General features: G+C 45.5%; 46 protein-coding genes (1 of these 46 running past the window's edge). 8 read left to right on the forward strand and 38 right to left on the reverse strand.

What is annotated here, in order from left to right; all coding sequences use genetic code 11:
- Positions 1 to 407: 407 nt before the first annotated feature.
- From AC58UX_RS21870 to AC58UX_RS21950, 17 genes are all read right to left on the reverse strand, one after another.
- Positions 408 to 722, reverse strand: a complete 315-nt coding sequence (locus AC58UX_RS21870) for a hypothetical protein (protein ID WP_497256613.1) — start codon at positions 720 to 722, stop codon at positions 408 to 410.
- Between the two features lie 150 nt (positions 723 to 872).
- A complete protein-coding gene (gene speD, locus AC58UX_RS21875) occupies positions 873 to 1,685 on the reverse strand; it encodes an adenosylmethionine decarboxylase (protein ID WP_497256615.1) in 813 nt (270 codons plus the stop codon).
- A gap of 99 nt (positions 1,686 to 1,784) precedes the next feature.
- On the reverse strand, positions 1,785 to 2,468 hold the full coding sequence (locus AC58UX_RS21880) for a DUF7002 family protein (RefSeq protein WP_497256617.1): 684 nt from the start codon (positions 2,466 to 2,468) through the stop codon (positions 1,785 to 1,787).
- Between the two features lie 93 nt (positions 2,469 to 2,561).
- Entirely contained in the window at positions 2,562 to 3,995 is a 1,434-nt protein-coding gene (locus AC58UX_RS21885) for a YfcC family protein (RefSeq protein WP_497256619.1), read from the reverse strand.
- On the reverse strand, positions 3,988 to 5,193 hold the full coding sequence (locus tag AC58UX_RS21890) for a M20 family metallopeptidase (RefSeq protein WP_497256621.1): 1,206 nt from the start codon (positions 5,191 to 5,193) through the stop codon (positions 3,988 to 3,990). Before AC58UX_RS21890 ends, AC58UX_RS21885 begins: the two co-directional genes overlap by 8 nt.
- 206 nt (positions 5,194 to 5,399) lie before the next feature.
- A complete protein-coding gene (locus AC58UX_RS21895) occupies positions 5,400 to 6,431 on the reverse strand; it encodes a LysR family transcriptional regulator (protein ID WP_497256623.1) in 1,032 nt (343 codons plus the stop codon).
- Positions 6,388 to 7,026 (reverse strand): hypothetical protein, encoded by a 639-nt coding sequence (locus tag AC58UX_RS21900; protein WP_497256625.1) that lies wholly within the window; start codon positions 7,024 to 7,026, stop codon positions 6,388 to 6,390. The genes AC58UX_RS21895 and AC58UX_RS21900 overlap by 44 nt, the downstream gene beginning before the upstream one ends.
- 5 nt (positions 7,027 to 7,031) lie before the next feature.
- Complete coding sequence (locus AC58UX_RS21905) at positions 7,032 to 8,207, reverse strand: sugar ABC transporter permease (protein WP_497256628.1); 1,176 nt, start codon at positions 8,205 to 8,207, stop codon at positions 7,032 to 7,034.
- Positions 8,208 to 8,218: 11 nt separating this feature from the next.
- The gene (locus AC58UX_RS21910; protein WP_497256630.1) at positions 8,219 to 9,739 is read right to left on the reverse strand and encodes an ATP-binding cassette domain-containing protein; all 1,521 of its coding nucleotides are present in this window, start codon (positions 9,737 to 9,739) and stop codon (positions 8,219 to 8,221) included.
- Positions 9,740 to 9,832: 93 nt separating this feature from the next.
- Positions 9,833 to 10,930 carry a sugar ABC transporter substrate-binding protein gene (locus AC58UX_RS21915; RefSeq protein WP_497256632.1) on the reverse strand — a complete coding sequence of 366 codons (1,098 nt, stop codon included), beginning with the start codon at positions 10,928 to 10,930 and terminating at the stop codon, positions 9,833 to 9,835.
- Positions 10,931 to 11,043: 113 nt separating this feature from the next.
- Positions 11,044 to 12,129: a D-xylose ABC transporter substrate-binding protein gene (gene xylF, locus AC58UX_RS21920; RefSeq protein WP_497257246.1), complete on the reverse strand. Its 1,086-nt coding sequence runs from the start codon at positions 12,127 to 12,129 to the stop codon at positions 11,044 to 11,046.
- 57 nt (positions 12,130 to 12,186) lie between these two features.
- Entirely contained in the window at positions 12,187 to 13,800 is a 1,614-nt protein-coding gene (locus AC58UX_RS21925; protein ID WP_497256634.1) for a response regulator, read from the reverse strand.
- Positions 13,761 to 15,200, reverse strand: coding sequence for a sensor histidine kinase (locus AC58UX_RS21930; protein WP_497256636.1), 1,440 nt, complete (start codon positions 15,198 to 15,200; stop codon positions 13,761 to 13,763). The genes AC58UX_RS21925 and AC58UX_RS21930 overlap by 40 nt, the downstream gene beginning before the upstream one ends.
- A complete protein-coding gene (locus tag AC58UX_RS21935; protein WP_497256638.1) occupies positions 15,197 to 16,177 on the reverse strand; it encodes a sugar ABC transporter substrate-binding protein in 981 nt (326 codons plus the stop codon). Before AC58UX_RS21935 ends, AC58UX_RS21930 begins: the two co-directional genes overlap by 4 nt.
- 169 nt (positions 16,178 to 16,346) lie before the next feature.
- On the reverse strand, positions 16,347 to 17,723 hold the full coding sequence (locus AC58UX_RS21940) for an AraC family transcriptional regulator (protein WP_497256640.1): 1,377 nt from the start codon (positions 17,721 to 17,723) through the stop codon (positions 16,347 to 16,349).
- Between the two features lie 69 nt (positions 17,724 to 17,792).
- On the reverse strand, positions 17,793 to 18,764 hold the full coding sequence (locus tag AC58UX_RS21945; protein WP_497256642.1) for an ABC transporter substrate-binding protein: 972 nt from the start codon (positions 18,762 to 18,764) through the stop codon (positions 17,793 to 17,795).
- Between the two features lie 409 nt (positions 18,765 to 19,173).
- Positions 19,174 to 20,190 carry an NADP-dependent oxidoreductase gene (locus AC58UX_RS21950; protein WP_497256644.1) on the reverse strand — a complete coding sequence of 339 codons (1,017 nt, stop codon included), beginning with the start codon at positions 20,188 to 20,190 and terminating at the stop codon, positions 19,174 to 19,176.
- A gap of 81 nt (positions 20,191 to 20,271) precedes the next feature.
- Between AC58UX_RS21950 and AC58UX_RS21955 the strand changes: the two genes are divergently transcribed.
- Complete coding sequence (locus AC58UX_RS21955) at positions 20,272 to 20,748, forward strand: MarR family winged helix-turn-helix transcriptional regulator (RefSeq protein ID WP_497256646.1); 477 nt, start codon at positions 20,272 to 20,274, stop codon at positions 20,746 to 20,748.
- Positions 20,749 to 20,824: 76 nt separating this feature from the next.
- Positions 20,825 to 21,250: a VOC family protein gene (locus tag AC58UX_RS21960; protein WP_497256649.1), complete on the forward strand. Its 426-nt coding sequence runs from the start codon at positions 20,825 to 20,827 to the stop codon at positions 21,248 to 21,250.
- A gap of 52 nt (positions 21,251 to 21,302) precedes the next feature.
- Here AC58UX_RS21960 and cls read toward each other — a convergent pair whose 3' ends face one another.
- The 5 genes from cls to glgB form a co-directional block, all read right to left on the reverse strand.
- Positions 21,303 to 22,733, reverse strand: coding sequence for a cardiolipin synthase (cls, locus tag AC58UX_RS21965; RefSeq protein WP_497256651.1), 1,431 nt, complete (start codon positions 22,731 to 22,733; stop codon positions 21,303 to 21,305).
- A 133-nt stretch (positions 22,734 to 22,866) separates the two neighbouring features.
- Positions 22,867 to 24,297, reverse strand: coding sequence for a glycogen synthase GlgA (gene glgA / locus AC58UX_RS21970; protein ID WP_497256653.1), 1,431 nt, complete (start codon positions 24,295 to 24,297; stop codon positions 22,867 to 22,869).
- A 44-nt stretch (positions 24,298 to 24,341) separates the two neighbouring features.
- Positions 24,342 to 25,454 carry a glucose-1-phosphate adenylyltransferase subunit GlgD gene (glgD, locus tag AC58UX_RS21975; protein WP_497256655.1) on the reverse strand — a complete coding sequence of 371 codons (1,113 nt, stop codon included), beginning with the start codon at positions 25,452 to 25,454 and terminating at the stop codon, positions 24,342 to 24,344.
- Between the two features lie 6 nt (positions 25,455 to 25,460).
- On the reverse strand, positions 25,461 to 26,609 hold the full coding sequence (locus AC58UX_RS21980; protein ID WP_497256657.1) for a glucose-1-phosphate adenylyltransferase: 1,149 nt from the start codon (positions 26,607 to 26,609) through the stop codon (positions 25,461 to 25,463).
- The gene (gene glgB, locus AC58UX_RS21985) at positions 26,552 to 28,558 is read right to left on the reverse strand and encodes a 1,4-alpha-glucan branching protein GlgB (protein ID WP_497256659.1); all 2,007 of its coding nucleotides are present in this window, start codon (positions 28,556 to 28,558) and stop codon (positions 26,552 to 26,554) included. Before glgB ends, AC58UX_RS21980 begins: the two co-directional genes overlap by 58 nt.
- Positions 28,559 to 28,739: 181 nt before the next feature.
- On the opposite strand from glgB, the gene AC58UX_RS21990 reads away from it, so the two are divergent.
- From AC58UX_RS21990 to AC58UX_RS22000, 3 genes are read left to right on the forward strand one after another with little or no spacing between them, the layout of a single operon-like run.
- Positions 28,740 to 29,858, forward strand: a complete 1,119-nt coding sequence (locus tag AC58UX_RS21990) for a peptidylprolyl isomerase (RefSeq protein ID WP_497256661.1) — start codon at positions 28,740 to 28,742, stop codon at positions 29,856 to 29,858.
- Positions 29,859 to 29,912: 54 nt separating this feature from the next.
- Positions 29,913 to 30,779 (forward strand): class I SAM-dependent methyltransferase, encoded by an 867-nt coding sequence (locus AC58UX_RS21995; RefSeq protein WP_497256663.1) that lies wholly within the window; start codon positions 29,913 to 29,915, stop codon positions 30,777 to 30,779.
- A gap of 3 nt (positions 30,780 to 30,782) precedes the next feature.
- Positions 30,783 to 31,493 (forward strand): RluA family pseudouridine synthase, encoded by a 711-nt coding sequence (locus tag AC58UX_RS22000; protein ID WP_497256665.1) that lies wholly within the window; start codon positions 30,783 to 30,785, stop codon positions 31,491 to 31,493.
- A gap of 15 nt (positions 31,494 to 31,508) precedes the next feature.
- Here the strand turns inward: AC58UX_RS22000 and AC58UX_RS22005 are convergent, their stop codons facing one another.
- Positions 31,509 to 31,913, reverse strand: a complete 405-nt coding sequence (locus tag AC58UX_RS22005; RefSeq protein ID WP_497257248.1) for a MarR family winged helix-turn-helix transcriptional regulator — start codon at positions 31,911 to 31,913, stop codon at positions 31,509 to 31,511.
- A gap of 335 nt (positions 31,914 to 32,248) precedes the next feature.
- Between AC58UX_RS22005 and AC58UX_RS22010 the strand changes: the two genes are divergently transcribed.
- A complete protein-coding gene (locus AC58UX_RS22010) occupies positions 32,249 to 32,416 on the forward strand; it encodes a hypothetical protein (protein WP_497256667.1) in 168 nt (55 codons plus the stop codon).
- On the opposite strand, the gene gyrA is transcribed toward AC58UX_RS22010, so the two are convergent.
- From gyrA to leuC, 15 genes are all read right to left on the reverse strand, one after another.
- Positions 32,407 to 34,848 carry a DNA gyrase subunit A gene (gyrA, locus tag AC58UX_RS22015; protein WP_497256669.1) on the reverse strand — a complete coding sequence of 814 codons (2,442 nt, stop codon included), beginning with the start codon at positions 34,846 to 34,848 and terminating at the stop codon, positions 32,407 to 32,409. The genes AC58UX_RS22010 and gyrA overlap by 10 nt on opposite strands.
- Before the next feature lie 24 nt (positions 34,849 to 34,872).
- Positions 34,873 to 36,846 carry a DNA topoisomerase IV subunit B gene (parE, locus tag AC58UX_RS22020; RefSeq protein WP_497256671.1) on the reverse strand — a complete coding sequence of 658 codons (1,974 nt, stop codon included), beginning with the start codon at positions 36,844 to 36,846 and terminating at the stop codon, positions 34,873 to 34,875.
- Positions 36,847 to 36,873: 27 nt separating this feature from the next.
- Positions 36,874 to 37,866, reverse strand: a complete 993-nt coding sequence (locus AC58UX_RS22025; protein WP_497257250.1) for a DUF2705 family protein — start codon at positions 37,864 to 37,866, stop codon at positions 36,874 to 36,876.
- A 15-nt stretch (positions 37,867 to 37,881) separates the two neighbouring features.
- The gene (locus tag AC58UX_RS22030; RefSeq protein ID WP_497256673.1) at positions 37,882 to 38,844 is read right to left on the reverse strand and encodes an ABC transporter ATP-binding protein; all 963 of its coding nucleotides are present in this window, start codon (positions 38,842 to 38,844) and stop codon (positions 37,882 to 37,884) included.
- An 11-nt stretch (positions 38,845 to 38,855) separates the two neighbouring features.
- Entirely contained in the window at positions 38,856 to 39,671 is an 816-nt protein-coding gene (locus AC58UX_RS22035) for a GDSL-type esterase/lipase family protein (protein WP_497256675.1), read from the reverse strand.
- Between the two features lie 147 nt (positions 39,672 to 39,818).
- On the reverse strand, positions 39,819 to 41,666 hold the full coding sequence (locus AC58UX_RS22040) for an ABC transporter ATP-binding protein (protein ID WP_497256677.1): 1,848 nt from the start codon (positions 41,664 to 41,666) through the stop codon (positions 39,819 to 39,821).
- On the reverse strand, positions 41,663 to 43,504 hold the full coding sequence (locus tag AC58UX_RS22045; RefSeq protein ID WP_497256679.1) for an ABC transporter ATP-binding protein: 1,842 nt from the start codon (positions 43,502 to 43,504) through the stop codon (positions 41,663 to 41,665). Before AC58UX_RS22045 ends, AC58UX_RS22040 begins: the two co-directional genes overlap by 4 nt.
- A gap of 263 nt (positions 43,505 to 43,767) precedes the next feature.
- Positions 43,768 to 47,454, reverse strand: a complete 3,687-nt coding sequence (locus AC58UX_RS22050) for a dynamin family protein (protein WP_497256681.1) — start codon at positions 47,452 to 47,454, stop codon at positions 43,768 to 43,770.
- Positions 47,455 to 47,540: 86 nt separating this feature from the next.
- Positions 47,541 to 47,816: a hypothetical protein gene (locus tag AC58UX_RS22055; RefSeq protein ID WP_028554377.1), complete on the reverse strand. Its 276-nt coding sequence runs from the start codon at positions 47,814 to 47,816 to the stop codon at positions 47,541 to 47,543.
- Between the two features lie 25 nt (positions 47,817 to 47,841).
- Positions 47,842 to 48,513 carry an endonuclease III gene (nth, locus tag AC58UX_RS22060; protein WP_497256683.1) on the reverse strand — a complete coding sequence of 224 codons (672 nt, stop codon included), beginning with the start codon at positions 48,511 to 48,513 and terminating at the stop codon, positions 47,842 to 47,844.
- Positions 48,514 to 48,707: 194 nt separating this feature from the next.
- Positions 48,708 to 51,443, reverse strand: a complete 2,736-nt coding sequence (locus AC58UX_RS22065) for an S-layer homology domain-containing protein (RefSeq protein WP_497256685.1) — start codon at positions 51,441 to 51,443, stop codon at positions 48,708 to 48,710.
- Between the two features lie 29 nt (positions 51,444 to 51,472).
- Positions 51,473 to 52,057, reverse strand: a complete 585-nt coding sequence (locus tag AC58UX_RS22070; protein WP_497256687.1) for a GerMN domain-containing protein — start codon at positions 52,055 to 52,057, stop codon at positions 51,473 to 51,475.
- 68 nt (positions 52,058 to 52,125) lie between these two features.
- Positions 52,126 to 53,550, reverse strand: a complete 1,425-nt coding sequence (locus AC58UX_RS22075) for an N-acetylmuramoyl-L-alanine amidase family protein (RefSeq protein WP_497256689.1) — start codon at positions 53,548 to 53,550, stop codon at positions 52,126 to 52,128.
- Positions 53,551 to 53,819: 269 nt separating this feature from the next.
- Entirely contained in the window at positions 53,820 to 54,425 is a 606-nt protein-coding gene (leuD, locus tag AC58UX_RS22080; RefSeq protein ID WP_497256691.1) for a 3-isopropylmalate dehydratase small subunit, read from the reverse strand.
- 69 nt (positions 54,426 to 54,494) lie between these two features.
- A complete protein-coding gene (gene leuC / locus AC58UX_RS22085; RefSeq protein WP_497256693.1) occupies positions 54,495 to 55,916 on the reverse strand; it encodes a 3-isopropylmalate dehydratase large subunit in 1,422 nt (473 codons plus the stop codon).
- 156 nt (positions 55,917 to 56,072) lie between these two features.
- On the opposite strand from leuC, the gene AC58UX_RS22090 reads away from it, so the two are divergent.
- Together AC58UX_RS22090 and fhuB are read left to right on the forward strand one after the other, a co-directional pair.
- Complete coding sequence (locus AC58UX_RS22090) at positions 56,073 to 57,176, forward strand: ABC transporter substrate-binding protein (protein WP_497256695.1); 1,104 nt, start codon at positions 56,073 to 56,075, stop codon at positions 57,174 to 57,176.
- 11 nt (positions 57,177 to 57,187) lie between these two features.
- Positions 57,188 to 57,671, forward strand: the beginning of a protein-coding gene (gene fhuB, locus AC58UX_RS22095; protein ID WP_497256697.1) for a Fe(3+)-hydroxamate ABC transporter permease FhuB. The gene runs 1,562 nt beyond the window's last position; the window shows 484 of its 2,046 coding nt (coding positions 1–484); the start codon lies at positions 57,188 to 57,190; its stop codon lies beyond the right edge, outside the window.

Raw genomic sequence — 57,671 nt, forward strand, 5'->3', positions numbered from 1 at the left:
TTTCATTATATCTTTGTCTTGATTCACTCATGGACAAACACCTCTTAGTTAATAGTTAAGATTATTATTAATTCTACACTAAGAGACGTCCACTTTTTATTCTAGGTGCAAATATACAGCTAAATGAAGCAATTTCCCTCGAAAATTCAGTTTAGCTGGAAAACATGTAGTTAATTCTGCTGTATTTTTTCATTCTGGCTAATTTGCCAGAAAATAAATGGATAAAATCCAATTATTTGAAATTTCAAGGGAGATTTCAAATAATTAGATGCAGAAAATCCATCTATTTGATTTCTAACGAAATGAATGGCTACGCCGTCCTATTGGAATTTGGAATTTATATTAGGCGACGCATCGACTATCTAAAAAAAGCTTGCCCAGTAGGCAAGCTCTCCCCATCCTTTTTTTCATGTAATATTAGCAAAAACTAAAAACCCGACGATCGGCACGATCCAAAGAAGCGGGATGCAATTCCAGATGGTTGCAGCTCTGAAACGCCGACGCGAAAAACTAATCCATCCGCCGATGATAGCTGCGCACAGTCCAAGCGGATACACCAAGATAGCGATAAAAATAAGCCACGTTGTCACATCGCTGATTGCGTCTGGAGCGTCAAACATCATGACCGACATCCCCGCGATAAACATCCAAACAAGTACAAATATGACGTACACGATCTGTGACACAATTAATGTCCATAACGTCTTGTTACGACTACTCATGATCCTAACCCCAATCCCCACTTGTAGAATGTATGATAAATACAACTCCCCAAACAGCCTTATTTTAGCATAATCCCCACGTGATTTCGCCACTTTTCGACAAAAAAAGAGTCTGGCGCAGCAATCCCTGCATCCAAACCCTTTTCAACCTTAATTGAAAATCATATTTTTCCCATAAAAAATCTCATCCATTTCCCACTTAACACTTTTCTCAATCTCTAGCTGCTCTTCCCTGCTCAGCGTATCCTTCGTGTACCCGAACAAATAGTTGTTGAGATCAAACTCTCGGAGCTTGCATTTGGTATGAAAAATATTTTCTTGATACACATTCACATCAATCATCTGATATAAATCCTGAATCTCCATCGGGATATAGTTTTGAATGGAGCTGATTTCATGGTCGATGAACAGCTTGTGTCCGCTGATGTCCCGCGTGAAACCTCTGACTCTGTAATCCATTGTCAAAATGTCGTTATCGAATGATCGTATCAGAAAATTCAACGCCTTCAGCGGTGATATTTCTCCACACGTAGAAACATCGATATCGGCCCTGAATGTACTGATCCCTTCGTCAGGGTGATATTCAGGATAAGTATGTACCGTGATATGACTCGTATTGAGATGCATAACGACCGCATCCGGCAGCGGGCCTGGCGACTCTTCGAACGATTCGTTCGGTTCCTGCTCAATGGGTCCTTCCGAAACCAGCATGGTCACGCTAGATCCCTGCGGCACATAATCCTGCTTAGCGATATTTAACACATGCGCCCCAATAATATCAGCAACCGTCTTCAATAAAGAGGTCAAACGGTCCGCATTGTATTGCTTGTCTATATAAGCGATGTAAGCTTCGCGCTCTTCTCTCGTTTTGGTGAAGCAGATATCGTACATATTAAAGCTCAGCGATTTGGTTAAATTATTGAAGCCATGCAGGGTAATCATCTGCTCCGAAGTAAGTTTCAAAAGTGTTCTCCCCCTAAGTATCATGCATAAACAGCTAATCTTAGGATGGTATGTCAGTGGCGATTTTATCCATACAAATGTCATAAAATCCGCCATCCGTCATGCTTGCAAGTCCTGCCAAGGCAGTGCTAGATGGCGCCAACGCTCAGGAACTGCATTATCCTCTTTAACATAAATGGCTACCAAATATTTCGAGACATTCTGAACCTTCTCTGTAATAAGCACCTCTTTTATTTCAGAAGCTTTTGTAGGTATGAGGCGATCAGTTACACGTTTAAAATCATTCAAAGGAAGAAACATAGCCTCACTTTTCTTATACGTACAGTTTGCTGGAAACCGCGGGGAGCTGCCCGAGTCATATTTGGATAGAAACACGCTTGAAGCATGCTCTACTAATATGGCAGACGCATCAAATTTCAAGACGGCAAACCCTTCCTCCGGTTCCCTCCGCGAGTAGGTGTCCATCATTTTCTGGCAATCCCTTAGCGTTGGCCAAAAAAAGACGTGCCGATCCAGATGAGCTCGAAATTGCTCTTGAGACGTTGAAGGATCAATCATGCTGTCTGGGATCCGAAGATGGGCATTGATCGTTACAGAATAAGCATCAACATTCACTTTTACCGGCTCTTTACGTCGCTCACCTGAAGACTCGGGATTAATTTGAGAACTGGACAATAATTCATCGAAACGTGCAATCGAAGGCAAATTACTTACTCTTGTGAAATGGTATAGGAATTTTCGGCCTTTGGCTTTGGTTATTCCCGTAATTATTGAATCTGTCATAATGGTTATATTCTCCTCATTACTGGAGCGACCTATACGATCAAATTGGTTCAAAAAAGGCAGCGCCCGATAATCGAGCGCAACCTTGTCCTTTTACGAATAGTTGATGATATTAGCTACAATAATAAATACCGCTCCAATAATTAACCACATCGTCATAAGCGGCCAAAAGAAGCGCACCCATTTCTGATACGATATCCCTGATACAGCCAAGCTACCCATAAGAGCCGATGAAGTAGGAAGAATCATGTTTGAAATTCCGTCTCCTAATTGGAAAGCAAGAACTGACGTTTGTCTGGTGATGCCAAGCAAATCGGATAACGGAGACATAATCGGCATTGTGGTGACAGCCATTCCAGTACCCGAGGTGATGAATACGTTCATCACATTTTGGAATGCATACATCCCCAGCACCTGAATGGAAGCAGGCAAATCTCCAACTAATATAGATAACCCGCTCACAATACTATCGATGACATTACCTTGTTCAAGCACAACCATGATGCCTCTAGCAATCCCGATAATAAAAGCACCATACGTGATTGCACTTGCCCCTTTGACAAATTCGCTAGCGATTCGGCTCGGTCCGAAGCCTGAACAGAACCCAGAAATGATGCCCATGGACAAGAATAGCGCACCTAGCTCTTCCATCCACCATCCTTTTTTGGAAACTCCCCAAATGACGAGACCAAACCCAATGATAACTGCTGCAATGGTCAAATAGTGCTTGAGCTGCATCGTTGGCAGCTTAGTAAAATCTACTTTTTCACCCGCTGCCGCAGATTGCTCAAGGTCATACACGATCCCTTTAGATGGATCCTTTCTTACTTTACCTGCGTAACGAACCAGATACAAGCTAGTCACTGTAATTAAGCATATCAATAAAATAATCCGCAGCCATGCTCCTGAAAACATCGGCACTTGCGCAATGGCTTGCGCCAATCCCACATTGAAAGGATTCAGAATCCCTGCCGTAAAGCCGCAAGAAGCACCTAATGAAATCATGGCAGTGCCTGTCAAAGCATCAAATCCAAGAGCACGTGCGATCGCAATCCCGATCGGTACAAACACCATCACTTCCGTCGACATCCCCATCGTAAAACCACCAACCGAGAATAACATCAGGAAGATTGGAATAACCCATCTGCCTTTAGTGGCAAACGTTTTTGCCACTCTGGAGGTGACAGCTTCAATCGTGCCCGTAGACGTAATAATTTGAAAAGCTCCGCCAATAATGAAAATAAAGAAGACGACATCTGCAGACGCCACTAGCCCATGTACAATTGCTTTCGGTATTTCAATGAAGCTTACAGGACTTGAAGCTACCTCATGATAAGAGCCAGGTACAAGAAGTGACTTCCCTGTCACACTGTCTTTCATGCGTTCAAATTTTCCTGAAGGAATGGTATAGGTTAACGCAGCAGCTACGAATACCAGAATAATTAGAATGACGAATGTATGCGGCATTTTCAAATAATGGCGCAAGCCCTTTTTGGATGATGAATTCGTTTTTACTGTGCTATCCATGTCCATTGCCTCCCTCTCTATTGCTTTTCCATTGTGTAAATTCATTGCGGACGCGCTCAAACGCTGCTTTATCGACACATAATTCATAAGCAGTCATGGCAAGCGCTTTTGCCGCTAGGTTCAATTGGGTCATGCCGGCTTCTGAGCCAGCCAATTCAGCAAACTCGGGCGTATGCGTGGTCGCATCACCAAGTCGGATATAAGGGTGAATGGCCGCTGTGACTTGGCTGACATTACCAATGTCGGAAGAACCTACTCCCCCTTTCAGAGGAGGTTCTGATACTTCAACGCCCATTTCCTCTAAATTACGTTGAAACAGCTGGGCCAACGCTTTATTATTGTTCCGCTCCGCATAAATGAGTCCTTCTGCAATATCAACGGTTGCACCCACACCCTCAGCTGCACATCGGACGGCGCGATACACCTTTTCTCTTACACCTGCTAACTCCTCAACAGTCGAAGCTCTCAAGATAAAGACTGCTTCGCACAGCTCAGGAACGACATTGGGTGCATCCCCGCCTTTTGTAATGATGCCGTGAATCCTTACATCCTCTTTCACAAATTGCCGGATCGAATTGATGGCTACAAAGGCATTAATCAGTGCATCCAGTGCACTGATGCCTTTCTCAGGCGCAGATGAAGCATGAGCTTGCTTACCGTGAAACGTAAATGTTGCATCCACGCAAGCAAGAGCGCCTCGTAAAACCATCGTTTTGTTTTGCGGATGGCACATCATAACGGCGTCGATGTCACGAAAGACTCCTTCTTCACACATGATGATCTTGCCTCCGCCTTCTTCCTCAGCCGGCGTTCCTAACACAACAATTTTGCCAGGCAGCTCTGGGTAAGCGTCCTTTAAAGCCAGCGCAGCTCCCACAGCAGCTGTTCCAATCAAATTATGACCACAGGCATGGCCGATGACAGGGAGCGCATCATACTCAGCAAGTAGCGCAATCGTTGGTCCGCCTGCTTGGCCTTCCCACGTTGCCCGAAATGAAGTTTCAAGACCAGCGATCCCTTGCTCTACTTCAAAACCCGCTTCAATTAAGGGTTCGGTTAACCAACCTTGTGCTTGGTGTTCATGGAAGCTAAGCTCTGGATTTGCATGGATATGCATAGCGATGCGGCGTAATTGTTCATCACGTGTATCCACAGCTTCTTCGATCGTTCTCTTCGTCGTACTTAACAATTTACTCAAATAACTCTCCTCCAGTCATTCTCTCATGGTTGCCTGATCATTCTATTTCAAACGAATTAGTGAATAATTATGTAACTTTATGAATATTTTATCGGTCTGTTGCAAAGTTGTACAATCAATAGTTTTTGTGACGAGCCCATAAATTATTTTATGGCAAAGACGTAAAAAGACACCGCCAGAAGGCGATGTCTACACTACGATCATGCTCACATATGCTGGTTTTTCATGAACTGTACATAGCGATCAACGATCGCAAGATCTAAGGATGATTCCCTGTACATCATCCATGTATTCCGCTTGATAGGCTCGCCATTTTTCCGAACCAAATGAATGGCATTCAATCCATCTTGAGGTGTGATGAAAACACCAGGGACAATCGAGTAACCAAGTCCCTGCTTGACCATTTCTTTACAGGTTTCATATGTATCTACTCGCATTGTCACCGTTGGCGGCGAATCGTACCATTCATGCCACCACGCCTGAATCGTTTCACTGAAAGGTGCATGCGTCTGACTCATCGCTTTAATCCTTGGCTCATGATAAAGAATATGCGGCAATTCCGGAAGTAGCGCCATATCAATTTCTTCTTTGGAAATGATGTAAATATGCTCATCATGAAGAAGACTCTTCGCATCAAACCAAGGGTATTCTCCCCTGATAATGCCCACATGGATTGCTTCTTGATGAAGCAGATCTAGAATCTCAGGACTTAACGCAGATGTAACATGAATTTGTATATCCGGATAATCATCTTTAAATTTTTTGAGTAATGGCGGGAGCTTGTACAGTCCAAAGTAACTAGCAACACCTAATCGAAGCGTGCCTTTCATCTCATTACGCATTCCTGTAATGAAATCCTTCATTTTATTTAACTCAAGAAGCGTCTTTCTCGCATATTCCACCAAATAGCTTCCTTCAGGTGTGAGACGTGCGCCCTTGCTAGATTTAGCAATAATAGGAACACCATATTCTTTCTCCATCTGCTGGATCCTGTAGGTTAGCGCAGGTTGGGTAATATACAGCCGTTCTGCAGCCTTCGTCAGACTTTGTTCTTCTGCCAAAAATTGCAGCATGATACAATCCTTCTCGTTCAAGAAAATCCCCGCTTTCCAATGAATGCCTTCATTATAGCGCGAGCACCAAGGAATGACAAAAAAGCGAAGCCCCTGTTGCGGAACATCGCTTGCTAGGAACCTATGCGCTGAAACGCTGCACAGCTTTCGGATTATTTTGCACATAGTCATCATACGCTTCACGCCAGAAGGCTTCGTCTAACTCCTCAAACGATACCTCTAAGCTCATCGATTTCCCCATCTGAACGGCATGAAATCGATAAGCATGAAAGAAATTCCTTTCAATTGTTGTGTAGGCAATGCCTATTGTGGCGATAGAACGTTTTGTTAATCCCATCCCAACCATCGTAGAAACGCAACCAGCCATACATCTCGTAAGCAAATAGGCAATGACACCTTGCCAGCCTGTCAGCATATAACCAACAATCGTCGAAATAATCGTAGGCAAAAAGTAGGCATAGATCCGATTAAAGGCCGCCCCTAATTGAACGAATGGAGATAAGATGAGGCCGCTCGCGTTGAAATAGATGCCTGCCAACATGGCCATCAACGTGAAGAGTCCGATTTGCTCAGGGCTTAACTGTAAGATAAAACATATCAAGCCTGTGACAAAACCTAATGCTGCGGACATTAAACTGATGTCTTCGGTCGTTTTTAGGATTTGCTTTGGCCTAATGCTAGGAAATAATCTCGCCATAAGACCAAAGCTAGTCGGTACATCAAGACTAATTCTAAGACCTTGAGGGGTATGAATAGTCATTTTAATTAAGCTCTTTTCTTCCGGGTGACGACATCGAAGATAACTGCGATAGCCAAGACCGCCCCACGAATCATATATTGGTAGGAAATGCCGATTCCCATCAAATTCATCCCACTCGATAGCGAAGCCATCACGATGGCACCAATAATGGAGCCTGTCACTTTACCAACGCCGCCTGCAGCCGAAACACCGCCAACATAGGCTGCCGCGATCGCATCAAGCTCGAACAGTGTTCCAGCGGTCGTTGTTGCGGACTGCAAACGTGCCGTGAACAAAATTCCAGAAAGCGCAGACAGTAAACCCATCGATCCAAACACGATATAGGTAATCTTTTTCACGCTTATCCCGCTCAAATTCGCTGCCTCGGGATTACTGCCCACCGCATAAATATGTCTGCCCAACACCGTTGATGTCGTCAAGAAGTGATATAAGGCAACAACGAGCATAACTACGATGACAGTCCAGGAAAAGCCGTTATATCCGGCTAGAATCCAAGTAATATAGGCGATAATGGCGGAAACGAAAATAACTTTTATGATAAAAATGTTGGAAGAAACGACTTCAAAATTGTATTTCAACTTATTATTTCGTTTTGACAGTTCACTGTAAATATACAGCACGATCATTAGCGCGCCTAAAATCAAGGAAAGTAGATTCAATCCACCGACCTTTGCGATCGCAGGGATGAAGCCGTTCCCAATGGCGTTAAAATGCTCATCTTTGATAATAATGGTACCAGTCTTCTCAGTAACCCGCAATAGCGCCCCTCTGAAAATCAACATGCCTGCAAGCGAAGCGACAAACGATGGAATTCCAAACTGTGCAACCAATAAACCATTAAATAAACCTACAATGATGCCAAGCACCAAAATAATCGGAATGGTGATATAAAAAGGTACGCCAGCCTGTGATAAAAGCACGGCCGCAATGGCACCTAAGAATCCCGCAGCAAAGCCTACGGATAAATCAATATGTCGAATCACAATGACAAGTGTCATCCCTACTGCTAGAACCGCGATATAACCTGTTGCATCAATGAGATTGCTAATATTTCGCGAAGACATGAACAATCCATCCGTCATGATGGAGAACGTCAGCATAATGATGAATAGGGCAATATACATCCCATATTCTCGAATATTTACTTTAATTAGCGATTTCGCTTCACTATAAAATTGCACGGGTCTTCCTCCTATTGCGTCGCAAGCTTCATAATTGTTTCTTGATCCGCTTCCTCGATGGGCAGCTCGCCTTTTATTTGACCTTCGGCCATGACATATACACGATCACTCATTCCCAGCACCTCACTGAGCTCTGAAGAGATCATAATAATACTCATCCCTTCTCTGATCAGCTTGTTCATAATCGTATAAATTTCAAATTTGGCTCCTACATCGATGCCGCGTGTAGGCTCATCTAAGATCAGTAAGCTCGGATTCACGAATAACCATTTGCCAAGTGATACTTTCTGTTGATTTCCCCCGCTCAAATTACCTACAATTTGTTCCACGGAAGGCGCCTTAATATTTAAGGACTGCTTAAATTGATTCGATATTTTCACTTCTTCATTCGGATGAATGACGCCTTTTTCAGAAATCTTCTCCAGGTTGGCAACGGAAATGTTTTGCTTGATATCTTGAATGAGGAATAAGCCGTCACCTTTCCGGTCCTCCGTTACATAAGCGATACCTGCCTTAATGGCATCCCGCGGATGTTGAAATGTTTGTTTTACTCCATCCATTAGGAGCTCGCCACGGAGTTTATACGCCTTGGGATTTCCAAATATACTTTGCGCCAGCTCCGTTCGACCTGAGCCCATCAAACCAGCAATACCGACAATTTCACCCTTTTTTATATGCAAATTCACGTTCTTCACAACGTCCCGACCCAGTTGAGGATCGTAAGCCGTCCAGTTTTGGATTTCGAGAATGTTCGTGCCGAAGGTTTTCGTCATTCTTTTCGGGTAAATATCGTCAATTTCACGACCGACCATGTTTTTAATAATGACACTTTCCGAAATTTCACCTAAGGCAGCATCTAGGGTACAAATCGTTCTACCATCTCGTAAAACGGTGATATGATCCGCAATAGCTGTAACCTCTTTGAGCTTATGCGAAATCATGATGCTCGTAATGCCTTGCTTTTTCAGCTCACGGAGTAGCTCTAGTAAGTTCTCGCTTTCCTTCTCATTTAGCGCAGCGGTCGGTTCATCGAGAATGAGCAGCTTCACATCCTTGCTTAACGCCTTAGCGATTTCAACGAGTTGCTGCTTCCCAACCCCTAAATCCTTCACGAGCACTTCTGGATTCACATCCAGCTTTACTTTACGAAGCATTTCTTTGGCTTGACGGATCGTCTGATTCCAATCGACCATCATGCCTTTTCTCACTTCATTGCCTGCATAAATGTTCTCATAAACCGTAAGATCCGGGAATAGCGCTAACTCTTGATAAATAATGGCGATGCCCGTCTTCACACTGTCGCTGATCTTCGAGAATTGCTGAACCTTGCCCTCAAAAACAATATCTCCCGCATAAGTGCCGTGAGGATAAACACCGCTAAGCACCTTCATCAAGGTCGATTTGCCAGCACCATTTTCACCTACCAAACAATGAATCTCGCCCTTATCGACTTTAAAATTAACGTTCGCAAGTGCCTTCACACCCGTGAATTCCTTCGAAATATTGTTCATTTCTAACAAATAGTTGCTCATCATCCTGCTCTCCTTAGCCAAACGACTGCTGGAATAGAGGAATAGTGATAGACGCATCTATCACTATTCCTTCCAAGCTATGTGATCTTACACTTACAATCCTTTGAAATCGGATGCTTGGTAGTAAGCAGAATCTACGAGTGCGGATTTCACGTTCGCTTTATCAACGACAATAACATTCGTTTGCTTCGCTTTTACATCAATTTTGCCGTTATTGTAAGAACCAGTTGTTTCAGGTGTTTTGCCATCGAGGATCGCTACTGCCATACCCATTGCATCTTTCACGAGAGTACGAACATCTTTGAACACTGTCATGGATTGTTTGCCGTCAATCACATATTGGATTGAAGCTTTCTCAGCATCTTGACCTGTGACAACGAACTTCGTAACCGCTTTATCTGCTCCGAATACGTCTGCGATTGAACGTGCTGTACCATCATTTGGTGCCAGGATCGCTACATCGCCCTTCATGTCAGCTGCTGCAGCTGTCAAATGCGTTTGCGCTTTGTTTTTCGCTTCGTTAGCATCCCAGTTCGTCGTGACTTGCCCAATAATTTTACTCATTTGCTCACGAGTCAGCTTTGCAGTTCCTTTCAGTGCAACAGCTTCACTGGAGTTGGCAATTTTGAAAGTGCCATCAGCAATTTTCGGTTGAAGCACTTGCCAAGCGCCTTCGAAGAACAAGAAAGCATTATTGTCAGATGCTGCACCTGCATACAAGTACAAGGGTTGACCTGGCTTCGCTTTATCAACGAGGTATTGCGCTTGTGCTTTACCAACCGCGATGCTGTCGAATGTCACGTAGTAGTTCACAGCGTCTGTTTTCGTAATCAAGCGGTCATAGGAAATGACTTGGATACCCGCTTTTTTAGCTGATTCTACAGCAGCTGCTGCTGCGTCACCGTCTTGTGGACAAATGATCAGCACCTTGATTCCTTTTGCAATCAATGCATCAACATTTTCTTTCTCTTTCGCCGAGGAGCCTTGGCTGAACAAAATTTCCGTTGTATATTTCGAACCTTTCAATGCGTCTTTGAAGCGCTGCTCATCTTGAACCCATCTTGGCTCATCTTTGGTAGGCAATACAATCCCGACACTTACTTTAGAGCTCGCGTTCCCACATGCTGCGACCATCACGGCTAAAAATATAACCACTAACATCAGAGAAATCGCTTTCACACTTCGTTTCATTTGTAATACCCCTCTCATTTGTTTTGGCTGTGCGCCAACTACAAACTGAGTATATCACCGGGATTTTTCCAATGTAACCGCTTTAAATTAGCACTATTTTGAACAATGCTATACTATTTTGTGATTAGCCCCTGATTCACATTTTTATAAACGTCTTCACGCAAATGGAAGCCATCTGCAATGATAGTCGTATCCATATTCGATTTATCGACCGCGATGGGATCAAGCAAAATCGAAGGAACGTCAATCTTTTTATTATTAACTTGTTTATCTGCATGGACATTCTCGCCCTTGGCCATCTTCACAGCCAGTTCAGCTGCCGTTTCGGCCAGCTTACGAATCGGCTTATAAACCGTCATCGTTTGCGTGCCTTCGACGATTCTCTGCGCGGCTGCAAGCTCAGCATCTTGTCCAGAAACAGGGATCACACCTGCCAGCTTCTGAGCCGCTAACGCTTGAATCACCCCGCCTGCAGTCGCATCATTCGCGGCAACAACCGCATCCACTTTATTTTGATTGGCAATTAACGCCCGCTCCATGTTCGCCAATGCGTTCGCAGGCTTCCACTCTTTCGTCGCTTGATCAAATACGATATTAATATCGCCTTTCTCCACGAGCGGCTTTAGAATGTTCATCTGCCCTTTCTTGAACATGTGTGCATTATTGTCCGTATCGGCTCCTTCAATGAGGACATAGTTGCCCTTCGGAGCCCTTTTGACGATAGCTTTGGCTTGCAATTCCCCGGCTTTCTCATTATCGAAAGATATGTATAAATCAACATCCGAGTTAACGATCAACCGGTCATAAGAGATAACCTTGATGCCTGATTTGTGTGCTTTCTCCACGATAGCTGCGGATACTTCTGCATTGTGTGGCACAACTACCAGCACGTCTACGCCTCGCGAAATTAAGTTCTCCGCTTGTGCAAGCTGCAAAGCATCATCGCCGTTCGCGGCTTGCACCTCGATGCGTGCACCTAGCTTTTCTACGGCAGCTTTGAACAAATCGCGATCCTTTTGCCAGCGTTCTTCGAGCAAGGTATCGATGGATAAACCAACCACCACGTTCTTGTCAGTCTTCGTGATCCGCTTGGGGCTTGGCTTACTCTCCATCTGCGTGCTAGCTTTATCTGTAGCTGTACCTCCCACTCCCACTCCCGCTCCGATGAACGAACATGCGGATAACCATACAGCCATCATAGCGGCAATGCCTACCACTCCGCTTTGCTTTCTGGCATATTTCAGCGCAAACCCCTCCTAACTGTGCTTTTTGTTCGTTGGTCGAATGAGCATTTTCCGGTAATCGGTCGGCGAATGTCCAACTAGCTTTTTAAACACTCTGCTGAAATAATTCGGATCGTTGTAGCCGACCTCAAATGTGATTTCTTTCAAACTTTTATCCGTTTCCTGCATAATCTGTTTGGCCATTTCAATCCGATATTCCGTGAGAAAATCAATATAATTCATTCCGAAATGCTCTTTGAACAGCTTGCTCACATAAAAAGGATTCCGATCTACCGTGGCAGCGATCCGTTCCAAGGACAAGTCTTCATGCGCGTGCTTCTGAATATACAGCTTCATCGTTTGGAGTAAATCCGTCTCCACAACCTCTCCAACCTGAACTAAATTATGAATCAACACGCGGGATTCAGCCTTTAACTGCATATAGCTTGACGTTGTATAGGGGAAGTATGGGGTATGAACCTCCATCCCCACTTCCTGCAGCATTCGCGTCACGATGATCAGCACTTCAAAAATGCGTTGCTGCGACATCCCTACACCTTGCCCTACACCTTCAAAAACATCTATCATTTTGGCAATCTGATCCCCAGCTGCTTCTAAGTTCCCACGTCTAACTTCTTCCAGGACATGTTTCTCCATCTCATGCATACGACCGCCAATCGCCTGAATGTCTTCTTGCGTGAGGTTTTCATATAAATTGTACCGCGCAGGCAGCGTTGTATCCATGGTCGCTAGCAACGACTCCTGATACGATTTGCGCATGTCCCTCACATCCTGACGCAGGCCACCGATACCGATAAAAAGGCGATAGTCGCTTTTCAAAACCAGCGCTTGAATCCATTTCTTTGCGACGGCAATGGCCTGTGCGCGATAGGCGTATTCACCTTCCATAAACACGATCAAGGGAACTTGATTGCCTGACATTTTGCCTAACCAAATCGGATTAGTTAACTCGGGGAGCAGCTCAGATAATTGCATATACATCTCTTCCAAATCAAGAAGCTGCTGACACTCCGTAGGCGCCAGTGATGAGAACTGCAGCGTCATAACAAAACACTCACGCCCCGTTGGAAGCCCGATCAGATTAATCATCTCTGTAAGGGAAGCGGACTGCACATAGTCAAAAAGCAGCTGCTCCACGATATCAGCCTCCACTAGCGGCGTCATCTTCTGCAGCTTAGCCTGCGCGATGCTTTGATTCGCTAGCTCTAGTTGAATAAGCTTGATCTCTCCCGCTACTCGGCCAATCGTCTCAAGGACAACCGAGATTCGGCTTGGCTTCAGCATATAGTCAAACACGCCTAATTTGATTGCCTGTTGGGCAAATTCAAACGTATCAAAGGCAGTGACCACAATGAACTTAATCGCTGCATTCGATTCCTTAATCTTCTCAATGGCTTGCAGCCCATTGATGCCAGGCATTTTAATATCCATCGTAATCAAATCTGGCTGTAATCGCGCTGCTGCTTCAATAGCTTCTCTCCCATTCGATGCTTGGCCGACGACCTCGACATCTGTCGAGCCCTCTTCAATCATTCTTTGCAACGCAATCCGCTCAATTGGTTCATCATCCACAATCAACAAACGAATCATACCACTTGCCCCCTTGGCAGCTTCAATGTAATACAAGTGCCAGCTCCTAGATGGGAATCTATCTCTATAATCTTTTCAACCCCATAAAAAAGCTGTAATCGATGAATGACATTCCATATGCCGATCCCAGTAGAATGGCCTTTATAAACCGAATTTTCAGTGAGTGATAAAAGCTTATTCAACTGTTCTTCATCCATGCCTTGACCGGTATCCTGTACCTGCACAATAACGTGTTTTTCATCTTTTTTTACTCGAATCGTTAACGTTCCACCCTCTTCAGCGGGTTCAATCGCATAAATAAACGCATTTTCTGCAAGCGGTTGCAAAATGAGAATAGGAAGCTCAATGCCGAGCGCATCTTCATCAATTTCTCTTACAACTTGCAGCCGATCGCCAAATCGCGCCTTTTGAATCGTTAAATACTCCTCAAGCACCTCGAGCTCATCCTTTAATGACACACGACTATCCAGCTTCCGGAGATTATATCTAAGCATACCGGCGACAGAGCTAATTAATTCACTTGTTTTGCCTGCGCCTGCCAAATAAGCTTCTTTCGACAGCATGTTTAACGTATTAAAAAGAAAATGCGGATTGATCTGACTCTGCAAGCTCTTCAATTCACTTTCCTTCAACATGAGCTTATGACGGTGCAGATCATATTCCAATTGCGCTTTACTTTGAATGTCATCGATAAAATGACCAATCTTTAGGCGCATACTATCCAGCGTTTTAGCCAAAAAAGCCATCTCATCGTTATTGCCCACCTCGATCGGATTTTTGAAATTCCCTCGAGACAATTCGCGGGCGGACAGCGTTAACTTTAATAAAGGCTGTGTAACACTATTGACGAATCGATAGGAAAAGAGCAGGAGCAGCAAGGATACTAGTGCCAGCGTCCATAAGCCCATTTTTTTAATATTTTCACTTCGCTTAATGATTTTTCTATAAAAAGCATCATACGTATTCTGCTCGCCGCTGATTAACGTGAGGGTCGTTTCTGAAATATATTTCGAAATGTTGGACGCCTCGTCAAACTGTTTCGCTGCGTTCTCTTCATCATTATCCTTTTGAAAACGAACCGCTAAATCCATCGCTTCCGATTGACTTTCCAGCATATTTTGCAAATTGTCGAGCAGCATCGTGTTGCTCAAATTCCGCAGCCAATTCATCTCGGACTTTGTACGCAGCAGACTGCTGTTATCCGAGACATATTGATTCAAGCTTTCCAGCGTTGGTGACATGCGGTATTTGTTCAAGGTCGTTAAGGATTGCTGGCTTAATTGCGAGGCTTGATTCATTTGCATATAGCGCTGCAGAATTTCGTTATACTTCTCGACGGTTCGCTGATTATAAATGCTCATGGAGAGCCAAATTATCGCCATAATGACCCAGATCAGGATCGACAGCATCATCATTTTACTTCGAATGGTTTTCATGAGCTTCCTCCTTCACCAGATGAAGTCACCACACTAATCGGTGTGAAGTAGCTTTTCTCCAACGGCAGCTGCGTAGCATCTAACCAACGCTTCATCAGATTGACGCTCAGAATACCCATTTCTTCATAATGCTGCGAGAGCCCCGCTTTCACTTGGCCATTTTTGATCAGCATCACGGTTTGCGGGGAATCATCAAATAGGAAAATCGGATATTCTTTATTCCGCGAACGTGAATGTGCGGCTTGATTAATGCTCTCGCCTGATTCTGTGGACAGTCCAATGAAAGCGGTAACATTTGGATTATGATTCAATATATCGTTCGTTTGCATTTTCGGCTGCGCCATTTCCGGATCATCTGTCGCAACTACGAGCCTAATGCCTTCGTATTTTTTGAATACCTCATTCAAACCTTTCAGTCGTAAATCATCGGTAGAGGGGGATGACAAATTTTTAATTACCCCGACGATACCTTTGCCGTTCAGCTGGGTCGCGATATACTCGCCCATAATGATCCCTTCTTGATAATGGTCAGAACCAATATAGGACTTACGCAAGCTGCTCGGCGCATCGGAATTAATGGTGATGATCGGAATCCCTTTCTCCGTCGCCTTCTTCACCATTAGATCGAAATCCGGATGATCCACACCTTCTACAACGATCCCACTCGCTTTGGAAGCGATTGCAATATCAATCTGCTTAATTAACCCTTCCAGGTTTGAACGATATACGCCCCAAAAGTCGATTTGGATGTTATGTTCTTCCGCAGCCTTGCGTGCCCCTTTTTGAATTTCATTCATCATAAAACTGCCTTGCTCTTGCGAAATGATCACGATGCGGTCCGAATGCTCATGTGCCATGGGCTCTGCAGCACTCGTCATTCCCAAATCGCTTTGATAAATTTTGAGCATATAGTATAACGAAAACGACAGCGTCACAAAAATGCTGGCAATAAACGCGAGTAAAATTACTTTCTTCATACCTTCACCCACAGACTCTTCCAATTTCCAGTAATTCTATCATGATTTCAGGGATTCGAATAGAATCAAAAATAAAATCCAGCAACGATTAGGTTGCCGGATTGAGAATGTGTGCAATTTGCTGCAGGAAGCGCTCATGATTGAAAGCCGTATGCTCATTCCACGGTGCTTACCAACCAGCATAACCAGGGGTCTGAAGGACCTTCCCCTTTTTCACCGCTGGTAAACCGCGCCAGGCCGCTTGGCTGCTAATGTCTGCCCAGGTCGCTTGCGAAATAGGGTCCTTCCCTATATTTAAAATAAAATGATCGGCCTCAAAGCCGGCCAAATCAGGCAGTTGCACGGATTTCGTCCACTGGAAATCTTCGATTTGATTGGCAGGTCGCACATGCAGATCATCATACAAAACCGTACCGGCACTACGCCCCCACACCACAATTTCCTTGTGATGAATTAGTACGACTAATACCTTATCTTGTTGAAGTGTTTGCTTTACCGCGTCCCTAAGACCAGCAGCTTTAAGGTCGTAGCTTTGCAACCATTTTGAAGCTTCAGACAATTTACCTAAGAAATCACCGATCATCATTAGATGCTGGCGCCAGCTCGTATCCCATGGCAAAAATAACGTCGGGGCAACCTCCGCTAGCTTCTCTTGCTCAGCTTGAGGAACCCAAGCATCGATCCCCACGATATAATCCGGATTGGATTGTTGTAAAGCTTTAAGATTGAATTCGTAATGGTGACTTAATGGCACGCTTACATCAAACGCATATTTATTCCGGTAAAAATCAGTCCAAAAATGATCCATCGGCGCGGCGTATGGAATCATTTGCAGCGCGAGCAATTGTCCGATATTTACCCAGCTGTATGCCGCAACCTTCGTTTTCGTATTTTTCAAATAAACGGCCGGCGCCATCCCCATATGCTTCTTGAACGAATTGCTGAAATATATCTCATTCTTATAGCCTACTTGAAAAGCAATGTCCCTTATGGAGGCCTGCGGCAGCTCGCGCATCAGCTCCTTCGCTTTACTTAAGCGTAACTCAGTCACATATTCAATGACGCCTTTTCCGAATTTTTCTTTAAACAAGCGCATGAAATGGAACCGACTTAAGCCGGCCTTAGCTGCCAGTCCATCAATCGTAATTTCTTCCGTATAGTCTCGCTCGAGCATGAACTTTGCGTAATCCAACGCGATCGCGGTTTTGTGCTCTTCATTTTGCAATACCATACTAAGTAATTCATAAAATCCCGCCTCCGCCCGAAAGCGATCCGCAATCGCACCACTCTCCCAATGGGAGGTGATCATCTTGACTAGCGGGATTACAGTGCCGGATCGCAGCGGGTAAAACTGTCCGTTAATAATCAGTCGGCCATCCGTCGTGTCCGAAACGACTAACATTAAGGAGTTTGCTATGATAAAATCACGCTCAATAGGCCATTGCAGATTCTTTGCTGCAATTCGCTCAATCGATGTAAGTTTATACCACATTCGTTTAAATGGGCTCTCGTCTTCTAAGTCCGGTTGCGTGAGTTCTTCATTCATTGTCTATATTCCGCTCCTACATAGCTGATTTAACACGTAAAGGACGAGGGAATCCCCCGTCCTCATTACTTATTTCACTAAATTGCGAAGCACATCATCAATAATTAATTGATCGGCAATGACGTTTTGATTAAACCAGTGACCGGAATCCACCTCATACACATGACCTTGCTTAACTGCAGGCAATTGCTGCCAAAGCGGATTATCTACTGGAGGCTTCGGGCGACCTTTGCCGGAGAGAACGAAAATGTAGTCAACATCATCGAGCTGAGCCAGCGTTTCCAAGGAATATGTATCATAGTCACCCTTGAGTAATTTAGGTTGTTTGAAACCAAAGCCTTGATATAACAGCTTTCCACTATAAAAATTCGCGCCGAACAATTTAAATCCTTTTTCATTGGCGGACTGGAATAATACGGCTGATTTATCTCCCACAGCGCTGCGAATCTTATCTTTCGAGGCAGCTACCTTGTCATCGTATTTCTTGAGCGCCTGCTCAGCTTCCGCTTTTTTGCCCAGCACTTCACCTAATTTAGCAACATTGCCACGCCAGTCATTCTCATCGTTGGACAGGACGAAAGTAGGCGCAATTTTGGCGAAATCCTCATACGTCCCATTTTTTATGTAGGTTGGCGCTGCCATAATGATGAGATCTGGATTATGACTTAATGCTTGCTCAGGTTTGAGCCCGCCCATCATGTCTAAAACGGGTACCCCGTTCAGCACAATTTGCAAATACTGCTGCGGCTCGCCAGCTGCTGACCATTGCGCGACAGGCTTAATACCAATTGCCGTTAATCCATCCTCTAAAAATGGAGCAAGCACACGCTTGACCTCGCCAGGAATTTTCACATCATGTCCCATGGCATCCTTCAGGATACGCTCCTGCGGTGCTTGGGCTGCTTCTGTCTGCGTTGCTTGAGCTGTGCTTGCAGGCGCCGCTGCGCTTTTCGTATCCGTACCGGCACCACAGCCGGCTAGTAGTAGAGAAGACACGAGTAGTATCGCTGAGTAACTTACTAATTTCCTTGCTTGAATCATTAAACATCCCCCTAGATGATACTGATAATCATTATCGATATCTAGGAGTATATAGGACAATTTATCTTTTGTGAATACGTAAAAATGCTGACTTTTCGCGCATGATGCGCACGATTGTATAGTTGAGCGCCCCGGGCCGCGGTTCGCTGGCGCGTAAGTCGATTTTTTCGACTTAGGGCGGCCCGGGGCGCGCTTCGCGGGTACGTAATTCGATTTTTTCGACTTACGGCGGCTCGGAGCGCGGTTCGCTGGCGAGTAAGTCGATTTTTTCGACTTACGGCGGCCCGGGGCGCGCTTCGCTGGCGAGTAAGTCGATTTTTTCGACTTACGGCGGCCCGGGGCGCGCTTCGCTGGCGAGTAAGTCGATTTTTTCGACTTAGGGCGGCCCGGAGTCTCCTCGGCGGAAGAGTTAGTCGACTTCGTCGACTAACCGCAGCACAATCCGCCCGCGGCCGTGCCCCGTTTGGCTCTTCTCATGTGCTTGACGCACATCTTCGAGCGCGAAGCTTTGCTCGATGGCGATCGTTAGCTTCCCCTCTTCGATGAGCGCTGCGATTGCTGCCAAATCCTCCTGGGTGGCTACACCAGGACGAATCAATGCGATGCTATGCTGCTTCGCTTTTTCCATCGGAGGCTGACCCGCTATCGTGGCTAGGCGTCCTCCTGGCTTCATTACGGACCAAGTGCGTGCCAGCGTTTCACCGCCAACCGTATCAAGTACGAAATCAACGTCCTTCACGATTTCTTCGAATCGTTCAGACGTATAGTCAATCACCTTATCCGCCCCTAAGGAGGCGACAAAATCCAAATTCGCCGGCCCAGCGGTGCCAATGACTTCTGCACCCAGCCACTTCGCGAATTGCACCGCGAACAACCCTACGCCGCCTGCCGCGCCGTGGATCAAAACTCGCTCGTTCGGCTTCACTTTGCCTTCCGAGACAATCGCACGCCACGCTGTGGTGGCTCCTCCAGACAACGATGCCGCTTCTTCATAACTAATCGAAGCGGGTTTAAGAGCAATCGCATCCTCGGGCGCAGTTGTGTACGCTGCGTAAGTCCCCTTCGTGCTGCGCCCAAAAACGGACTGTCCAATCTCCCAATTGGACACTCCTTCTCCTAGGGCCACCACAACGCCCGAGAACGCCGTCCCCGGAATATGAGGGAATTGTACGGGCATCGGGAACAGCCCTCTGCGTATTTTCCAATCGACAGGAAGAACGCCAGCCGCATGAATGCGAACGAGCACCTCCCCAGGCAAGGGCTGCGGAATGGCAATGTGCTCCACCTGAAGCACGTCCGCTTCCCCAAAAGCATGAAAGCGCACAGCACGCATCAAATTCTCATCCTTACTTGCATTCATCTCTTCCTTCATCTCTTCCTTCATCTCTTCATTCATCTCTGCTGCACACTCCTCTTTCCCGCTCATCTATGTTATATTTATTGTGTATACTCAGTAATACTTTTATAGTGAGTATACTCACTATTTTCAAACCAGTCAAGGAGGACCATGAAATCACCCGACAGCAACCTTCCCGATCAACCCGAATACTCAATACACTCCAGCCCATCAGCTGGCGATGTCCTACAACTATTAATTCGGACGACCCACCGACTCCATACTCAATTCGAGGAACACATATCCGAGCTAGGCATCCCTTCCTTTTTAACGGGTCCGCGCGTACGTGTTCTCATTGCCATTGAAGAAGCAGGAAGCATCCGTATGTCCGATTTGGCAGCAAAATTAGGAGTTAAAGCGCGCACCGTCACCCAATTCGTGGATGCGCTTGAGCAAGAGAAGCTTCTCATTCGCACCTCAGATCCCGATGACCGGCGAGCAACTTTCCTTCAATTGACGGAAGCAGCGCCCCCTTTAATTGCCAAAGCTCGCATTGCTATGAGCCAAGCTTCTGAACAAATTCTTCAGACTTTGTCCCCAGAAGGACGTAGTCAGCTTCAATCTCTTTTACTATCTCTTCATCCATAAACCCAGTTGGATTTTCGTCTAAACCAATGGTAGAATATAGGGGATTGTCCAATTTCAAAATAAGAGGAGAATGGTAATGTCAGTTAATGCTTATTTAAATTTCCCAGGAAACACGCGCGAAGTTGTAAATTTCTATGCAGACGCATTTAATCTGCCATCTCCAAAAATGATTACGTTCGGGGATATGCCGCAAAACCCTGACTATCCGCTACCTGAAGAAGCTAAAAACGGTGTTATGCACACTCGTCTGGATATTAACGGAAGCCCTCTGATGTTTTCCGACACGTTCCCAGGTATGCCATACGTTGTAGGGAACAACATCAGTCTTTCTTATGTCAGCTCCAACGAAGAAGAACTTACAAATGTATTTCATAAGTTGAAAGTTGGCGGCAAAGTAGCTATGGAGCTGCAAGCAACGGACTGGAGTAAATTATACGGTCAAGTTGAGGATAAGTTCGGCATTCTCTGGCAGTTCAACCTTGATAGCGGTGAAACTTTTTAATCATAGGCCCCAAAGCACGAAGGCCCATGCTCACAGCACGGGCCTTCTCCATTTACAAAATCGGTGAAATCAACTTCGATATCGACTCTAGAAACCGGATGCGCAGCGACCGCTTCTCATATTCCTCCAGGGTCAACTCCATACACCCCTCCATGTCCTTCCAAAAGGTGTTCTCCAGCTTCGTTGCTGTCTCTTGATGAAACATCAACGCATTCGTTTCAAAATTCAACCGTAAGCTGCGAATATCAAAATTCGCAGTACCTACGGAGGCTACTTTGCCGTCTACGATAATCGTTTTGGCATGTAGAAAGCCGTAATCATACAAATAACATTTCACGCCTGCACGCAGCAGCTCACCCACATAATACAAAGAAGCCCAATGCACGAATAAATGATCAGCCTTCTCTGGTATCATAATCCGCACATCAATCCCTGATAGCGCGGCGATCCGCAAGGCGTTCAACATGCTTTCTTCAGGAATAAAATAAGGCGTTTGCAGCAATATGCGACTTTTGGCCATATAGATCAGCTTGAGAAAGGTGTGCACAAAGTGCGGCCATTCCTCATTCGGTCCACTTGCTACGATTTGCATCGGAACTTCTCCTTGCACCCCGTTTAACGCTGGAAAATAACGAGAATCCACCTCTAACTCCGTAGCTGAAGCCAAGTTCCAATCCAGAATAAACCGCGACTGCAAAGTGCGCACTACACTGCCCGTCAATCTAAGATGTGTATCTCGCCAATAACCAAACCTCGGGTTCAGGCCAAGGTACTCATTACCAATATTAAATCCGCCAATATACCCGATTTGACCGTCAATAATGACAAGCTTGCGATGATTGCGATAGTTAACTCGGTAATTGAGAAAAGGGATTCGAGAAGGAAAGAATGCCGCTCTCTGTCCACCCGCCTGCAAAAAACTTTTAAAAAACGAATCCTTCAAAGTCCGCGACCCGATATCATCATACAAAAAGCGTACTGTCACGCCCTGTGCCGCTTTCCGTGTCAGCACCTCCATGATCCGCTGCCCGAGGGAATCATTTTTCACAATATAATATTGCATATGGATATGATACTGTGCAGCCTCAAGCTTGCTAATCAAATCCGTAAATTTCTCTTCCCCGTCCGTGAAGATTGTTACATCATTATCCTGCGATAGAAACGAATCGTTCGTTGCGACATTCAAATAAATCAAATAGCGATAGTCCGCAACCATCGGGTTGAGATACGGAAAAGTCCCATCGGTCAACTGCTGCCGCTGCTCGCCGATCACAGTCTGCATGCGCTCTAGCATACGCTTATTCCATTTGTACAGCTTTCTGCGGCTCAAGTTCTGACCCAACATCACGTAAAGTAAAAATCCAAGAATAGGAATGAATAATAACACCATTAACCATGACCATGTTGCAGCCACATTACGCCGTTCTAAGAATACCACGGTGAGCGCCAGTAAAATGTTTACGACGAACACCAAGGTTAACATATGTGATAGCCAATCTACTCCCACAGCTCTTCACCCCAAACATTGTAAATCTTCTATTTCTATTATACCTGAATTTTGTCAAATACGAAAAAGACCCCCTCATTCTTTCGAATGAAGAGGTCATTTCAACACCTTATGAAATCATTTCCTTGTAAAGTGCGATATATTGTTGCGCAGATTTCCGCCAGCTAAAGTCGCCTTTTTTCATATTCTGCTGAATTTTCATCCAACTGTCACGATCGTTCTTATAAAAGAAAACCGCGCGCCGGATGATGTGCAGCATGTCATGCGCGTTATAATGCGTGAAGGAGAAGCCTGTACCTTCCCCAGTAAACTCATTATAAGGCTGGACGGTATCCTTCAGTCCGCCTGTTTCCCGCACGATCGGCACCGATCGATAACGTAGAGCAATCAATTGCCCTATGCCGCACGGCTCGAATTGGGAAGGCATTAGGAAGAGATCAGAAGCCGCGTAGAATTGATGCGCTAAAGCTTCATCGAAGTAAATCTGCGCTGACACTTTCGTCGGATGTGTTGCTGCAGCGTTCCTAAACATTTGCTCGTAGACAGGCTCGCCAGTACCAAGAACAACGAGCTGAATATCTAGGGCTAGAATCTCACGCAGCACGTGCTGAATCAGATCTAATCCCTTTTGCTGAACAAGGCGTGTCACCAATACGATCATTGGGATCTCAGCGTTCACAGGCAGCCCTAGGCGCTCTTGTAGAGCCAGCTTATTCTGTGTCTTCTTCGGCAAAGAATCGCGATAATTCACGACCAGATGCTTGTCTGTCATCGGATCAAATACCTCGTAATCGATGCCGTTCACGATACCCGTCAATTGATCTTTGCGGTGACGCAGCAGGCTGTCCAAAAATTCACCGTAATACGACGTTTGAATTTCCTCCGCATACGTCTGGCTAACCGTTGTGATCTGATCCGAATACAGCAGTCCACCCTTCAGGAAGCTTGCGCCCCCGTGAAGCTCTAACGCCGTGCCTGAGAAGTGATCATCCGACAATCCGAACAAATCCTTGAACACCTGCTGGCCAAACACACCTTGGTATTTCAAGTTATGAACCGTCGTCATCGTCTTGATCTCGCTAAAGAATGGCAAATGCTGATAATGCGCCTTCAGCAACACGGGAATCATCCCTGCTTGCCAATCGTGGCAATGGATCACATCCGGCCTAAAATCCAGATGAGGAAGCGCCTCAACGACGCCTCGACAGAAGAACCCAAATCGCTCCGCTTCATCCCCATAGCCATAGATTCCCGGCCGTTTGTAATAATACTCATTATCTACAAAATAAAAGGTAACCCCTTCATACACCAGCGATTCAATCCCGATGTATTGCTTGCGCCAGCCCAATTGCACATCAAATGCCGTCACATGAGTCATCTCATCGCTATACTTAGCTGGAATGTCACCGTATTTCGGCAAAATGACGCGCACATCGAGTCCTTGACGCGTCAGCTCCTTAGGTAAGGAGCCGATCACATCTGCTAATCCGCCTGTCTTTATAAAAGGCACGGCCTCCGAAGCCGCGAACAGTATTTTCATCTTGCCACTCCTCTGTAATCGATCGAACCTGATTCTGCATGCGATTAGATGACTTTGGTTTTCGCTGCGATGAATGGCGCCTTGTTATCACCTGTTAGTACGCGGCCGCGGCTGATGAAGACATCCTTATCTAGAATTGCGTTCTCGATAATAACGTTCTCTTCAATTTCGCAGTTTTGCAGGATGATACTGTTTTTCACGTAGGCCCCTTTGCGGATTTTCACACCGCGGAACAAGATGCTGTTCTCAACTTTGCCCTCGATCTGGCAGCCGTTTGCGATGAGCGAGTTTTTCGCTGCAGCGGACTCCAAATATTTCGCAGGCGGCTCATCTTTTACTTTCGTATAGACAAGATTGTTCTTTTGGAAGAACAGCTCCCGCCAAATCGCTGGATTTAACAGCTGCATGCTGTGCTTGTAGTAGCCTTGAATGGAGTTCACGATGCCCAAGTGCCCCTCAAACTTATAGCCATACACGCTCAGTTTATCAATGTTTTTCATAATACCGTCACGTACCAAATGGTCATACCCTTGCGCTAGGCAGGATTCCACCATATCCAAGAGCAAAGCCTTGCTCATAATATACATTTCCATGGAAATGTTGTTTGTCCGCAGACGGCCTGTATGATCTTCCATCAACGTCACTTGACCTGTATCTTTCACAGCCATGCGGCGGAATTTCCCATGAATTTCTTCATCCGTTTGTTTATAAATGACAGTGATATCCGCTTGCATATCTTCATGGTAGCGAACAGCATCGTTCAAATCCAAGTTGCACACCATGTGGCTGCGGGAAATGATAACGAATTCCTCTTTACCACGGTAGAAATAGTCACGATGGCTGTAGAATTGGTACAAATCGCCACGGGAAATCCCTGTCGGCTCATCAAGTACGGAAGGAAGGACGAAGAGTCCACCGCGCTTACGGTCCAAATCCCATTCTTTTCCAGAACCGAGATGATCCATGAGTGAGCGATATTTATGTTGTGTGAACACAGCTACGTTGTCGATGCCTGAATTCACCATATTGGATAGTGCAAAATCGATTAAACGATAACGACCACCAAAAGGCACAGATGCCGGGCAGCGGAAATAAGTCAGTTCCTCCAAATCATCCGGTTCATTGACTAAATTAATGACTCCCATCACGTGTTTCATCTGACATCATCCCTTCTGATTAGCGTTGCCTGATATCCGTTCGTTACCGCCAATAAGTATAATTTCGCCATTGCCGTCTATGACTGCACCATCTTCTACGACCGTATTTTCACCGATAATCGACTTGATAATCGTCACATTATTGCCAATCTTCGCATTCGGCATAATGACGGAATCCTTAATATAGCTGCCTTCGCCAACCTGAACCCCGAAGAAGAGAACGGAATGATCGACATCTCCGAAAATCGCACAACCCTCATTGACCAGTGATCGCTTAATATTCGCCGTAGGCGCTACATATTGAGCTGGCTGATACGGATTCTGAGAATAGACGCGCCAGTTTTTATCATTTAAGTTCAACTCGTTATTCTCATCCAAAAGGTCCATATTCGCTTCCCATAAGCTATCAATCGTACCGACGTCTTTCCAATAGCCTTGGAACGGATAAGCAAACATTCTCGCTTCGTCCTTCAACATCATCGGAATGATATCTTTACCGAAATCTTTGCTGGACTCTGGATTCGCTTCATCTTCAAGCAAGTACGATTTCAAAGCTTTCCAGTTAAAAATGTAAATACCCATCGAAGCCAAGTTGGAGTTTGCCTCTTTTGGCTTTTCAGCGAATTCCGTAATCTCCTGCTTCTCATTAACACTCATGATACCGAAGCGGCTTGTTTCTTCCCATTTCACTTCGATAACGGCGATCGTTGCGTCTGCTTTTTTCTCTTTGTGGTAGTTAAGCATGAGATCGTAATCCATTTTATAAATATGGTCACCCGAGATGACCAAGACATATTCCGGATCATATTGCTCAATAAATCCAATATTGCGGTAGATGGCATTGGCTGTTCCTTTGTACCAATCGCCGCCTTTTTGCTCCATAAACGGAGGCAGCACGGTAACACCGCCGTACTTACGGTCAAGATCCCATGAGCTTCCAATACCAATGTAAGTATTGAGTACTAGAGGCTGATATTGCGTTAAAACACCAACCGTATCAATTCCTGAATTCGTGCAATTGCTGAGAGTAAAATCAATGATGCGATATTTGCCGCCAAAGTGTACAGCTGGCTTAGCTAAATTGTTCGTCAGTACGCCTAATCTTCGCCCTTCTCCTCCAGCGAGGAGCATGGCAACACATTCTTTACTGCGCATATTTGATTTCCCCCTTCAACTTCATCATTCTCTGATTGGAATTCACTTACACACTTGATATAGACAGCCGCAAGCGGCGGAATACATAAAGATAAACTATACGGAAGGCCATGCATGGAACTTGCCCTGCTCGTGATTGGCAATGTGTTCCCTTGTCCGGAACCGCCAAACTCTGCAGCATCGCTATTAAAGACAACTTCGTACAAACCTAATTTTGGAACGCCGATTCGATAATCCGGATGAACAACAGGTGTGAAATTACACACGAGAATGAGTTCATCCTCCGGCAGATTCCCTTTTCGCATATAAGTAACAACACTTTGGGTTTCGTCATGGGGATTAATCCATGCAAAACCTGCTGGATCATGATCCAGCTGCCAAAGAGCTGGTTCTTTTAAATAAAACTGATTGAGCTTCTTCACATAATGGTGCATCTGCTCATGCTTCTCATAACCGCTAAGCAGAAACCAATCCAGCTCCTCGAGATCCTTCCACTCGTCGAATTGACCGAATTCACTGCCCATAAAGAGCAGTTTTTTTCCTGGATGCCCCGACATGTAGCCATATAACACCCGTAGATTAGCAAACTTCTGCCAATAGTCTCCAGGCATCTTATGCAAGAGTGAACGCTTACCATGCACAACCTCATCATGAGAAAGAGGGAGAACATAATTTTCGCTCCAGGCGTACATAAACGAGAATGTAATCAGCTTGTGATTATACCTGCGGTGGATCGGATCCAGCTTCATATACTTCAGCATATCGTTCATCCAACCCATATTCCACTTGTAGTTAAATCCAAGCCCGCCCTCATGAACGGGAGCTGTTACAAGCGGCCAATCGGTGGAGTCTTCCGCCATCATTAAGGCATTGGGGAAGTAGGAGAAAACAACTTGATTCAGCTTGCGAATAAACGCAACCGCCTCTAAATTTTCCTCGCCTCCATGTTGATTGTGAATGGGTACTTCATCCCATCTGCCAAAGTTTAGATGCAGCATGGAAGCTACAGCATCCACTCTGATGCCATCCATATGATACATATCCATCCAAAAAACGGCATTTGAGATTAGGAAGCTCTGGACCTCAGGCCTGCCAAAGTCAAAAGTAAGTGTCCCCCACTCCAATTTCTCCGCTTTCCGAGGATCTTCATATTCATATAAAGGCTTGCCATCAAACATGCGTAATCCATGACTATCCTTGCAAAAATGGCCTGGAACCCAGTCCATAATGACGCCGATCCCCTTCTGATGACAGCGATCAACAAATCGCATGAAATCTTTTGGCGCACCGTGACGACTTGTTACCGAATAGTACCCAGTCGCTTGGTATCCCCATGAACGATCGAAAGGGTGCTCAGCCAGCGGCATAACCTCGATATGGGTATAACCCATTTCTACCGCATAATCCACTAGCTCACTCGTTAATTGTTCATACGTATACTGCTCTTCACTGGTTCGATCTTTCTTGCGCCAAGTACCAAGGTGCACCTCATAAATGGAGAGCGGCTTATTGTATGCTGGCACTTCTTTCTTCTTCAGCTGCCATTCCTGATCCTGCCATTCGTACCCTTCCAGATCTACAACTCTAGAAGCTGTACCAGGCCTTAATTCAGAATAAAAGGCATAGGGGTCTGCTTTTAATAAAATCTGCCCCGTTTGACTATGAATTTCGAACTTGTAATAGTCGCCTTCACCTGCTTCTGGAATGAAGATCATCCAGAGGCCTAACGAGCTAACCTTCTCCATCCTGTGCTCGCCGGATTGCCAATCATTGAAATCTCCAAGTACATACACGGTTTTCGCATGCGGTGCCCAGATGGCGAATCGGACACCTTCATGCCCTTTTTCTTTGCTAACATGTGCCCCTAAGATACGATAACTGTGGAACAGGGATCCTTCATGAAGCAGAAACAAATCCTCGGAGCTGGGTATACCAACATTTGCTCCCACATTATCCCCCCTACTTCGACATGTCTGATCACTAAGATGCGTGTTGCAAATCGACTCTACCTCTACAAATACAACAAAGAGGTAAAGAATTCCTTCAATTTGGCGTTAATAAAATAAAGGAAATCTCTCAACCTTCGGTGAATTATTGGAATGACATGATATGAAAGGTGGATCACTCATAATGAAAGACAAAGTAAAAGGACTTATTGTAGGTTTAACCATTGGTTCTGTGTTAAGTGGAACCGTAGCTTTAGCAGCTGGAACTCAAATTGAAGTAGCCTTCCGCAACCTGACGTATATGTTTGATGGTGTCGAAAAAACGCCAACAGATGCCAAAGGTTTTATATATGAAGGCACAACTTATGTACCGCTGCGTTTCATGAGCGACTCGCTTGGCAAGAAAGTAGAGTGGGATGAAGCAACTAGCACGATCTGGGTTGGTACGAACCCTAATCAAGTGGTTGCTACCTATACAGGCGGAACTGTGACGAAAGCTGCGTTTGATTCGTTCTTTAACCTGAAAGCTTTGTTTAATAGTGCGCATGCAAGCTCCAAGGACAATGTTGACTATCAAACGAGTGTTCTTAAAGAATTAGTAACCAACCGCGTTTTCTATAGCCGCGCATCTGAGGCTGACCGTGAGGCTGCAAAGCAAACTGCTGCTGCACAAGTTAATGCTTGGAAACAGCAGTTTGGCGAGGATAAATTCAAGTCCGATTTGAAAAATGCAAATGTGTCAGAGAGTGATATTCAGTATTATCTTGTTGGCAGTATGACTGCGGGTAACTATGTGAAATCTAGTATTACGGATGCTCAGTTGAAAGCGCAATATGATGCAGCACTTGCAGCGAATAAAGATGCGTTTACGATCGCTTCCGTGCGTCATATTTTGATCGGACTTTCAGATGCTGAAGGTAAAGCTCGTACGAAAGAACAAGCGCTTTCCCTAGCGAAAGACGTTCAGCTGAAGCTGAAATACGGCGGCGACTTCACAGCGCTTGCTAAGCAATACTCCAATGATCCTGGTTCAAAGGATAATGGAGGTCTTTATGCGGATGCGGATGTGAGCCAGTGGGTTGAAGGCTTCAAAAACGCAGCGATTTCTCAAACTGTAGGCTCGATCGGTGATCCGGTTGAAACCGAGTATGGCTACCACATCATTAAAGTGGAATCCCGCTCCGTCAAACCTCTAGAAGCAGTGAAAGATTCCCTGCGTGCGTCGCTTGAACAAGCGCAATACCAACAATTTACGGAAAAAGAACTGCCTGGTTTGATTGAAAAGATCGATTTAGGTAAATAAATGGTGTACAATGGATGTTTAGTCTAGAAATCAAGTTGAAGGATGGATTACAGCATGTTTTATGCAAAAGATTGGGTCGACTATGAGCTGCTCGATACGGGCGGCGGCGAAAAGCTGGAACGTTGGGGTACGATTGTACTTCGCAGACCAGACCCGCAAATTATTTGGCCTCTACAGAAAGAAACACCAGCTTGGCGTCAAGCTGATGCGCATTATCACCGCAGCTCCAGCGGCGGCGGCCAATGGCAAAATAACGCTGAGCTCCCTGAGCGTTGGACGATCACTTATGATCAGAAGCTGACCTTTTATATTAAGCCAACCAGCTTTAAGCATACGGGTCTCTTTCCTGAGCAAGCAGTGAACTGGAAATGGATGATGGACAAGATCAAAGGTGCCGGTCGTCCCATTAAAGTGCTCAACTTGTTCGCTTACACTGGCGGTGCATCGCTGGCCTGTGCTCACGCTGGCGCAGAAGTGTGCCACGTGGATGCTTCCAAAGGCGTTGTGCAATGGGCGAAGGAAAATCTGCATTTGAGCGGTATGGGCTCCCGTCCTGTTCGTTTCATCACGGATGATGTATTCAAATTCGTGCAAAGAGAACAGCGTCGCGGCAGCAAGTACGATGCGATCATTATGGATCCACCTTCCTACGGACGTGGTCCTAACGGTGAAACGTGGAAATTGGAGGATGACCTCTTCCCGTTCATCCAGACTTGCCAATCCATTTTGACGGACAACCCGTTGTTCTTGTTGATCAATTCCTATACAACTGGAATCTCGGCTACTGTGCTTCAGAACATTTTGACAATGGCGATGAAAGAAAAGCATGGCGGAACGATCTCCAGCGGTGAAATCGGCCTTCCGATTACACATTCCGGACTTATGCTCCCTTGTGGTATTCTAGGACGCTGGGAGGCGTAAGCGGTGGCTCTGAAGGAAAATTACGGTGCATCGCAAATACCGATTCTCTTCGAAGACAACCACATTCTCGTGGTTGAGAAGCCCGTCAACATGCCGACGCAGGAAGATGAATCTCGTGATCTCGACCTGCTCAGCGCGTTGAAGGCTGATATCAAAGAGCGCTACAACAAGCCCGGCAATGTGTATCTCGGGCTTGTCCATCGCTTGGATCGTCCCGTTGGCGGCGTGATGGTCTTCGCCAAAACGTCAAAAGCCGCGTCCCGACTTTCGGACGCGGTAAGAACAAGAAAGCTCGACAAGACATACGTCGCTGTCGTGCACGGTAAGCCCTCACAGCCGGCCGCTACGCTGCGCCACTGGCTGTTGAAGGATACGCGGACGAATACCGTCAGCGTGGTCAAGGCAGGCCAGCAGGACGCCAAGGAGGCGGTGCTGGACTACAAGCTGCTCGGCAACCAAGACGGGTTCAGCTTGATCCAGATCAAGCTGCACACCGGGCGGCCGCATCAGATCCGCGTGCAGCTGGCTGCCATTGGCTGCACGCTGTACGGTGACCAGCGCTACGGCAGCGCTGTCAACAAACCAGGCCAACAGCTCGCGCTGTGGGCCACAGCACTTGCCTTTGAGCATCCTGTGCTCAAAGAGGAGATGCACTTCCGGTCGCTGCCGCCAGCGCAGCGGCCGTGGAATGAATTTACGATCCCCGAGCTATAAGGGGATGAATCAGCATTAATTCGCTACTTTGCCTAACAAATAAATAAGCAATTTTTGATTATGAGCGGAAACGCGATTCAGGTAGGAATCCAACAGTTGTTCACGGATGCCACGACCTCTCTCGCATTCCGCTTTTCCTTTGTCCGTGACGTGAATCCAAACAATGCGACGATCCTTCTCATCGCGAACACGAATAATTAACTCCGCTTTTTCCATCCGGTCTAATAAGGTTGTAACGGCTGCAGGTGTCGTGGATAAGTATTCGATTAAATCCGAAGGCTTCATACGTTCATGGATCAGAAGCAATTCTAGTACATTCAATTGTCCTTCCGTAATCGTAGGGGCTAATCCTACCTCCATCTGATTTTTCAATTCCTTCGATAATTTTAGCCATAGCTTTCCGAATTCATCGGAATACATCCTCATCAACTCGCTTCCATTTTCACCTATTTACAGCAAGTATAGCACGCCTTTTCACTAGTTGAAAGATTAACGACATTAATATTTTCTTACAAAAATTGCAAATTCCATGGACTTGCTGCTGTATGCTGATACCTCATGTCGAGCCATTTCAGAGTTTGTCTACTCTTGGTAAGATTAGCCTGCGAATCGACGCCGATTAACATTTTGCCCAGTAGTCACATATACTGATCGAAGGTGTATGACACCCTTGTAGACAACAGCAAGTTCCTATTCACTCGGAGAAACTTGACGTAATGACTGCTGTTCACTAACTTTCAAGGAGTGATATGAATATGGAAACATGGAAAGTAGAGCTAGGCAAAAAAGCGCTGGAAGCCGGCATGCTAAAAGACCCACAGTGGCTGGATCGATTAGACGAACCGATGCCCCTGTGGGTCTTATTAGAGTTAGCTTTTACATTAATTGAGAGACTGGATCCTCCAACAGTTAGTTATGATTGAGGAAAACGCAAGATCTCGACAATCGCTTCTGTTTTATTGACCGGAATCAGTGATTTCCCTTGTGATTTGCGATCTTCCAGCGGAGCTGTTTCTGTAGAGAAGCGATGCTTCTCGCCGGTGCTCATCACAGCAGTAACCACATAATCCATTTTCACAATAAATGTCCGGATTAAGGCTGAACCGTTAGGTCTCACACGTTTTCCTTCTTTGAATTCGAAGGTTATGATCCCCTTCCCGCCGCGACCTTGAATCGGATAATCCACGACGAGAGATCGCTTCGCATACCCGAGGTCCGAGATGACCAGCACTTCCCCTTCATCCCCATAAATCCACTCGGCTGAGACGACTTCATCGTCCTCCTTGAGCTGGATGCCGCGCACACCCGCGGCCGCACGGCCCATCGGGTTTACTTCTTCCTCACGGAAACGGATGCTCATCCCTTGCTTCGTGACGAGCAAAATCTCCTTCGTATTGTCACTTAGGTGAACATGCAGCACTTCATCTTGTTCGCCCAGCTTACAAGCCACAATCGCATTGGAGCGGTTCGTCATATACTCTTTCAGCTCAGTACGCTTGACTTGACCTTTGCGAGTTACGAATACGAGTGACTTCGTCGGATCGTCAAAGCCTTTTACGGGGATCACATTCACGATGCGATCTTCCTTCGCAATCGGAATCACATTCACGATCGCTGTGCCGTTCTCTTTCCACTTGTACTCTGGCACTTGATGGACAGGCAACAAATAATATTGCCCCTTCTTCGTGAAGATCAGCAAGCTCTCGATTGTGTTGACATCCAGCAAGAAGCGAAGGTAATCCCCTTCTTTCATGCCTGTATTCTCAAGCTCCCCACCTGAACGTGTAAAGGAAAGCTTGCTTGTACGCTTCAAGTAGCCTTCATTGGACAAGGTGACGAGCACATCTTCTGCCGTTACAAGGACTTCCAGATTGACCTTCAGTTCCTCGACTTCGCCTTGAATCTCCGAGCGGCGATCGATGCCGTATTTCTTGCGAATTTCGCCCATCTCATCTTTGATAACACCAAGAAGCTTCTTCAAGCTGCCGAGAATCCCGCGTAAGTACGCAATTGTTTTCTGGACTTCCTTCAGTTCCTTCTCTAGCGTTGTAATTTCCAAATTCGTTAAACGGTATAATTGCAGGACTAGAATGGCATCAGCTTGTCGTTCTGAGAATTGAAACTTGTCTACGAGATTATTTTGTGCGTCCTGCCGATTTTTCGAAGCTTTAATCGTCGCGATGACCTCATCCAAAATGTTCAGCGCTTTAACAAGCCCTTCGAGGACATGTTCACGATCTTCTGCTTTCTCCAACTCGTATTGCGAACGGAATGTTACAACCTCTTTCTGATGCTCGATATACGCTTCTAGAATCTCGCGAATGCCGAGTTGACGAGGCGCTTTATTCACGATGGCAACCATATTGAAGTTATACGTAACCTGCAAATCGGTTTTCTTCAGCAAATAAGCTAAAATCCCTTGTGCATCCGCTTCCTTCTTGAGCTCAATTACGATACGTAGCCCATTACGACCGCTTTCATCGCGTACTTCGGCGATACCCTCGACTTTTTTCTCCAGACGGATGTTCTCCATCGCAGTGACTAAGCGAGATTTAACGACCTGATACGGAATTTCCGTGATCACAATTTGCTGTCTGCCGCCGCGCATATCTTCAATCGCCGTTTTGGAACGGATATAAATACGGCCTTTACCTGTCCGGTACGCCTCACGAATACCTTCTTCGCCCATGATAATCCCTGAAGTAGGGAAATCCGGACCTTTCACGATCGCCATTAATTCATCAACCGTAATTTCAGGTTTATCAATCATCGCCGTACAAGCGTCAATGATTTCCCGCAAGTTATGAGGTGGAATCTCTGTCGCAAAGCCTGCGGAGATCCCGCTGACCCCATTTACGAGCAAATTCGGATAACGCGCTGGCAAAACAACCGGTTCTTTGGTTGAATTATCAAAGTTATCTTTGAACATGACGGTGCGCTTCTCAATGTCGCGCAACAGTTCCATCGCGATTTCAGATAAACGCGCTTCGGTATAACGCATAGCTGCAGGTGGATCATCGTCCAAGGAACCCCAGTTCCCATGACCGTCCACGAGCGTATGCCCCATTTTCCACGGCTGTGCCATACGAACCATACCATCATAAATGGACGCGTCACCGTGAGGATGATAATTACCCATAACATCCCCTACGGTTTTCGCTGATTTCCGATACGGCTTATCCGGTGTGTTGCCTGAGTCGTACATCGCGTACAAGACCCGGCGTTGAACGGGCTTCAAGCCATCTCGAACATCGGGGATCGCACGATCCTGAATAATATATTTGGAATACCTGCCGAAGCGATCGCCAACGATCTCCTCCAGAAAGGCTGGTAAAAACTCTTCTAAAATGCTCACTTTCTCGTCACCACTCTTTTTGGTCTACTCAACATATTCAGTAAAATCAACGTTTTCGATAATCCAACGCTTGCGCGGATCAACTTTATCGCCCATCAGTGTGGTCACACGACGTTCTGCTTTGGCCGCATCTTCAATTTGCACTTGAAGCAGCGTTCGACTTTCCGGATTCATCGTCGTTTCCCACAGCTGATCCGGATTCATCTCGCCTAAACCTTTATATCGCTGAAGCTCAGTATTTTTACCAAGTTCTTTGACCACAGCCTGCAGTTGATCATCCGTCCAAGCATATTTATGACCACCATTTTTACCTTTTCTCGTCACTTTATACAGCGGTGGCTGTGCAATATACACTTTGCCAGCATCAATCAGCGGCTTCATGTAACGATAGAAGAAGGTTAACAGCAACACTTGAATGTGCGCGCCATCAGTATCGGCATCCGTCATAATAATAATCTTGCCGTAATTCATCTCTTCGGCTTCGAATTCAGAGCCAACACCTGCACCAATTGCAGCAATTATGGCCTTATACTCTTCATTTTTTAAAATATCGAGTAATTTCGCCTTCTCTGGATTCATCGGCTTGCCCTTCAGCGGCAAAATCGCTTGATGCTTTGAATCGCGCCCTTGCTTTGCAGAACCGCCAGCGGAATCACCTTCCACGATGAACAGCTCATTGCGCTGCAAATCCTTCGATTGTGCTGGCGTCAGTTTACCGTTGAGATTGGAGCTCTCACTCTTGCCTTTTTTGCCGCTGCGAATCTCTTCACGCGCTTTACGCGCTGCTTCTCTCGCTTTTGATGCTTGTACTGCCTTTTTCAACATCATTTGGGCGATTTGCGGGTTTTCTTCTAGGAATACCGTCATTTTGTCGGAGACGACAGCATCAACGGCACTACGTGCAACAGCACTGCCCAATTGGTCTTTTGTTTGCCCGACGAATTCAACATCGCCCATTTTGATATTGATGACGACCATCATACCTTCTCTGAGATCCGTACCGTCGAGATTTTTATCCTTTTCCTTGAGAATGCCCCCTTTACGGGCATATTCATTCATCACGCGCGTATAGGCTGTTTTGAAGCCTGTCTCGTGCGTCCCGCCGCCCCGGGTAGGAATCGAGTTTACAAACGAAGCAATCGTCTCTGTGTAGCCGTCATTATATTGCAAAGCGACTTCCACTTCAATTTCGTCCTTCTCAGAGGCAAAATGAATCACAGGATGCAGCACAGTCTTTTCTTCGTTCAAGAAGGCAACGAATTGACTTGCTCCGCCTTCATACTGAAACGTATCCTGCTTATCCGTGCGATCATCCTTCAAGTTAACTTGAAGACCGGAATTGAGGAATGCAATTTCCTGTAATCGTTCAGCGAGCGTATCGTAATTGATCGTTGTTCCGCCTTGAAAGACTCGTTTGTCCGGTTTAAATGTAACTTTCGTTCCTGTACGGTTCGTATTGCCGATGACGTCAAGACCGCTGACGGGTTCACCGACATGTTCCACGCCTTTATCATCTACCCAATATTCAAAGCGCATCTTGTGCACTTTGCCATCACGGTTAATCTCAACTTCTAACCATTCGGAAAGCGCGTTAGTTACCGAAGCACCAACACCATGCAATCCTCCTGATTTCTTGTATCCGGAGCCACCGAACTTACCGCCTGCATGCAGGATCGTGAACACGACTTGCGGTGTAGGTACCCCTGTTTTATGCATACCTGTAGGAATACCGCGGCCATTATCCTGGACGGTGATCGATTGATCTTTATGTATCGTGACATTAATTTTGGAACAATGCTTCGCCAGATGCTCATCGACTGCATTATCTACGATTTCCCAGATCAAATGATGCAGACCTGAGGAACTGGTGCTGCCGATATACATCCCTGGTCTTTTACGAACGGCAACAAGCCCTTCAAGGACTTGAATATCATCTGCTTCGTAATCCGTCACGGGTGTCGTGGCTTTCCCTTTCGCAAATTCTAGCTGCTCAGCCATTGGAGCCCTCCTTTTTCACTTTACTAACTAATTAAGAATATCTTTGCGCGAAAATACCGTAAACGATACGATTAGCGCCAATAGCGTCCAAACGCTTAACACACTCAATGAAAACGTTAAATCCATACCTTGAATAGGCGGGATGCCTCCAGTCAAATACTTGGTCAGGTCCAGATTGACCATAAACAAATATTTAGCCGTTTCCCACGAGGAAACCATGTTCGAAAGAATGGTCCCTGATATTAATACGGCAAGCATGACCCCCATACCTGCTGCGGTTGAACGAATTAGTACAGAAAGCATGAGCGACATGATCGCCACTACGATAGCTGTAAACCATACTAAGCCGAACTCCATCAAAAGGAAGAACCATTGGTCCACAGCACGCACTCGACTAAAATCGACATCTGCGCCTGACAACTGGATACCTGTGAATATCGGCAAATTCCAACCGTTATAGCCGAAAACAATGCCTGAAATCAAGTAACAAAGCAATCCTGTGGCCAAAACAGTCAGCGAAGTAAAGAAGATAACGGTGATTAATTTACTCAATAGGATTTTCCAACGCCGGACCGGTCTTGTCAACAATAATTTAATAGTCCCCGTAGAATGCTCAGATGATACGATATCTGCCGAAATGACCATGATGATCAAAGGAATAAATAAACCAACCGCATTCTTCACAAATTCTCGTGTAAATGTAACCGCATTCGGCGAGCTTGGATTCACATCTTGATCCAGATAATAGTTGGCAATTTGAATTTGAACGCGCAGCTGCTGCTTCCACTCATCAGGTGTTCTAGCTGAGCTGAGCCGTTTTTCCCAATCGGTCACCTTTTGCCGCTGGTCAGCCTTCCAATCCGATGTGCCAAATTGCTTCTGTGTATGTTGAGCAACTCGCATTTGAGCATAAGTGAACATGGGAATTAAAGCAAGTAGAATAAGTAGAATGACGTAAAATCGCTTTTTCTTAATCATTTTGATCATTTCATTTTTAACTAAAGCATATAAACCTGTCAATTCATTCACCTTCTCTTACTCGATTCTTTCCCCTTCTGTCAGACGCAAGAACAAATCTTCGAGTGTTGGATTTTTGATTTCTACGGCGTACAAGCTAATCCCGTTTGCAATGAGGAGTTGACTTAATTTTGGAATATCTGCTTGATCCATTAGCGTTGAAATCTGCTTGACCTCAGGTGGTAAGCTAGCTAAGCTGTCCGAATCCACTTCGAGCGCTGAGGACACCAACTCTGAGGATTGGAGAATGCGTTCCGCTTCTGCACTAGGTGAAACTGTCCAAACTACTCTACCGCCTTGCGCAATGAGTTCATCAACAGCTCCAACCTGAATCACTTTACCATGACTAATAATCGCAACACGATGACACATTTGCTGAAGCTCGCTAAGTAAGTGGCTGGAAACGAATAAGCTAAGTCCATCCGCCGCTAATCGTTGAATAAACTCCCTCATTTCTTTAATCCCTTGCGGGTCAAGTCCATTCGTCGGCTCGTCCAAAATCAAAAGACTTGGTCGCCCCAATAACGCTTGTGCGATTCCTAAGCGTTGACGCATCCCTAGTGAATATGTGCGTACTTTATCATGAATCCGCGCGTCCATGGCCACAATGTCCACGACTTCTTGAATTCGTTTCTCATCTACATTCGGCAGCATTCGGGCAAAATGCTCAAGATTTTCCCAGCCTGTTAAGTAGGAATACAGCTCGGGGTTTTCAACGATACAACCCACTTTGCTCATCGCTTCATCATGATCCTTATGTACATCAAATCCACAAATGTGAATGGTCCCTTCGGTAGGCCGAATTAAGTCAACGAGCATACGAATTGTCGTAGTTTTGCCTGAGCCATTGGGTCCAAGGAAGCCAAAGATTTCACCAGCATACACATCGAAAGAAATGCCTTTGATGATTTCTTTGTTTTTTATGCTTTTTTTCAGATTATTTACGGATAAAACGATCTCAGGCGAAGCTGCTATAGCCATGTCATGCCCTCCTATTTTAAAATTTGGACAATTCGGTCCGCAATACGTTCATATCCGTCTCCATTCGGATGAAAATGATCGGCAGAAGATAAATATTTGATCAAATTTTGCTCGAATAAGTCGTATGTTGGAACAATGACCATTTGAGGATATTGATTCGTTAGCTTAAACACGCCGTTATTCCAGCGCTGCACGGTCAGAGAGCCCTCTCTTGTTGGGTCAAGATCAAGAAAAGGGTGATATAAGCCGATATATAATAGCGTCGCTTTCGGGTTCACTTTGTTGATGGCTGCCGTAATTTTCTCCATTTTGGCCAGCGCAGGATCTACCCGCTTTTCTGCTGCTTCAGGATTAAATTCCGTTTGATTAGCTCCTGTAAAAAGCCCTTCCCCTCCCGCAAAAATATCATTTCCACCAATGGTAAGCAAAATGATATCTGCTTGCGCAAGCGCATCTTGCGTCTTTTTCAACGCTAAATCAGCCAGAAGCTGGTCGCTTTTGTAGCCAGGAATTGCGAGATTATTCAGAAGAAAAACAGGCTTGCCGGTTTGCTTTTCCAGCTTCTCGCGGACACGTCCCACGTAACCTTTGCCCGTATTGTCGCCGGTTCCCGCTGTGAGTGAATCCCCTAAAGCTACGATTTGCAGCTTGCTGCTGCTTTCAATAACCGATGGCTTCGTAGGTGCTGGAGTGGCGAGTTGCAAATCTCCAGAAGCTTTAGGAAACCATATTTGATTCGCCGCGTACGCAAAGCCAACAGCGAACACAATGGTAGAAATGGATGCGGTTAGTCCAATAGCACCCCAGATAAAGCGAGATGATTTCAATGCTGTCCCCTCCTGCGAATCTTTGGCATATTTCCAATTTAAGAGTATAGCTTCTCGTCAAATTTTGCAAACATTGTGAATATGGGCAAAACAAAAAGCTGCCCAACCACAATCACGTGGCTAAGCAGCTTTCTAGTCGTCATAAGTCTATCCGGCATCCTGTAAAAATTTATATTGGGCTTGGATCAAGCCGTAATAGATCTTTTGTTCCTTCATGAGTTCATCATGATTGCCGATTTCCATCATACGTCCATGGTCAAGCACGACGATTTTGTCAGCATTACGTATCGTTGAAAGACGATGCGCCACGATAAAGGACGTACGACCTGCAAGGAGTATCTTGAGTGCCTCTTGAATTTTCAGCTCCGTATCGGTGTCAATACTTGCTGTCGCTTCGTCAAGAATGAGAACACGCGGATTGGCGAGCAATGCTCTGGCGAAGGAAATCAATTGGCGCTGCCCCATCGACAGAACGTTACCACGCTCTTGCACCTCGGTATCGTAGCCATTTGGCAGCAGTGAGATAAATTCATGTGCATGAACAGCCTTCGCAACGTGCTCAATCTCATCATCTGTGGCATCTAAGCGCCCAAAGCGAATGTTGTCGCGAATTGTACCCGAGAAAATAAATGTGTCCTGTAGGACGACACCAATCTGGGATCGGAGACTATGGATGGTTACATCCTTAATGTCCTGACCATCAATCTCAACACGACCCTCTGTCGGGTCATAGAAGCGACAAAGCAAGTTCATGATCGTACTTTTCCCTGATCCGGTATGACCAACTAAAGCGATCGATTGACCTGCTGTCACATCCAAATTGATACCATTCAACGCTGGACGTCCCGGCTCATATTCAAATACGAGATCCTTGAATTTTACATTTCCTTGTACAGAAGGTAAATCCTTCGCGCCCTCGATTTCAGCTACAGTTGGTTTCTCATCGATAAATTCAAAGATCCGTTCCGCGGAAGCCATCGCAATCAAAAGCTGCGAATACATTTGCCCTAATCGTGTAATGGGTTCCCAGAAATACCCGATGTACGTCGCAAAGGCAACGAGTAAACCAACAGTGATTTCTTCGGTTTGAATCAAATGCGCACCTAACCAGAAGAGAATACAATAGCCAATCGCACCCGTAATCTCGATCAGAGGTCCGAACGATTGATTCAGCATGGAAGCGCGGTTCCATGATAGACGATTGGTCATATTCATTTTGTAGAAGAAATTAATATTCTCTTTCTCCTGTGTGTACGCTTGTGTGACACGAATCCCTTGAATACACTCATTCAGATGGGCATTCAAGCGAGATTGCTTCATCGTTACGTCTTGCCATGATCGGCGGATTTTGGTCCGCAGCTTCGTCGATATGACAAACATAATCGGAACCGTTACGATGATCGAAGCGCCTAATTTAAAATTAAATGAGAGCAAAATAATGATAATACCGATCAATTGCACCACATCGATCAACAAGTTAACGACACCGTTCGTAAACAAATCTTGCAGAGAGTTTACGTAGTTCGTTACACGAACAAGCACGGATCCAGCGGGTCTTGTGTCAAAGAATCGAAATGAAAGCTTTTGAATATGACTAAAAAGGTCATGACGAAGATCATAAATCACACGCTGCCCGATCATGTTCGTATATTTAATACGGAATGTATTCGCCAGCCATTGAATGAGGTACACGCCGAGCATAATACCAACAATAAGCAGGAGCAGACTCTTATCTTTAGGGATAATGGCATGATCAATCGCTTCGCGAATGAGCAGCGGAACGGTCAGTTTCGTTATGGCGCCAAGCAGCATCATGATAATGATAATCGGCAGCAATTGTTTGCGATAAGGCTTCATATAACCAAACAAGCGCTTTAATTGGCCCCAGTCAAAAGGCTTTTCGATCAGCTCATCATCTTGATAAACGAAGCGATGACCTGTCTGAGAATCTGGATTGGGTGAAGCCGTCTCAGCTTGCTTCGATGAAGTACTCAATGTGCCAACCTTCTTTCTTGCGTAGAGGCATTGGTTATTGGTTTATCTACTGAGTCTACAGATGTACCTTCTTCACGGGCAACCGCTGCTTCGTCCTTCGCAGTTTGGTTTTGCGGTCCATCTGAATATTGAATATCATACGTTTGACGGTAAAGCCCATCTTGCTGTAAAAGCTCTTGATGCGTGCCTCTTTGAATAACCCGCCCTTTATCAAGCACAATAATTTCATCGGCATGCTTCAAAGAGGAGATGCGATGTGCGATGATGAACGTCGTGCGCCCCGCCATAACTTCGCCAAAACCAGCTTGAATCTCATGCTCGGTTTCCATATCAACAGCACTTGTAGCATCGTCTAAGACAAGAATCTTCGGATCTTTAATCAGAGCTCTTGCGATGGCAATCCGCTGCTTTTGACCGCCGGAAAGTCCAAGGCCACGCTCACCAACTAACGTATCATAGCCCTCTGGAAGCTCAGAAATGAAATCGTGTGCTTTTGCAAGCTTAGCAGCTCGAATAATTTCTTCCATCGTTACATCCTTGCGGCCATAAGCAATATTGTTGCGAATGGTGGAGGAAAATAAGAATGTTTCTTGGAAAACGGTTGAAATTTGGCTGCGGTAGCTTTCAAGCTGCAAGGAGCGAATGTCCTTACCGTCCAGCATAACCTTGCCTTCTTTCACGTTATAAGCTCTCATGAGCAGTGAAATGACGGTCGTTTTTCCTGAACCAGTGCTTCCTAGAAGTCCAATAACGGATCCTGGAGGCGCATCTAATGTAAAATCATACAAGGCCGGTTGTTTCTCTGGATAAGCGAAAGTCACGTTATCAAAACGTACATGCCCCTCAACTTTCGTCAATGCTGCAGCGTTTTCGCTGTCTTTGACATGCATGTAGTGATGGAGAACATCGAGAATTTTTTCGCCAGATGCTTTCGTTTGTGTAAAGTTATTAATGTGAAAGCCTAATCCCCACATCGGCCCGATTATGTACCAAATGAGACTGAAGCATGCTACCAATTCACCTAGTGTAATCGTCTCGTTAATGACCATGTAACCGCCAGCTCCGAGTAAAATAACGACACACAAGTTCGCTAGAATTTCCATGATTGGAAAATACTTCGCCCAAATCCCTGACGAGCCAATATTCATCGACTTGTAGTCTTCATTGCGTGCCGCAAACTTGGAAACTTCATGCGGTTCGCGGGCAAAAGATTTAACTGTCCGAACACCTGTAATATTTTCTTGTACAGCCGTCGTCATCGTACTAAGGGATTGGCGCACCATCCGGAAAGCCGGGTGAATTTTACCCTCAAAACGAACGGCAGTAAAAGCTAAGAATGGCATCGTAATCATCGTAAGTAAAGCTAGCTTCCAGTTGATGGAGAACATCATGCCCATTCCAAAAACGAGCATTAACATGACATTCAAGAGTTGAGCAAAACCAAAGCCGATAAATTGTCGAATCGCTTCCAAATCAGCTGTCAACCTGGACATCAAGTCACCAGTTCTTGCTTGATCGTAGTACTGGAACGACAAATACTGCAGTTTTTTGTAAAGCGCATTTCGCAAGTGAAAGGCAACACGGTTTCCTAAGCGACCCCCGCACAAACCATGCAAAAACTGGAACATCCCCTTCGTAGAAACCACAAGAACAACGATGAGTGCCAGTCGCGGCACGAGGTCAAATTGCTTCTTAGTAATAACATTGTCAATCAAATACCGAAGCAAATTGGGGTACACCAAGCCGAGCGCGGTAGCGATTGCAAGACATGCAATTGCTCCAAATAACAGTTTTTTCTCTGGCCAAAAATATGGCTTCAGTTGCCTGAATACATCCACTTTGGGCCCTCCTTAAAAGGATAGATTTGAAACGCTTATAATGTGTGAACACTTTATGAATCTTAACACCATCACTATATGTGAGCAATTCGAGGATACTCGGATTTAAACGCTTAAATAGGCATAAATTCACAAAATCGTGTAGTAATCCCCCCTATTCTTTTAAATCATCGGGATAACCACCAATGAAAGCCTTTACATGAGCAATCCAAAAAAAGGGGCAACTAAGTTCCAAAGAACCTAGTCCCCCTTTTAAAAAATGGCTATACAAATGCCTTCAACTGATGCTGTTTCGATATGAGTTCATCTAAATCAATCTTCATTTGAAGTGCATCGCGAAGCCCTTCTGCGTGCTCTTTAACCTGTTGCTCCATGATTGTTTTTTGAGCAGCTAGCCAATTATCCAATTGAATACCATACGCTTGTTCAAGCTCCACCGTCTGCGCCTCAATAAACGCAACGACAGGCGCATTGATCCGATTTTCCAATTCAGCTCTCAGCTTGCTCTTCCCATCACCTTCGAAAAATTGCTTCGCATTCTTGAAATAACTCTGAAGCAGCTTTAAGCTCACTTCCGACGCTTCCAGCTTCGTCGTCACCTCAGGCGTCACAAACGTATTGGACTCGTAAGAAGCCTTCTCAAAGCCCTCAAGGAGCACGCTCAGCTCTTCACCCCAGCGATTCATCCGTTTGGTGCTGATGAGGTTCATTCGATTCTCAACGCGAAGTGTAGTTGCAAGAACTTCCTGTGATAGATCATGCCCAATCATGCGCAGCAGCTCATTCCAAGCAAATTGGAGTGCTGCTTTCGGATCCTTGGCTTCATCGCGGAATGTGGAAGGATTGAAAGCAAAATTATACAGCTCACCAAACCGATACATCGTACGTTGTTTGACGTAATACATTAGCTCTTGGATTTCTTTTTTCAATTCCTTCAGCTCAGCATCATACCGTGTATCATCAAGCAGATCTAAGCCCTGCTGCTCCGACTCATCTAGCATGATCAACTGCAGCCTGCGCTCTTCCTCTCCGGATTGCGCCCGCTCTAACCATTTCTGCATGGTCCCAATTGCCCGATGCAGCTCCAAATTAGCCGAATGGATCGCCACATCACTGAGCTCGTTCAAGGTGAACTGAACAAACTGCTGCTCAAACGGCCGTATGCCGGATTGTGTGATGAGGCTTTCGTTGCCATTAATTTTACCTTCTGCCGCTAAATAACTGGAAATCGGATAAATGCGCGGATGACGAATGCCATGCTGCACTAAATTCGTTTCCACATGCTGAACGACGCCTGCCAGTTCCTCTTGGCTAGCCGCCAAATCTGCCGCATTGACGATGAAAAACATTTTATCCATTTCAAAGCTGTCCTTAACGCGGCCTAGCTGAAGCAGAAACTCACGATCTGCCTGAGAGAAAGCATGGTTGTAGTAAGTGACGAAAAGAATGGCATCTGCATTTTTAATATAGTTAAAAGCAACACCTGTATGACGGGCATTAATGGAGTCGGCCCCTGGCGTATCTACGAAAATGATCCCTTGATCCGTCAAAGGATTCGAATAATACAATTCAATAAATTCAACAAAGCAGGACTTGTGTTCTTCCGCTACATAACCTGAGAATTCATCCTTTGTAATTCGGAGCTCTGTTCCCAAATTATCCGAGGCTGCTTCCCAACCTTTTTCAACGGCTTTCAGGAAGGAGAAATGCGGTTTCCCTTTCGCTGTTACATCTGCAGGTGATAGCTGACCGATCCTCTTCAGTGCGGATGTCATATCAGCAGCTTCAACGCCTAGGATTTGCAGCGAGTAGAGCACATCCTCCAAAATGGCGTCGGCCTTCTTCATCTTGACCTTCGCAGTGCCGTGCGGCCAGCCTTCCGTCGGCGGCATGATCTTGTTGATCGCCGCCGTCGTCGGGTTCGGCGACACCGGCAACACCCGTTCGCCAATCAACGCGTTGGCGAACGAAGACTTGCCGGCGCTGAACGCGCCAAACAGCGCAATCGTGAACGTCCGCTGCCGCAGACGTTCCGCTTTCTCGCGCATGGAGCGCGCGAGCGACCTCATCGACGGCAGCCCGTCGATGAGACTGGAGGCCGCCTGCAAATCGGCGGCCTTGCGCTCCATGCGCCTGCCGTGTTCACCTGTGGTGAACGCGGTCGGCACTGTTGGAGCAGCAGCTGCCTCCGCAGGTGCTGCTGTCAGGCCCGCAGCCGCCGACGCTGTCGCGGCGGCCTGCAGGATCGTGCCCATGGAGGTCACGTGCAGGTTAGCCCCGCTCAGCGGGGCTGCTGCCTGCTCCTCCATGGCCGTGTAGAGCTGCGCATCCGGCAGCGCCGGCGCAGACGGTCTTTCCCAGCTGGCCATGCGCAGCAGCTGGGTCTCTGCCGCCGCCTCGGCTTCCTCGAGGCGGGCGAGCTCGCGGCTGGCGCTAAGCCGGCCGCTTAGGGCTTCCAGCTCAGCCGCTAGCGCAGCGGCGGCTGGAGTTGAGCTATCGCGGACAGAAGCCGCGATGATGTCAATGACCGCAAACGCCAGTTTGCGGTACTGCAACCGCAGCTCGCCAGCGAGCTGCTTCATGTAGTTCAGCGTGTACTCGCCGTTAAACGTTGCCCCAGTATTCACCTGAGACGCGATTAAGGCCCCAGTAACTTCAACCCTTAGCGCTTCAATTTGTGCGATCAGCGCAGCGTCATGCTGGCCCTGTTCGTTCGCAGCTTTCTTCAACGCATCACGCAAGTGCCAATCCAGCTGCGCTTCAACTTGCTCTGCCAAATCCGCCTGAAAGGCAATCAGCCGTTTCTCTTGCTCCGCAGCGGTCTTTGCCGCGCTTGAGAAAAATCCTACCTTAAACCCAGGCTTACGGCTCTCCAAATAGGAGTTCGCATAATCCCGCGTCAAGGAAGGCGTAATATTCGCATTTTCAATGATCGCTCCGACATCTTTACGAAGCTCAGTAATTAATTGCTCAGGCAAATTTTTCAATGCTGTGAGCTCAGCTTGCTTGGCATTCGCCAATGCTTGAACATCAAGGGCGTCGCCTTCCTGACTAATCGTTTCCAGCAAGTCCGCTTTTTGCGATTCATGCTGCTCGGCCAGCCATTTGCCATGCTCTGCCGCCAAATAACGTGCAGAAGCATCAATGCTATAGCTCCGCAATATATCTCCATGCTCAATAAGACGGCTCAAAAGCCACTGCAGCTTGGCATACTCATTATGCGGGTGAGCAGGCTCCTTCATCGTAACGTACAGCAAACCGTCCGGCTCGATGCCCCAATTCAAGAAAGCTTGTTTCGTTCCTGATTGGTACTGCTCGAAGGGAAGCTCCCATTCCTTATGTTTATCAATCATATTGACAACCAAATAGAGCGGTTTCCCCCACTCCTTCATTTTCTTCGTAAACGCCAGATTCACTTCGGACTGCACATGGTTATAGTCCATGACGTAGAACACCACATCAGCTAAATGCAACGCCGATTCCGTGGATTGATGATGAGCATCATCCGTAGAATCAATCCCCGGCGTATCCAGCAAGGCCGTGTCCTCGCCTAGAAATGGAATCGGATACGTTATTTCAACCGTTTCGATATCGGTTCCATTCACACAATACGCTTCCAGCTCACTCAGTGGAATCGTCGTCTTCCCCTCTTGATGACGATGTGTCACATGAGCGCCCTGTTCTCCATTTCGAATGCTAACAATATTCGCACTCGTCGGAATCGGACTGGATGGCAGCAGGGCATGCCCGCAAAGCTGATTAATGAGCGTCGATTTACCAGCGGAGAAATGCCCGCAGAACGCAATATTCATGCGTCCACTATCCAGCTTCTCCAACAATTGCCCCATTTTCGTGGCATTATCATGATCCCCAGCCTGCACAAGCACCTGTTGCATCTTCTTAAGCGCATCCGGCATGACCGTGATGCTTCTAGCTACCAATTGCGTCATTCGTTCATTCCGCTCCTCTATGAATTATTCTTAGGTATGCATCTCATCTCTACAGAAAAAAAATCTCCCAAAGGGAGATTCTGGACTTACGTGAGGGCAATTTTCTCTTTTTCCGGAAGGAAAATTTCAAAAACGTCACGATGCTGAAGAATCGTAATATCCGAATCCTTCACTTTCATCACGACAACCTCGGATTTTGTTTTCATTTTGTCTATGTAATTCTGAGGAACCTCACCGGATTCACTGACAGTTACACCTTCAATGACTTTTTCCTCATTATCTGCTAGTGGTGTATTGATCACTTGCTCATAAATATCGGAGAACAATTCGAAGCTATTGGTATATACGGCGATGCATTTCATTTCAATCCCATCCTTTGTCTGCATTTCATTTGTTTGTAATAGTTTTCCTAGTCGGCTTTGGTTTCATACGTTTCTTCCCCTCGCGACAGTTGTCCAATAACGGACATATCTCGCAACTGGGGTTCTGTGCCTTACAGTGGTATCGACCAAAAAATATTAATCGATGGTGTGTTTGCGTCCATTCGTCTCGAGGTATTTTCTTCATAAGCTTCTTTTCAACTTCAAGAACGGAATCATCCAAGAGGGCAAGACCTAAACGCTTGGAGACTCGTTCCACATGGGTGTCTACCGCAATAGCCGGTACGCCGAATGCGTTCGAAACGACCACATTTGCCGTCTTACGTCCAACGCCTGGCAATTCAACTAATTGCTCATGCTTCTCAGGAATTTCACCACCGAACTTGTCCAGTAGCAACTGACACAGCTTATGAATATGACTTGCCTTGTTGCGAAATAGTCCAATCCGCCGAATATCCTGCTCCAGCTCCGATAAAGGAACTGCCAAATAGTCTTCAGGTCGTTTGTACTTCTCGAACAAGTCTTTGGTAACCTTATTCACGGTTTCATCCGTACATTGGGCTGATAGCAATACAGCAATCGTTAATTCAAATGGATTACTGTGGTTCAACTCGCAATGTGCATCCGGATATAGTTCACCGATGGTATCCAGAATATGTCTTACTGCCTTCTGTGTCATAGCTGATCTTCCTTAGGGTCGTAATATTCTCCAGTTTAGCGAATTGTCAGGGCAGAATCAATCCTTGAAAGCGTCAAAATGCGAACATTTTCTAAAAAATAAACATTTTTTTTTGAAATTAATGAAAAACCGCCTGTTTGAGAAAGATGGCTTCTCACATACAGACGGATTTCCGTTATCTTTTGTTCAAAATATTACTTTTCAATCTCAACAATTTTATTGTCGAGGACAAACAATGTCAGTTGGTCGCCAGCAACGTAAGACGATGGCAATACAATGGTCGAACCGGTATGCAAGTAAGCTCTTGGGAACAGATTATACGAAGTCTGATCGCCTGCACCAGCAGCTTTTACATATATTTGGTTCAATGATGTACTGTATTGGTCAAATTCACGTTTCGAAGCTACAGCCACTTGGATAAGCAACTTATCATTGACATCCTTCATCAATTGGACACGATCTCCAATTTTAATTGAGGAGAAGCTCCAGTCCACACCGCCGTTGAGTTTTACACTATAATTGCTGCCTGCATTAATAACTTGACTTTTTCCTGTAAAATCTTGAACCGTCAAGCTTGTGCCTGCCGCATTCACAGCAGTTACTTTCCCACGAATCGGTGTTACGAGCTCAACTTTCGTAATTGTAAGCCCTTTGAAGCTCAATTTTACATAGTCATCAATTGTGAGGTCAGCAAACGATCCAGTGCTTCCATCAGCTTTGACAATAGGAACTCCATCTAAAGGGATGGTAAAGGTGGCATTCGCTCCGTCCAGCACGGTCACTTGCTTTAAATTGTTGTTTATTAAAAGTGTTTTAAACACTTCCGTTTTACTTGTGACAATTTTGGTCACATTACTTTGATCAAAGCTTAGGATCAGACTCACGCTGTTTCCTAGCTTCAAATCAGCAAGCGTACTGTTCGCTCTATTGGCAATTTCAACAATTGGCGTGGAATTCAGCTTAAACGTCAAGCTTTGTCCGCTATCCGTTTTCAACGTCACATCACTCGTCAGTAAGTTCAATTGTGTTAGGACACCGTCGAGCTGCGAGGACATTTGAATTTGTTTGACCGTGTCATTGGAAACGAGTAGATCAACATATTTGCCAGCAGGGAATAGGTTTACAAAATTGGAGAATGGCAGCTTCGTACCACCATACATGATAGATACGCCATCATTCAAAATATAAGCATGCGGTTTCCCAGCATTGTCTGTTACCGTTAAAATTTTAGATGAGTCCTTGTAATCAATAATTTTGGCAAAATAAATATTTTCAATCGAGCGATTCGTTACTGTAATCGTTGTAACTTTATTATTCAATACATCCAGCTTCAACTGATCCCCAGCAGCCAGATCATAAATACTTGCATTGGCCAATCCATTTATTACAACACGTGTGTTATTACTTAATTCAAACGCGTCTACCGTCTTACCAGAAGATTTATTAATCAAAATCGTGGATTGATCGTCCGTAAATTGTTTGAACGTTCCTTCCACACTCGTGCCAACATCCGCTTGCTTTTTAACGATAATTTTGACAATTTCACTATTTTTCACGGTATATTCAACAGTATCGCCAACATGAATGGCGTCGATGTTGATCAACGTGTTATCAGCAAGTGTAGCAATTACATTGCTCGAGAAACCGAATGTCTCTGGCTCCCCTGAAGTAGGATCAAGAATCGTCATTTGCATCGCATCTTTATGCAGCGTTTGAATATCACCGATCGCTGTTTTGTTCACAGGGATTTGTTTAACGACGATCGACGTATATTTGTCACTGTCCACGAGCTGACTTTTCCGAATTTGGATTGTGCTGCCTGGAACGATCTCACCTAAGCTTAGGCCTCGTCCGTCCATATCTGTCACTGTAACATCTGAGGCTAAATCATAGCTTTCAAAATCGTCTAAGGTCGCTTTCATCGTTGTCATATTAAGCTTTAACAACTGTCCCTCATGAACATCCATATGAAGCTCATTACTTAGGATTTCAACGTAATAGGCGGTGCCGTTCACTTGAACGAGCGAGACCTCATACGTTTCTTGTAGTTCTTTCGACGAAATTGCGGTATCATCCACGTTGCCATAGAAAACTGTAGATGGTGATGTTTGTGATATTTTGTATGTACTCGTATTGCCATCCTTATCCATAATGCCGATGCTGCCGCTTGTTAAGCTAGTCAAATAGCCCTTCTTCGCACGCTCAGGCAAAGAGATTGAATCCTTTTGAGAACGACTGAGGAACGCTGCCATTTGAGCACGCGTTACAACGCCTTTCGGCTGGAATGAACCATCCTCGAACCCATTTACAACTTTCAAAGCAACTGCTGCATTTACGAATCCAAGCGCACTACTGCTGATCTTCGAGTTATCCGTAAATTCAGAAGCCTTCTTCGACAAGCTCTCTGCCAACGATGCTTTGCCAATGGCGCGAATGACAACTTCCGCTACCCATTCTCTTGTAGCTTTTTGCTGTCCCCAATTACCCACTATCTTGGTGCCTTGGCTTCTCAATTTTTCTTGCTCAGTTGAGATTAAGCCCTTTTGCAGCGCAAGAGCTACATAGTTACGTGCATATTTATCAACTAACATGAAATCAGGGAAAACCGTTTCGGCTGCGAAATTATCCACATCCGACTGTAAACCCATCATTCTTGTAGCCATAATTAATACATCTTGTTGGGAAACTGAAGTTTCCGGTGAGTAAATTCCATCCGCTACCCCTTCAATAACCCCTTCCAAAGCTAGTTTGGAAATGTGACGTATCCCCCAATAATCGTTGCTCACATCCGCAAACGAAAGTCGGACATTTGAGCTTGCAGAAGTGGTTGATGTTGTTGAAGTTGCAGGTGCTGCTAGGACTGGCGTAGCTGCTAGACTAGTGATGAGCACAGAGCTTACGATAGCACTCGCCAATTTCATATTTTTCATAATGATTCTAAACTCCTCTACAAATGCTATTAGTTAGGTCGTTTGATAGGGTATGGAAGCTCCAAATGACCCATTAAACTATCTACTTGCTTACCGTCTTTAAGGACGTACAAGGTTTTCACTTCTGGGAACTGGAAAACTGTTTTCTTTAACGCTTGTACAAACAACTCTTCTCCAGGTGCCCCCATCTGCGTCTTAGGACCAAATGCTAGATCAAGCTTCATTTCACCTTTGACCGCATCGAATTTCACACTGGTGAACTTTAAATCCTCGAATAACGGAATCGCTTTGGGATCATCACTTTTTTGTAAAGCCTTCAAAGCAGCTTCGTAAGCGTCAGAATCTTTCTCCACGCTGATCGTAACTACTTTTTCAACTAACTTCATTTCATCTTGATCACTAAAATAAGCTTTCACCTGCACTTGCTTTAGCGGCGCAGTTGTAGGCTTCGGCGTTATCGTTGGGGTTACCGTTGTTGCAATCGGTGTAGCTGTAGCTTGCGGTGCCGTCGTAGAAGCTCCTGTTAGTTGAGTTTTCTGACCACAGGCCGTTACGGACAACGTGATGGCACTGACAAGAAGCGCTCCTTGCACTAGGCGACTTGTTTTGTTCATCTTTTTCACTCCTTAGCGTTATGTCTAGACATGCTAGCCTAGTTTTTTCCGCTTCAAATTCTCGTTGCTTAATTAAGAGTCAAATATTCCTTAATCGCAGCAACAAGCGAAGCAGCTAATTTGTCCTGGAATGCCTCTTTGTACATCGCGGATTCATCATTCTTATTGGACAAATAACCAACTTCAAGCAATACCGCAGGCATAGTGGTTTTGGTGATTACGCGGAAGTCCGCCTCACGAACCTTACGATCCGCAAATCCAGTAGCTGGGACAGCGTACTTATGAATCGCATTGGCAAAAGCTAAGCTTTCAGACCTGTTGTAGTACGTTTCCGTACCGGACACCGTTGCTTTGGCGCTATTTCCATGGATCGATAAGAAGAGGTCCGCTGACATGTCATTCGCAAATGAAACACGATCATCAAGCGGGATGAAAGTATCGTCAGAACGCGTCATCTTGACGCTGACTCGCTTATCTTTTGCTAACAATGCCTCTACCTTCTTCGCTACTGCGAGTGTAAAATCCTTCTCATGTCTGCCTGTTATGGAAAGTGCGCCTGGATCGTTATCCCCGTGACCCGCATCGATGATGACGGTTAACTTCCGTTCACCGATAGCAGCCTTCCATTGATTGGGCAGCTTTGTAGTTATCGTCTGGTAGTCGGTTGGACCATTCAAATCCAAAATAATTCGAACAGTAGCTGGATTATCGTTGAAATTTGAGAAGCGCACTTTCGAAACTAGCGGCTGCTTCGAAGGCAGTTCACCAGCATTTTTCACCAGCATTTTCTGCAGTGATTCATCCAAGACCGTATTCGGAAAATCAAACACAAGGCGTGAAGGATTTGCTAACGTTAGTACCTTCGGAGTTAACGTCCCATCCTTAGCCATGACGGTTAATTCCGTTTCTGAAAGTACAATAGATGTTATGACATTTGCTGAAGGGTCAGGTGTCGTTGTGCCTGTTCCTGTACCTGTTGACGGCTTCGTTCCAGGAGGCTTTACCTCTGGGTTAGACGTATTCCCGTTGTTGGGATCCACAATCGTGATCGGTCCAGTCACTGGTTTGGAGTCCGAATCATCTTTTTTGAACATATGTACGGAATTGGCGGCTCCATCCCATTTAAACTCAATTCCCATAACCTCTCCGATGAATCGCAGCGGCAGCATGGTTGAACCATTTTCAATCTTAGGACCTACGTCCAGCACTTCTTTCTTCCCATTAATGAGTGCCGTCGTCGTATCAATCACAAGTTGGATATTAATATTATCCTTCTTGATCGTGACTTTCCGGGTAGCTTCCTCCCATGACACGATGGCACCGATTTGTTCCACAATAACACGCAAAGGAACTATCGTAGTCCCGTTAATGATACGCGGTTGAACCTCAACATTTTCCAACAGCTTCTCATTCATAAAAAGCTTTATCGGCTTTGGAGCCTCAGCTCCTAATGCCGTGGTTGGCAGCAGCAACAGACAAGCGAGCAATAACAAAAAAAATGCAGGAAATTTCATCATTCACCTCTATGTAATGTCGGAATTGGGGGAAGTCACTACGCAGCCATTCAGCCAACTCTATCAATCTACCAGCTTTCATAATATTATAGCAAAAATAACCTTATCCTGACAGCGCAACCTCCTTTCCTTCGACAATCTAGTAAACTATTAGACGTAGCAAACTGCCAAAAGTTGCAAGTTTATGGATAAAAGAATACAAAAAAAGACGTATCCCCGATTATGGGGATACGCCCTTTGAATCAAACTTATTTGTAAGCCAAACGTTTTTGGTGAGCTTGCTCATAAGCTGTGATTTTCGCTTCATGCTGAAGCGTCAAACCGATGTCATCCAAGCCTTGCAGCAAGAATTGACGACGGTGCTCATCCAAATCGAATTGGATTTCAAGCCCGTACTCATCCGTTAGCTTTTTGTTCTCAAGATCAACATTCAGCTTGTACCCTTCGTGCTTCGCAGTACGTTGGAACAGATCCTCAACCTGCTCTTCTGACAATTTAATTGGCAGAATGCTGTTTTTGAAACAGTTGTTGTAGAAAATGTCTGCGTAGGAAGGCGCGATGATAACGCGGAATCCGAAATCTTGAATCGCCCAAGGCGCGTGCTCACGGGAAGATCCGCAACCGAAGTTCGCTCTGGAAATCAGAACGGAAGCTCCTTGATAACGATCTTGGTTCAATGGGAAATTTTCAATTACGTTGCCTGCTTCGTCCCATCTCCACTCGAAGAAAAGGAATTGTCCGAAACCTGAACGCTCAATACGTTTTAGAAATTGCTTAGGGATAATTGCATCTGTATCCACGTTTACACGGTCAACAGGACCTACTAGACCTATATGTTGTTTAAAAGCTTCCATGTTCTCATTCTCCTTAAAGTTTTGCTGATGCAAAACTAGCCTCGTAAGATTTGCTTGATTCAGCGCTAATTAAGCTTGTTGGTATTCTTTAATTTCCCAATCACGTACATCATAGAAGTGACCTTTGATCGCAGCAGCAACTGCCATTGCAGGTGATACAAGGTGCGTACGTCCGCCGCGGCCTTGACGACCTTCGAAGTTACGGTTGGATGTGGATGCACAACGTTGTCCTGGTTGTAGTACGTCTGGGTTCATCGCCAAACACATACTGCAGCCTGCATCGCGCCATTCGAATCCAGCATTGGAGAAGATTTTATCCAAACCTTCTTTTTCTGCTTGAATTTTAACACGGCCTGAACCTGGGACAACGATTGCTGTTACGCTTGGATCTACCGTATAACCTTGAGCAATTTTAGCAGCTGCACGAAGATCTTCGATACGACCATTTGTACAAGAACCGATGAAGACATAATCCACTTTCAGCTCCGTCATTGGCGTTCCTGGTGTTAAATCCATATATTCAAGCGCTTTTTCAGCTGCTTTACGTTCATTCTCTGTTTCGAAGCTTTGTGGATCTGGAACCAAGGAAGTAACGCTTGTTCCCATACCAGGGCTCGTACCCCAGGTAACTTGCGGGATCAACGTATCTGCATCGAACTCCAATACCCAGTCATAAGTTGCGCCTTCGTCTGTAACAAGATTGGACCATTCTGCAACTGCTGCGTCGAAATCAGCACCTTGTGGTACATATTCACGACCACGCAGGTAGTTGAATGTAGTCGCATCTGGAGCAATTAGACCTGCTCTTGCGCCACCTTCAATGGACATGTTACAAACTGTCATACGCTCCTCCATGGAAAGACCACGGATCGCTTCGCCTGTGTACTCAATAACATAACCAGTTGCAAAATCAGTTCCGTATTTCGCAATAACGCCAAGAATCAAGTCTTTTGCCGTTACGCCTGGCTTCAAGCTGCCAGTAATACGAACTTCCAGGGATTTCGCTCTGGATTGTTGCAACGTTTGTGTTGCCATAACGTGCTCAACTTCACTTGTACCGATACCGAAAGCAAGTGCGCCGAAAGCACCGTGAGTAGAAGTATGGCTATCTCCGCATACGATAGTTTTGCCTGGGTGTGTAAGACCAAGCTCAGGACCCATTACGTGAACAACACCTTGATCAAGGCTGTCTAAGTCAAAAAGTGTAACGCCGAAATCACGGCAGTTTTGTGAAAGTGTGTCGATTTGTTGTTTAGAAATTGGATCTGTAATATTGAAGCGATCTTTCGTAGGAACGTTGTGATCCATCGTTGCGAAAGTTAAATCAGGACGACGAACTTTACGACCGGACATACGAAGTCCTTCGAAAGCTTGCGGTGAAGTTACTTCATGTACTAGATGCAAATCAATATAAATAACACTAGGCTTGCCATCTTCCTGGTTAATAACGTGATTATCCCAAATCTTCTCGAACATTGTCTTTTTACTCATATCCAGTCACCTCTTGTCATTATCCGCATTAGTTTGCTAATGTCTTACCCTCATATCGTACTTTAACACGGATCGCGTCATAGTTCCAAGATATAATAACTATAAGCTTAATAGATTACTCCTATGAAGAAGTTATTGTTGACATAATCAGTGATAATGATTATCATTCTCCTAGCGGTATCGAATTGGCCATCGATGCCACAAGCAATTAACTACATACTTTCAGGGGGATTTATTGTGCGAAACTTGATTAAACCACTTACTTTTACGCTATCACTTCTATTACTTTTCATCACCGCTGCTTGCGGAACTACGAACTCATCGTCATCTTCGACTTCATCTACACCAGCCGCATCTGCGCAACCTTCAGCAGCTCCTACAGCCAATGCCGCTAAATCCATTACACATGCCATGGGTACAACGGAAATCAAAGGAACTCCGAAACGTGTCGTTACGTTAGAATGGGCATATACTGAGGATGTTCTCGCTCTTGGGATTCAACCAGTAGGTCAAGCGGATCGAAAAGGTTACGAGGCTTGGGTTAATGTAAAACCAGCACTTGATGCTTCTGTTGTGGATGTTGGTACGCGTCAAGAGCCTAACTTGGAGACGATCACTGGTTTGAAGCCAGACTTGATCATTACGAGCACAACTCGTTCAAGTAAAAACTATGAAGCTCTTTCCAAAATTGCGCCAACAATCGTATTTAATTCCTATCCTGCTGAAGGAAAAGGAAATCAATATGAAGAAATGGAAACAACTTTTAAAACAATCGCAGGCATTCTAGGTAAAACAGCAGAAGCTGACAAAGTACTTGCTGATCTAGCTAAAACTTATACGGATACAAAAGCTAAGCTTGTTGCTGCTAAAAAAGATGGTGTTGAATTTGCTGTAACACAAGCTTTTAGCAACCAAAACAACGCAGATCTTCGTTTATTCACGGATAACTCCATGCTCGTTCAAATTATGCAACGCATCGGTTTGAAAAATGTGTACAAATCCAGCAAATTTGAGCTTTATGGGTTTGCTACTGCATCCGTAGAAGCATTGCCTGCTGTACAAAATGCTAATTTCTTCTATATCGTTCAAGATAACGATAATGTGTTTGAAAAACAGTTGAAAGACAACGCGGTTTGGAAAGGCTTAGCTTTCGTTAAAGAAAACAAAACGTATAAATTACCAGGAAACACTTGGACGTTCGGCGGTCCTCTATCGGCTAAGGTCGTTGCTGAGCTTGCAGCTGCTGCATTGACGAAATGATCCAACCTGCGATGAAATCGAAAAATAACCTTTTCGCTTATATCGAGTGGAAATCTCTCCTTGTGTTTGGAGGTGGGCTGCTGGCACTCTGCCTCCTCCTATTCCTCAACATCACACAAGGAGAAGCAAACATCACCGTGCAGACGGTTATACAAGCTTTGCTATCTCCACAAGATACCCCCGACCATTCAATGGTGCGGGGGCTTCGCATGCCGCGCGCTGTGATGGGTATGCTTGCAGGAGCCGCACTAGCTGTAGCCGGTGCTCTTCTACAAACGGTCACCCGGAATCCACTCGCCTCGGCTTCAACACTTGGGCTGAATGCAGGTGCCTATTTCATAATCGTATTGGCGGCTGTCTATTTCCCGGCTTTGAAATCTGATCATTCCTTACTACTTGCGCTACTTGGAGCTTGCGGTGCAGCGATCATGGCTTACTTCATGTCAGGCGGTCGTAAAGGCACACCTCTTCGGATGGCGCTTGCCGGCATGATCG

The organism is Paenibacillus sp. J22P90 (assembly GCF_059692195.1).

Coding starts and splice junctions, on each gene's coding strand:
- AC58UX_RS21870 (WP_497256613.1), bottom strand. CDS start 722: ATGAGTAGTCGTAACAAGACGTTATGGACATTAATTGTGTCACAGATC.
- AC58UX_RS21880 (WP_497256617.1), bottom strand. CDS start 2,468: ATGACAGATTCAATAATTACGGGAATAACCAAAGCCAAAGGCCGAAAA.
- AC58UX_RS21885 (WP_497256619.1), bottom strand. CDS start 3,995: ATGGATAGCACAGTAAAAACGAATTCATCATCCAAAAAGGGCTTGCGC.
- AC58UX_RS21895 (WP_497256623.1), bottom strand. CDS start 6,431: ATGTGCAAAATAATCCGAAAGCTGTGCAGCGTTTCAGCGCATAGGTTC.
- AC58UX_RS21900 (WP_497256625.1), bottom strand. CDS start 7,026: ATGACTATTCATACCCCTCAAGGTCTTAGAATTAGTCTTGATGTACCG.
- AC58UX_RS21910 (WP_497256630.1), bottom strand. CDS start 9,739: ATGAGCAACTATTTGTTAGAAATGAACAATATTTCGAAGGAATTCACG.
- AC58UX_RS21915 (WP_497256632.1), bottom strand. CDS start 10,930: ATGAAACGAAGTGTGAAAGCGATTTCTCTGATGTTAGTGGTTATATTT.
- xylF (WP_497257246.1), bottom strand. CDS start 12,129: ATGATGGCTGTATGGTTATCCGCATGTTCGTTCATCGGAGCGGGAGTG.
- AC58UX_RS21930 (WP_497256636.1), bottom strand. CDS start 15,200: ATGAAAACCATTCGAAGTAAAATGATGATGCTGTCGATCCTGATCTGG.
- AC58UX_RS21935 (WP_497256638.1), bottom strand. CDS start 16,177: ATGAAGAAAGTAATTTTACTCGCGTTTATTGCCAGCATTTTTGTGACG.
- AC58UX_RS21940 (WP_497256640.1), bottom strand. CDS start 17,723: ATGAATGAAGAACTCACGCAACCGGACTTAGAAGACGAGAGCCCATTT.
- AC58UX_RS21945 (WP_497256642.1), bottom strand. CDS start 18,764: ATGATTCAAGCAAGGAAATTAGTAAGTTACTCAGCGATACTACTCGTG.
- AC58UX_RS21950 (WP_497256644.1), bottom strand. CDS start 20,190: ATGAGCGGGAAAGAGGAGTGTGCAGCAGAGATGAATGAAGAGATGAAG.
- AC58UX_RS21955 (WP_497256646.1), top strand. CDS start 20,272: ATGAAATCACCCGACAGCAACCTTCCCGATCAACCCGAATACTCAATA.
- AC58UX_RS21960 (WP_497256649.1), top strand. CDS start 20,825: ATGTCAGTTAATGCTTATTTAAATTTCCCAGGAAACACGCGCGAAGTT.
- cls (WP_497256651.1), bottom strand. CDS start 22,733: ATGTTAACCTTGGTGTTCGTCGTAAACATTTTACTGGCGCTCACCGTG.
- glgA (WP_497256653.1), bottom strand. CDS start 24,297: ATGAAAATACTGTTCGCGGCTTCGGAGGCCGTGCCTTTTATAAAGACA.
- glgD (WP_497256655.1), bottom strand. CDS start 25,454: ATGAAACACGTGATGGGAGTCATTAATTTAGTCAATGAACCGGATGAT.
- AC58UX_RS21980 (WP_497256657.1), bottom strand. CDS start 26,609: ATGCGCAGTAAAGAATGTGTTGCCATGCTCCTCGCTGGAGGAGAAGGG.
- AC58UX_RS21990 (WP_497256661.1), top strand. CDS start 28,740: ATGAAAGACAAAGTAAAAGGACTTATTGTAGGTTTAACCATTGGTTCT.
- AC58UX_RS21995 (WP_497256663.1), top strand. CDS start 29,913: ATGTTTTATGCAAAAGATTGGGTCGACTATGAGCTGCTCGATACGGGC.
- AC58UX_RS22005 (WP_497257248.1), bottom strand. CDS start 31,913: ATGTATTCCGATGAATTCGGAAAGCTATGGCTAAAATTATCGAAGGAA.
- AC58UX_RS22010 (WP_497256667.1), top strand. CDS start 32,249: ATGGAAACATGGAAAGTAGAGCTAGGCAAAAAAGCGCTGGAAGCCGGC.
- parE (WP_497256671.1), bottom strand. CDS start 36,846: ATGGCTGAGCAGCTAGAATTTGCGAAAGGGAAAGCCACGACACCCGTG.
- AC58UX_RS22030 (WP_497256673.1), bottom strand. CDS start 38,844: ATGGCTATAGCAGCTTCGCCTGAGATCGTTTTATCCGTAAATAATCTG.
- AC58UX_RS22050 (WP_497256681.1), bottom strand. CDS start 47,454: ATGACGCAATTGGTAGCTAGAAGCATCACGGTCATGCCGGATGCGCTT.
- AC58UX_RS22055 (WP_028554377.1), bottom strand. CDS start 47,816: ATGAAATGCATCGCCGTATATACCAATAGCTTCGAATTGTTCTCCGAT.
- nth (WP_497256683.1), bottom strand. CDS start 48,513: ATGACACAGAAGGCAGTAAGACATATTCTGGATACCATCGGTGAACTA.
- AC58UX_RS22065 (WP_497256685.1), bottom strand. CDS start 51,443: ATGAAAAATATGAAATTGGCGAGTGCTATCGTAAGCTCTGTGCTCATC.
- AC58UX_RS22070 (WP_497256687.1), bottom strand. CDS start 52,057: ATGAACAAAACAAGTCGCCTAGTGCAAGGAGCGCTTCTTGTCAGTGCC.
- leuD (WP_497256691.1), bottom strand. CDS start 54,425: ATGGAAGCTTTTAAACAACATATAGGTCTAGTAGGTCCTGTTGACCGT.
- leuC (WP_497256693.1), bottom strand. CDS start 55,916: ATGAGTAAAAAGACAATGTTCGAGAAGATTTGGGATAATCACGTTATT.
- AC58UX_RS22090 (WP_497256695.1), top strand. CDS start 56,073: ATGATTATCATTCTCCTAGCGGTATCGAATTGGCCATCGATGCCACAA.